The following is a 55,545-nucleotide window of genomic DNA, read 5'->3' on the forward strand; positions in this document are numbered from 1 at the left end:
ATCGACGTGCGCCGCAAGATCTTCCACCATCAGCAATCGCTACCGACGAAGCGCAAGAACCCAGCTCGTCGCAGCGACCGTGATTAAGGTAAACCGGAGTTCGCCGGGGGTGGTGCCTGTCGGGGTCAGCCCGTTGGAGCCGCGCGAGGGAATCCGGAGGGAGGACGGCCGGGCAAAAAACCCGCAAGAAAACCACCGCCACTTCGGCCGCCGTACGAAGATGACGACGCGGGAGTCCGGCGCGAAGGCGCCGGACCGGCTCCTCCGGGCTGACCCCGACAGGCACCACCCCCGGCGGACGGCATCAGCAAAACACCCGCCGACAGCAACCGTCAACGCACCAGCAAACGCTACCCAGCCGGATCACTCCAATCCCACGAACCCCCCGGTCTGCCGTCGCCACAACCTCGCATACACCCCGTCGTGCGCCAGCAATTCCGCATGGGTGCCCATCTCTACGATGTTCCCATGTTCCATCACCACCAGCCGATCCATCCTGGCTATCGTCGACAGCCGATGTGCGATCGCGATCACGGTCTTTCCGTGCATCAGCGTCTCCAGGTTCTCCTGAATCGCCGCCTCCACATCGGAATCCAGCGCGGACGTCGCTTCGTCCAGCACCAGAATCGGCGCGTCCTTCAACAGCACCCGCGCGATCGCGATACGCTGCCGCTGTCCGCCCGATAGCTTGACGCCCCGTTCTCCCACATTCGCGTCCAGTCCGCGGTGGCCTTCCCCGTCCGTCAGGTCGAAGATGAATTCGTCGGCGCGTGCCTGCCGGATCGCATGCATCAGCGCTTCCTCGCTCGCATCCGGCCGGCCGTACAGCAGGTTCTCGCGTAGCGAACGATGCAGCAGCGACGTATCCTGCGTCACCACCCCGATCTGCGCGCGCAGCGATTCCTGCGTCACCTTGGTGATATCCTGCCCGTCGATCAGAATGCGCCCCGCCTCCACGTCGTACAGCCGCAGCAGAATGCTCACCAGGGACGACTTGCCCGCCCCCGACGGCCCGATCAGCCCGATTTTTTCTCCCGGCGCCACATCCAGGTTCAGCCTGGTAAACACCAGGCCGCCCTTGCCGTACCCGAACCCCACGTTTTCGAAGCAAATCCGTCCATGGGTCACATGCAAGGGCTTCGCGTCCACGTCGTCCGCCACGACCCGCGGCCGGGCAATGGTCCGGATGCCATCCTGCACCGTCCCCACGTTCTCGAAAATCCCGTTCACCACCCACATGATCCATCCGGACATATCGGCGATCCGCATCGCCAGGCCGGTTGCCAGTGCGATATCGCCCACGGACATGCGGCCCTCGCTCCATAGCCACAGCGCCAGCCCCGGCGTGCCGGCGATCAGGATGCCGTTCAGGATCGCGATCGTGAACCCCATCCCCGTGACCAGGCGCGCCGCCATCTGCGCCTTGCCCGTTTGCTCCGCCATCGCTTCGCGCGCGTAGAGTTCCTCGCGCTGGCTGTGCGCGAAAAGCTTGAGCGTACCGATGTTGGTATAGCCGTCCACGATGCGGCCCATCAGTTTCGAGCTGGCCTCGGATGCCGTCGCCGAGCGCGATTTGACGCGCGGGACGAAGCGGATCAGCGTCAGGATGTAGCCCACGATCCAGATGATCAGCGGAATGGTCAGCCGCCAGTCCGCATCGAAGAACAGGATCAGCGCGCTGCCCGAATAGATCAATACGTGCCACACCGCGTCCACGGCCTGCAGCGTCGATTCGCGCAGCGCCACGCCCGTCTGCAGGATGCGGTTGGCGATGCGGCCGGCGAAATCGCTGTGAAAAAAGCCCAGGCCCTGCTTCACTACGTAGCGGTGGTTCTGCCAGCGAACCAGCGTGGTCAGCCCGGGCGATAACGTCTGGTGCACCAGCATATCGTGCAGGCCCGTGACGATGGGGCGCAGGACCAGGACCACCAGCGCCATGCCGACCAGCGTCTTGCCATGTTCGGCGAAAAACGCCGCCACGGGCTGGCCCCGGACCAGGTCCACGATGCGTCCCAGGAAGCGAAAGAGCGTGACGTCGATCAGCGCGCCGGCCAGGCCCACAAGCAGCAGGAAAAGCAGGGCGGTGCGCACCTGCCGCAGGTAGTGCCGGTAGAAGCGGAGCACATCGTCGGGCGGCGGTTCGTCCTGCGCCGGACGGAAAGGATCGATCAGCGTTTCGAAGCGGCGGTAGATCGGATTCGGGAAGCGGGGCATCTCGGCACTCTCTAGGCCGGCGTCGCCAGCGCCAGGAAATTGGATAGGCAGGGATTGCGGTTGCGGGGCGACCACAGCAGGACCAGCTCGGATTGCGGCGCATTGGCCAGCGGCCGGAACGCCACGCCCGGCAGGCGCGACTTGCGCATGGAAGAGGGCACCAGGGCGACGCCCACGCCTTCGTCCACCATATTCAGCACGGTTTGCTGCAACTGTACTTCCAACCGAACGATGGGTTGGAAGCCCGCCTGGCGGCAATGCTCGACGATGTTCGCGCGCAGTGCCGGGCCGACCTCGCTGGAAGTCATGATGAACGGCTCGCCGGCCAACTGGCCGATGCGCATCGGGCGACGGCTGCGCGCGCGCGGATGGCCGCGCGATAGCGCCACGCACAGCGGTTCGCGCACCACGACGCGGTTGGACAGTTCGCCGAAGTGGCCGCCGGCCATCACCACCGCGGCGTCGATGCGGCCGTCCAGGACCTGGGCGGCTAGGTCCTGGGACACGACCTCCCGGAGTTTCAGCGTCACCTCCGGGTATGCGCTGCCATAGGCCTTGGCGTAGGTGGGGATGACGCTATAGGCGGCGTACATGGTGAAGCCGATGGACAGGGCGCCGGCTTCGCCGCGCGCGGCGGCCTGCGCATTGCGGCCGGCCTGTTCCACGGCGGCAAGGATGGCCTTGGCGTCGACCAGAAAGCGTTCGCCCGCCGGTGTCAGTGCCACCATGCGGGGGTTGCGCTCCAGCAGCTTGACGCCCAGAGCCGCTTCCAGGCTGGCCAGTTGGCGGCTTAGCGGAGGCTGCGACAGATGCAGGCGCGCCGCGGCGCGCCCGAAATGGCGCGTCTCCGCCAGGGTGACGAAGTAACGCAGGGGTTTGATGTCGAGCACGATGCAGAAAAGGTATTGTCGGAGACCGAATAAAGAATTGGATTGTATTGCTGTGGCGATCTACGCTGCGCGAACCGTCGTGACCGCGGCCCTGCCCGCGGGCCCTCTGCACGGCGGCCGCGTAGCAGCCGGCACGCGATATCGCCGGTGAAGGTTTTTCCGCCATGTCCTCCACCCTGCAGATCCTCGCTCCCATCTTCGCTCTGATCCTGGCCGGTTTCGTCCTCCGCCGGCGCGGCATCGTAGGGCCCGCCGCCTGTGTGGAGCTGAACCGTTTCGTCGTTTGGCTGGCGCTGCCCGCGCTGCTGTTCAAGCTGATGGCGCATGCCACCTGGAGCCAGCTGTACCAGCCTGCCTTCGTGGCCGCCTTCGGCCTGGGCAGCGCGGCTGTCTTCATCCTGACTTTGGTATGGCGGCTGCGGCTGGGACGCCATCTGGTCGATGCCAGTGTCGACGCCATCGCCGCCTCGTATGCCAACACGGCCTATATCGGCTTTCCGCTCATCCTCGCGCTGTTCGGTAACGCGGGGGTGGCGCCCGCCACCATCGCGACGCTGCTGGTGGTGTCGGTGTTGTTCGCCATTACCGTGGCGCTGATCGAAGTGGGACTGCAGACCGAGCGCGCGCCGCACAAGGCGGGCTTGAAGGTGCTGCGAGGCATGACCCGCAATCCGCTGATCGTGGCGCCGGCGGCTGGCGCCCTGGTGGCCGTGGCGGGCCTGCGGGTGCCCGCATCGGCCGATCGTTTCCTGGATCTGCTGGGGGCGGCCGCCACGCCGTGCGCGCTGGCCTGCCTGGGATTGTTTCTGGCCGAGAAGCGGGCGGCGGCGCAATCGCGACGGGTCTCGCTGGCGCTGACGGCCGGCAAGCTTGTGCTGCAGCCGGCGCTGACGTGGTGGCTGGCGGCCCGCGTTTTCGCGATGCCGGTACCGCTGGCGCAGATGGCGGTGCTGCTGGCGGCCTTGCCCACGGGCACGGGCCCGTTCATGCTGGCGGAGTTCTATCGGCGCGAGGCCGTCATCACGGCGCGCACCATTCTGCTGTCGACGGTCGGTTCGCTGGTGTCGCTTACCGTCCTGCTGCACTGGATGCTGCAGGGGTAGTCATCGTTCGCGAGGTCAGGCCTTGACGGATCCGGCCCGGATCGCGAAGCCGATCGGATTCAGGGCCACGGCGGCCTCCTTGATCACGGCGCGGCCGTCAGCCGCATCGCCCGGAAGGGGCGGGCCGGGCCGCTCGGGCAGTTCTGCAAAATTCATGGCCAAATATCCCGCGGTTTGACAGCGCTGCTTTCAGGCAGTACACCGTTACCCGTTTTTTGCCTGGCTGACCCCCGGCCTGGCGAGGCGGGGCTGCCCGCGCCGCCCGTTGCATTGCCGGGCGCATTCCAACTGCCTTCTGGTGCCGGATGTTCCTCTCCTTCGCGGTTCAAAAAGCCTATCCCTTCGGCGCGGGCATGCCCGCCAACCAGCGCTGGGCGGCTACCCTCGGCCTGCTGCTGGGCGTGTGCATGGCCAGCCTGGATACGGCCATCGCGAATACGGCGCTGCCGGCCATCGCGCGCGACCTGCAGACTACGGAAGCCCGCTCGATCTGGGTGATCAGCTCCTACCAGCTATCCATGGTCGCGGCCCTGCTGCCGGCCGCCACGCTGGGCGAGATCGTCGGCCACCGCCGCATCATGGTGTTCGGCCTGGTGCTGTTCACGCTGGCCTCGCTTGCTTGCGGCATGGCGCCCGATCTGGAATGGCTGGTCGCCGGCCGTGTGGTGCAAGGGTTGGGAGCGGCAGCCACCATGGCGGTGAACGGCGCGATGCTGCGCTTCATCTATCCGGAAAAGTTGCTGGGGCGCGGTGTAGGGTTGAACTCGGTGATGGTCGCGCTGGCCTTCGCCGCCGGGCCGACGGCGGCATCGCTGGTGCTGACGGTGGCCACCTGGCATTGGTTGTTCCTGATCAACGTGCCGGTGGGCATGATCGCCATCTATTTCTGCCTGCGCGCGCTGCCCGTCACGACGCGCACGCGGCGTCCGTTCGACACGCTGGGCGCGATATTGTGCGCCGGGTTCCTCGCGCTGCTGGTATTCAGCCTGAACGAGGGCGCTCAGCTTGCCGCCGCGCGAACCATCGTGATCACCTCGGTGTTGTGCGTCGTGTGCCTGCTTCTGCTGCTGAGGCGCCAGGCAGGCCACCCGGCGCCTTTTCTCGCGGTGGATCTGCTGCGCCGGCCGGTGTTCGCGCTGTCGGCGGCCACTGGGGTGTGCTCGTTCGCGACACAGTCGCTGGCCTTTGTGTCGCTGCCCTTCATGCTGCAGAACGTGCTGGGCTATACGCAGGTGGAGACCGGTTTCCTGATCACGCCGTGGCCGGTGCTGGTGGCCGTGATGGCGCCCATCGCGGGCCGCCTGTCCGATCGCATGCACGTCGGCATCCTGGCCGGCGTCGGAATGGCCATGCTGGCCGTGGGCATGGTGCTGCTGGCCACCATGCCGGCCGAGCCGTCGGTGTTCGCCCTGTGCTGGCGCCTGGCGGTGTGCGGCGCGGGCTTCGGCTTCTTCCAGTCGCCCAATGTGCGGGCCATCATCACCGCCGCGCCGCCGGAGCGCGCGGGCGGGGCCAGCGGCATGGTCGGGACGGTGCGCCTGTTGGGCCAATCCAGCGGCGCGGCACTGGTGGCCGCCTGCTTTCACGTATCGACCGAGCGCGGCGCGATCCTGGCCTTGTGGCTGGGCGCCGTGTTCGCCGCCGCGGCGGCCGTCGCCAGTGTGATGCGGCTGAAGTATCGCCAGCGCCCGGCGGCGGCGAAGGGTTGATCGGCGCCCGGGTTCAGGCGGCGGTCGGGGTGGGCATGTCGAGCGGCGCGTGGGGCGGCGCCGGGCGCACCGCGGCGCGCTCGCGGGCGAGGCGCCATGCGGCCAGGTCGCGCGGCGGCATCGGCCGCGCGAAAAGGTAGCCCTGGGCGAATTGCACGCCCTTGTCGCGCAGATAGGCTTCCTGGGCCTCGGTTTCGACGCCTTCGGCGATCATCGCCAGGCCCAGTTGCTGGGCCAGCCCGATGATGGTGTCCAGCACCACGTTGCCTACTGCCTCGGTGTCGGCGGTGCTGACGAAGGCACGGTCGATTTTCAGGAAATGCGCGTGCAGCTTCTGCAGGTAGGACAGCGAGCTGTGGCCGGTGCCGAAGTCGTCCAGTGCCCATTGCACGCCGCGTTCGCGCAGTTCGGCCATGTGGGCGCGCAGCGCGGGCGTGTCGGGCAAGGGATGGCGTTCGGTAACCTCCAGGACCAGGGTGACGCCCGCGTGCGCGCGCACCCGCGACAACAGGGCGTCGACGTCGGCGACGAAGCGGTCCGCGACCATGTGCGCGCCGCAGACGTTCACGCCCAGATGGCTGCCCGGCGGCAGCTCCAGCAGTGCCAGATCGTTGGCCGCCAGCTGGAACATATGACGGGTCAGATCGTCGATGATGTGGTATTCCTCGGCGGCGGCGATGAACAGGTCCGGCCGCACATTGCCCAGTCGCGGATGGCGCCAGCGCAGCAGCGCCTCCACGCCGGACATGCGCCCGGTCGCCATGTCGATGACTGGCTGGTAGACCAGGTGGAACTGGCGCAGGCGCATGCCTTTGCGGATTTCGCCCGGGATCGATACGCGCCAGCCGTACAGACGATGAGCGAAATAGCCGCATAGCACGCTGGCCAGCAGCAGGAAGGCGGCGTAGCCGCGCCAGACATGGGCGCGCACGGCGGCGCGCTGGACCGCCAGCGGCGTCACGCGCACCTGCACCGGGAACATCGCCGAAATCGATTGCTGCGTATCGGGTCCGGGCGTGCGCGCGCTGCGCTGGCGCTCGCCGGCATCCAGCAGCGGCACGTCGCGCCGACCCAGCAGGAGGTCGACATCGTAGGCGCCATCCCGCGCGGCTGCCATTTTCAGGTCATACAGGTACTGGGCATCGAGGAAGGCCACCACGCCGAGGCCGTCGCGCACCCCTTGCGACACCATCACGGCGGGCCGGTCCGGCACCAGCAGGGTACCCGACACGGGCGTCACGTACAGTCCTTGCGGCACGTGTTCCTGCGGCGAGAGCGCGATCAGCGGCGCGTTGGGCATGCCATAGACGGACGAGCAGTAGACGATATCGTCGCGGACCAGCAGCAGCGAACGGAAGTAGGGCTGGAGGGATCCCATCTGGTGCAGCAGGGGCAGCACTTCGGCGCAGGGGCGATCCAGGCTGGGGACCAGCCTTTGCGTGACGTCCTGTGCCCGCAGCAGGATGTTTTCCAGCTGCCGGCGCAGGACGCCGGCCGTGACGCTGGCTTCGCCGGCCAGTTGGCGTTGCGCTTCGTGCAGGACGATGGGGAGGACCAGCAGAAAAGGCAACGCTGCGGCGAACAGCGTGACCAGGATGGCGGCGATCCTGCGCCGAATCGATAGGCTGGTAGGCACGCGGGGGCTTCCTCGACCATGCCGACGGCCCGATTGGCAGCCGGCGCCGCGCTATGTCATCAGAATCCCGACTAAATGTAAATGACTGATAGTTCTATCAACTGTGGGAATTTTCGTCACGCGAGCCGCGCCCGGCTGGCGCGGGATCCGATGGCGCGCGGGGGGGCGGCCGCATCGTTATCGGGCCGCGGCCGGGCGCGTTTCGCGCGCAGTGGCGCCGCTCAGCGCCCGCCGGAAACATCCAGGAATGCCCCGGTCGAATAGGCGGCCTCCGGCGTGAAAAACCACAGGATGGCGCCAGCCACTTCCCCGGCCGTGCCGCCGCGCCGCAGCGGCACGCTGTTCTTGACGCGTTCGACACGCCCCGGCTCGCCGCCGCTGGCGTGGATTTCGGTATCGATGACACCCGGCCGCACCGCATTCACCCGTATGCCTTCGTCGGCGACTTCGCGCGCCAGGCCGATGGTCAGCGTATCGATTGCGCCCTTGGATGCGGCGTAGTCCACGTATTCCCCCGGCGAACCCAGGCGGGCCGCCATGGACGATACGTTGACGATGACGCCGCCCTGGCCGCCTTCCCGCGTGGACATGCGGCTGACCGCTTCTCGGCAGCAGGTGAAGACGGCCACCACATTCACTTCCAGGATGCGGCGCAGGCGGGCGGAGTCCATGTCGCGCACGCGCATTTGCTGTTCCAGGATGCCGGCGTTGTTGACCAGGCCATCCAGGCGGCCGAAATGCTCGTCGATCGTCGAGAACAGCGACTGGATCTGCGACTCGTCGGCCATGTCGGCCCGCACGGCAATGGCGCGGCCGCCCGCGGCCTCGATGCGGCCGACGACCTCGCCGGCGGCGGAGGCGTTTTCCTTGTAGTTCACGCAGACGGCGTAGCCGCGCTGCGCCGCCAGTATCGCGGTTGCGGCGCCGATGCCGCGGCTGGCACCGGTGACCAGCATGACTTTTTGCATGGGGGTGTCTCCGTGGAAGCAATGTAGCGACATCCTCGCCCAGCCGGCCCCGAAGGGCAATGCCGCGCCCGAATAGGGGCGCCGGGGCGAGGGCGCAGGCGGATTGTGCATGAATCTCGCATGCTTGTTCCGGGATGCAACCCGGGCACGGCGCCTGCGCCCGCGTCGAAACAGAACGCTACAACCATGGCGTGCATGCGCCCCACAAGAGTGTCAGGCTTCAGGCTTACGGGTTTTCCCCAGCGTGATGTACCCTTAGGGGTTTTCCCGAATCTCATGGATGCCGCATGGCCATGCCTTCCTCCTCCTGCCTGTCGCGTGTTCCCTTCGCCGCCGCGCCGAGCATCGCGGCCGGGCGTTCGCGTTTGTGGGAGCTGGATGCGCTGCGCGGCCTGATGCTGGTGCTGATGCTGTCCACGCATCTGCCCACCAACTTCGGCATCCCGAGCAGTCAGCCCCTGGGCTTCGTGTCGGCCGCCGAGGGCTTCGTCATGCTGTCCGCGTACATGGCCGGGCTGGTCTATACGCAGCGCTATCTGCGCCACGGTATCCCGTCCATGCAGCGCGCCTTCCTGAAGCGCGCGCTGGTGGTCTACGGTTGCCAGGCCGCCTCCCTGCTGTTTCTCTTCACCGTCATCGCCGGGCTGGGCATATCCTTGTCGCAGCCGGCGGTGCAGAACCTGATCTGGTTCTATCTGCAGCACCCGCTCACGGCCCTGCTGTCCAGCCTGGCACTGATCTACAACCCGCCCTTGCTGGACATCCTGCCGGTCTACGTGTTGTTCATGCTGGCCAGTCCTTTCGTGCTGACCTACGGCCTGCGCCACGGCTGGCGCGCCATATTGATCCTGAGCGGCGTGCTGTGGTTCGCGACGCAGTTCGAACTGTCGCGCTTCCTGTATGGCGGAGTCGTGGCGATGACCGGCCTGCCGGTGCCATTCAGCGAAACCGGTGCGTTCGAAACCTTCGGCTGGCAGTTGCTGTGGGTGTTCGGCCTGTGGCTGGGGTCGACGCACGCCCGCATACCGCCGGAAGAGCGGCGGCCGATCCCGTCGCCCGTGGTCTTCGGCGCGGCGGTGATCGCCGGCACTTTCTTTATCTGGCGCCATATTGCCGGCCTGGGCGCCTTCCCCGATGGAAACCCTTTCAATTTCCTGTTCGACAAATGGCACCTGGGCATCCTGCGCCTGTTGAACTTCATGTCGCTGGTGGTGCTGGCGATGCACTTCGGCGGCTGGCTGAAGGCGCGGCTGCCGCGCATAGGCTTGCTGGAAACCCTGGGCCGGGCATCGCTCTCGGTGTTCTGCGCCCACCTGGTCATCGTCCTGATGGTGCTTACCATCATCGGCGAGCCCTCCCCGGACCGCCCGCTCTGGCGGGACTTGCTGCTGTATTGCGGCAGCGTGCTGGCGCTTTACGTGGTGGCGCGATTGGTCGGGGACAACAAAGCGCGGCGGGCTGCCCCATCCGCGTCGCCGCGTCCGGCCCACCTTAATTCAGATGGGCCGTAATGACCCGCTTCCATAGCGCATAGCCCTGCGTGTTCAAGTGCAGCTGGTCGTCGCGGAAAAGTTCCGCGCGTGGCTGGCCGGCGGCATTCAGCATCGGCGTATAGATATCGATGAAGTCCGTGTTGCGGGTCTTCAGGGTGTAGTCGCGGATCAGTGCGTTGGCCTGCCGGATCGCCGGCATCAGCGCCGCGCGCGAGGGGCTGGGCTTGATGGAAATGTAGGCGATACGGGTTGCCGGCATGGTTTCGCGCACCCCGTCGACGAAAGCCGTGAACGCCTGCAGTACCTGTTCCGGCGTGCGGCCCTCGGCCAGATCGTTGTCGCCCGCATACACCAGGACCAGACGAGGCTTGTAGGGCTGCACCAGTTGGTGCAGATGGCGGGCGCAATCCAGCATTCGCGATCCGCCGAACCCGCGCTTGACCACCACGGGCAGGGACTGGAATTCCGTTTCCAGGCCGTTCCACAGGCGGATCGACGAACTGCCGACAAAAAGCACTCCGCCCGGTGTGGGCGGATGCGCCTGATCAGCGGGGGGGAACGCCGCCAGGCTTTCGGCCCAGCGGTCGTTCGCCGGGCTGACGGCGACGGCTGACCCGGTCACGGGCGCCGCATTCCCCTTGGGTGCCGCAGTTATTGCGGGTCCGGTACCCGGCGGCGCGGCCTGCGCGTGCGCCGCGGACGGCATGGTGCCGCCAGCCACCGCGACGGCGGCCATCAAGGCCGCCGCCAGCGAAGCGCAGGTACGTCGGAAAACCATCCGGATAGGTATTGTCTGTAGTCGGGAACAATTCAGCGCAATCATGCGGCCTTTCGCGGCGGGGATGTATTAGCGCTTCCCCGAACCGCCCCGCGGAACGGGATTTTGTGGCGCCGGCGCGACGTCTGCGCCAGGCTGGTGCCACCCCTTGCCGGCCGAGGCACCAGCGTCGGGCGCGTCCGGCGCACGATGTCGGCGCACGGTCCCCTTCGGAAGAACCGGCGGAAACGCCGGCCGCGCCGGGAAAGCGGGCCGCTGTTCTGCCTATCGAAATTGGCATGGGTTTTGCATTCCCTCCTTGGTAAGGAGAGTTGCATCCATGTCCCTGATTCCGCCTTCGGCCTCCACGCCGGTCCAATTGAGCATACGCGAGGTCCGCAAGTCCTTTCCCGGCAAGGGAGGCGCCGTGCAGGTGCTGGATGGCCTGAGCTTCGACATCTATGAGAAAGACTTCGTCAGCATCATCGGCCCCAGCGGCTGCGGCAAATCGACCATCTTCAACATCATCGCCGGCCTGCTGCAGGCCGACAGCGGCCAGTTGATCTATCGCGGCGAAGCCGTCTCCAGCATGCGCGGGCGGGTCGGCTACATGATGCAGAAGGACCTGCTGTTCCCGTGGCGCACCGTGCTGGAGAACGTGCTGCTGGGGTTGAAGATCCGCGGGGTCGCCGAACGGGAGGCCGTGGATACGGCACGCGAATACCTGTCTACCTTCGGCTTGTCCGGGTTCGAAAAAGCCTATCCGCAAACGTTGTCCGGCGGTATGCGCCAGCGGGTGGCGCTGATGCGCACGCTGATCATGGATCCCGACATCCTGCTGCTGGACGAACCGTTTTCCGCGCTGGACTACCAGACGCGGCTATATCTCGAAAGCGTCCTGCTCGAAGCCGTGGAGACTTTCCACAAGACCGTCATCCTGGTGACCCATGACGTGGACGAGGCGGTCGCGCTGTCGCGCCGCGTGGTCGCCCTCAGCGGCAGGCCGACGCGGGTAAAGAATGTGCACCACATCGATATCGAGCGCGGCAGTCCCGTCGAAGCGAGGGCCGACCGCCGCTTTTCGGAATACTTCCATACCCTGTGCGGCGAGCTGGATATCCAGACCCGGAAGAAGGCAGCCTGATCATGTCATCGATACCTCAACGTACCGGCGTGCCGGCACCCCAGGGCGGGACCGCGGCTTCCACGGCGACGCCACGCCACGCGATGGCCGGCTTGGCCGATGCATCGGCCAAGCCGCGCCGCCGCATATTCGATACGGCGGCGGGGCGCGGCCTGCTGCAGCTGCTGGCCGTGGTAGTTTTCTTCCTGGTATGGGAGGCCGGCGTCCGGGTGGGCTGGATATCCGAGTTCCTGATCGGCAAGCCCAGCGGCATCTGGGCGATCTTCATCAAGAGCGTGATGGATGGTTCGCTGTTGTGGGATACCGGCTTTACGCTGTTCGAGGCGCTGCTGGGCTTTGTCGCCGGCACGGCGGTCGGCTCGGTCCTGGGACTGGCCATGTGGTATTCGGTGTTCGTCGCGAGGCTGGTTGAGCCGTTCATCGTGGCGATCAATAGCGTGCCGAAGATCGCGCTCGCGCCGATCGTGCTGCTGTGGTTCGGTACGGGCCTGATTTCCAAGGTGGCGCTCGTCATATCGATGACCGCGGTGGTGGCGCTGATCGCGGCCTACCAGGCGGCGAAGGACGCCGACAAGGATCTGCAGGCGCTGCTGTATTCGATGGGCGGCAGCAAGCACCAGATCTTCTACGGCGTTATCGTGCCTTCCGCGCTGCCGGCCATCATCGCGAATTTCCGCATCAATATCGGCCTGGGCCTGGTGGGTGCGGTGGTCGGCGAATTCATTTCATCCAAGTATGGCCTCGGCCATCTCATTTACACCGCATCCAGCCTGTACGACCTGAACTCGGTGTGGGTCGGCCTGTTCGTGCTGATGCTGGTGGGCTTCCTGCTGTATCACGCGATCGATGCGCTGGAACGCAATCTCCTGCCGTGGAAGTCCGACGACGGCCGGCCGCATATCCAGGTGTAAAGCGATTCCCCCCCCGCGCGCCGCCAGGGGCGGCGCGCGTTCTTCACGTTGCCCCCTTCGGAGGTTGCAAGTCATGCGTTTTTCCAAGAGTCGCCTGGCCGGGCTGCTGGTCGCCGCGTCGCTGGCCATCGTGGCCGCTCCGGCATCGGCCCAGGTCAAGAAGGTTACGGTTTCGCAGGCGTTCCAGTCGATGCTGTACCTGCCTTTGTACGTCGCGATGGACCAGGGCTTTTTCAAGCAGCAGGGTCTGGAGGTAAACAAGGAGACCGCCGGCTCGCCGACGGCCGCGCTATCCGCGGTGCTGTCGGGCAGCGCGCAGTTTTCCGTGCACGGCCCCGAGTGGACCGCCATTGCCGCGTCCAAGGGCGCGAAGGTGGGCATTATCAGCAACGTGGTCAACGGCGCGGCCGTCTACATCGCCACTACGCCGGACTTTCACTTCGATGGCGTGAAAAGCCTGAAAGGCCAGAAGGTGGTGACCGGCCTGATGCCGACCACCAGCACGTCGCTGTTCATCAAGCTGTTGAAGGAAAACGGCATGAACGCGGACAAGGACGTCGACATGATCCAGGTGCAGACGGGTTCGGAAGCAGGTCCCTTCCTGGGCGGACAGGCGAAGGTCGCGGTGCTCTATGAGCCGGGGCTGGACCAGGTCGCCGCGCAGGGAATGAAGGTAGTGCTCGGCTTTCCCAAGCAGTACGGGCCCTACGCGTTTTCGTCGGTGACCGCGCGTTCCGACGTGGACCCGGATGCCGCGCAGCGCCTGGTCAATGGCATGGAGCTGGCCCTGCGCTTCATGCAGACCAACCATGACCAGACGGTCAAGATCGCCTTGAAAGAGTTCCCCACGCTGGACCCCAAGGTGGTGACCAATGCCGTGGACCGCATGCTGGCGGACAACGTTTATCCCAAGAGCGTCGAAACGACGGCCCAAGCATTCAAGACGGGTATGGATACGCAGATCGCCCTGGGCAACCTGAAGGCGCAGCCCGACTACGCGACCTTTGTCGTACCGACGTATGTGAAGAAAGCCCTCGCGCTGCCCCGATAGGCCGATGCCATGACGATGACCGCTCCCGCATTACCCGGCCTGCTGGAAGCCCTGCGCGGCTTCGAGGCCGGTACCCTGGACCGAGATGCCTACCTGCGCGCCTGCGCGGCGCGCGCCGACGAGTGCGAGCCCTGGCTCAAGGCCTTCGTCACGCGCGTGCCCACGTCCCAGTTAACGGCCGCCGCGGACGGCCCCCTGGCCGGGATCCCCGTCGGCGTGAAAGACATCATCGCCACGGCAGGGCTGCGCACCACCAACGGGTCGGCGATTTTCGCGGACCACGTGCCGGTGGAGGACGCGGCCATCGTCACCGCCATCAAGCGCCTGGGCGGCACGGTGTTCGGCAAGACCGTCACGACGGAGTTCGCGTTCCGCCATCCGGGGCCGACGGTCAACCCCTGGAACGCCGCGCATACGCCGGGCGGGTCGTCCAGCGGCTCCGCCGCCGCGGTGGCCGCCGGTATCGTTCCCCTGGCGCTGGGCACCCAAACGATGGGGTCCATCGTGCGGCCGGCGGCCTATTGCGGTGTCGTCGGCTTCAAGGCCAGTTTCGGCGCCGTGCCGCGCGAGGGTGTGCATCCGCTATCGGGTTCCCTCGATCATGTCGGTTTCATGGCGCGCAGCGTAGACGATGTGGCGTATGCCCTGGCGCTGCTGGGGGACCCCGGTTATGCACTGGCCGACGGCGCGGACCTGGCCGCGCTGCGCATCGGTCCCCAGCGCGGGCTCGCGCCTTTGCCCTCGCCGTCGCTCGCGCTGGTGTGCGCGCCGGACTGGCACAAGGTCGGCGCCGAGCAGAAGGCCGTGCTTGAACAGGCGGTCGCCAAACTGCGGCGCTCCGGCGCATCGGTCGTGGAGGTCGTCGTGCCCGAGATCGGCGCCCCCACGCTGGAGTCGCTGCGGCACATTCTGGGACGCGAGGCGCTGGATATCTATGGCGATCTCGTCGCGCGCTATCCCGAGCGCGCCAGCGCGCCGCTCAAGGGCCTGGTCGAGGAGTCCCGCGCGGTGACGCAGGCCGCCTACGTGGCCGCGCGGCGCACGCAGCGTGAACTGCGTGCGGCCTTGTCCACGCGACTGTCCGGCTACGACGCCGTCCTGACGGTTCCCGCCAGCGGCGAGGCGCCCGAAGGCCTGCATGACACCGGCGATGCATCCTGGTGCGCGCCCTGGACCTTCCTGGGGTTTCCCGCGCTGACGGTGCCGGCGGGACGATCCGCGCGCGGCTTGCCGCTCGGCGTGCAGGTGGTGGGCACATACGGGCGCGATGTGCCGGCCCTGCGCGTGGCCCGATGGATCGAGCTGGTGCTGGCGGACCAGGCTTGATCCGCCGGCCGGTTAGCGCGCTTCCGGCGGCAGCGGCAGCGGGTCGCCGGCGCCGGTGCGCTCCACGATGAGCCGGTAGTGCTGCGGGCTGCGGTGCTTGGCGAAATTGAAGACGTGCTGGCGGAAGGTCGTGCCCAGGTCCAGGTCGATCTGCGCCGTGATGACCTCGTCTTCCTCGCCGCTGGCGCGCGCCACGATTTCGCCGGACGGGGCCACGATCATGGAGCTGCCGATCATGTGGAATCCGTCTTCCGAGCCGCACTTGGCGGCGGCGCCGATCCACACCGCATTCTGGTAGGCGCTGGCCTGCAGCACGATTTCATGGTGGAAGGTGCGCAGGTGCACGGGCTCGGTCCAGTGGATATTCCAGGACGGCGTGTTGTAGCCCAGCACGATCAGTTCGGCGCTCTGCAAGGACATCGCGCGCCAGGTCTCGGGCCAGCGGCGGTCGTTGCAGATGCACATGCCGACATTGACGTCCTGCGTATTCCAGACGGGAAAGCCCAGATCGCCGACCTGGAAGAACTTCTTTTCCAGGTGCTGGAAGGGCGCGTCCGGCTTGTGGTCGTCATGGCCGGGCAGGTGTACCTTGCGGTACTTGCCGACGACCTTGGCTGCGCGGTCCACCAGGACCGCCGTGTTGAAGCGGCGCCCGTCCGGCGTCAGCTCGGCATAGCCCAGATAAAAGCCCACGCCCAGCTCGCGCGCGGCGTCGAACAGCGGCTGCACGTCGGCATTGGGCATGGCGCGCTCGAAATAGCGTTCCACCGCCTCTTCTTCCGTCATCCAATAACGGGGGAAGAAAGTGGTCAGGGCCAGTTCGGGAAAGACCACGAAAGTCGCCTGGCGCGCTGCGGCCTCGCGCAGCATGTCGACCAGCCGCTTGACGACGGCCTGGCGCGAGTCGGCCAGGTGGACCGGGCCCATTTGGGCGACGGCCAATCCGAACTTGCGGGCGCGGGATGTCTGGGACATGGGGAAGGGCTCCGGAAAAGAGGGGGGTGGACGCGAAGTCCGGCGGCCGGCCCCCGCGCATGATCCTGCTGCGATTCAGACGCAATGCGCGCATGATGCGCGAAGGCGTCCGCCGACGGAACCCGGGCGATGGTGCGCCCGTTTGCGGCGCAGCATCGGCATCGTCCTTGCAAGTCGCTGATATGCAAGGACTTTGTCCGGCCGGAGCTGTGGCCTGCCGGGCCCGGACATAACGTGGCCTTATAGGCGCCGCACAAATCTCGATGGCATCGCGGCGGCGCGCGGGTCTATTCGCTGCGCTGGTAGCGCTGGTCCGGGCCGGAGTGATAGTGCGTGACGCGGTCGCCGCGCGGGCCGAAGTAGACGTACATGACGGAATGCCAGCGCCCGTCCAGGACGTAGTAGTACGACCAGACCACCTCATGCTTGTCGCCCAGGCCGACCGCGCCGATCCTGGCGGGCGGACCGAATTCGCAGCGCACCTCGGCGGGCGTCCAATCGCCCTGGCGCAGCCGCTCGAAGTGTTCGGGCGACATCAGGTCTTGCATGCGCACCGCGCGTCCCTGTGCGTCCAGGTCGGTGCCCCAGGCGTTGCTGCCGGAAGGCAATTGCGACCAGACCACCCGCCGGGTGCCGTCGGGGCGGGTGCAGGTATAGGTGGGGACGCCATAGCGGGATTGCATATCGGCCAGTGGCATGCCGGGTGGCGTGTCGGCGATATTGGCGCAGCCGGCCAGCAGGCCGGCGATAAACAGAGCGGCGGCGCGGGTGCGCCGGCATGGGCGGATCATGGCGGTTTCCTGCGGATTGCCCAAGGGGCGATGGCCAGCCCGGCGCGGGCCCCGCCTGTATGGCTACGGCGGGCCGCGCCGGGCCGGCGGATCGAGCTTAACGCCGGGACGCCCCGTCTTTCCAGCCGTTTTTCGCTTCATCGGGATTGCGCCAGCCAGACGCAGGCATGCAGGGCCAGCCCGATCAACCCGCCCACCACCATGCCATTGAAGCGGATGTACTGCAGGTCGCGGCCTATGCTGAGCTCCAGTTCGTCGACGAATTGGCGTTCGTCCCAGTTGCGGACGGTCTGCGAGATGTGGTCCGTGATGCCCTGGCGCAAACCGGCAGCCAGGCGTTCCGCGCCGGCCAGCACATGCTGGTTGATCGCATCGCGCAGCGCCGGGTCCGAGCCCAAATTGCGGCCCAGGGCCGTGAGTGTGCTCGACAGATGCCTGCCCAGGGCCGAATCGCTGCTGGCCAGGTCGCGCCGCAGGGCATCGCGCACCTCGTCCCAGATGCCCTGTACGTACTCGCGCACTTGCTCGTGCGCGATGACGTTTTCCTTGACCTGCGCCACCTGGCGTTGCAGGTCCGGATCGTCGCGCAACCGCGCCATATAGCCGCCCAGCCAAATCTCGTAGTCGCGCCGCAGCGGGTGATCGGGCTGCGCCAGTACATCGTGCAACTCGTCCAGCAGCGCCCGCGCCAGGCGGTCGGCCAACGTGTCGGCGATGTCGTCCACCGGTTTGACCAGGTTCAGCGCCTTGGCCATGCGCGGCCATTCCTTGCGCGCGTATTTCACCATCACGGCCGCCGCGCGCTCCTTCATCTGTTCGCCCTGCAGGTAGGTGGCCAGGCGCTTCAGCGCTTCATCCAGCAAGGCATGATGGCGTCCGTCGCGCGCCAGCAGGTCGAAGAGCTCGCCCGCGGTCTGTGCCGCATTCCATTCGCGCAGCCGCCGCACGACGAAGCCGTGTATGCCTTCGCGCACCGCCTGTTCGTCCATCAGGTCCATCGCGCGCAGGGCCCACGCGCGGGCCGTGCCCGCCACTACCTGGGCCTGGCGGGGATCGCTCAGCCACTGGCCCAGGCGCGCGGCCGGATCGAACACGCGCAGGCGTTCCAGCAGCGAAACCGGGTCCAGGAAGTGATCGCGCACGAATACCGCCAGGTTGTCCGCGATGCGGGCCTTGTTGGAAGGAATGATGGCGGTGTGCGGAATCGGCAGGCCCAGCGGCCGGCGAAACAGCGCCACCACCGCGAACCAGTCCGCCAGCGCGCCTATCGTCGCCGCTTCGCAGAAGGCGCGCACCCATGCCCACGTGCCTTGGGCCCCCATCGCGTAGCTGACGGCCACGCCGGCCAGTGTCGCGGCCAGCGATGCGAGGGCCAGGGTTTTCATGCGGCGCAGGGATGTCCGGCGGGAATCGGCAGGCAACGACGGGTCTCCGGGGCGGGAAGGGGTGTTTGGGTCGGGCGGCAATGCGGTTAGTATCTCTCAGGATGGGCAATGCCCCATCGCCATGGGCAAGCGCCGGTCCCGCGCCGCTTCAGGCAGTACGCCAACGGCGCGGCGGCATCAAAGGAGATAACGCATGAAAGTCGCGGTCATGGGCGCCGGCGCGGTCGGTTGCTACTTCGGGGCCATGCTGGCCCGCGCCGGCCACGAGGTGACACTGATCGGCCGTCCTGTCCATGTCGAGGCCGTCCGCGCCAAGGGCCTGTTCCTGGATACCCGGGCCTTCCAGGCCCATGTGCCCATGAAGGCCGATACCGCGCCCGAGGCCGCTGGCGGTGCCGATGTGGTCCTTTTCTGCGTCAAGTCCGCCGACACCGAAACCGCCGGGCGGGCGCTGGCGCCTTATCTCGGCCGCGACGCGCTGGTGCTGAGCCTGCAGAACGGGGTGGACAACGCGCAGCGTCTGCAGGCCATCCTGCCGCAGACAGTGGTCCCCGCCGTCGTGTACGTCGCCACCGAGATGGCCGGCCCCGGGCACGTCAGGCACCATGGACGCGGCGAGCTGGTCATCGGCAGCTCCGGTGCCAGCCGGCGCTTCGCCGACGAATGCGCGGCCGCCGGTGTGCCGGTCGATATCTCGGATAACGTCATCGGCGCGCTCTGGGCCAAGCTGATCGTCAATTGCGCCTACAACGCCCTGTCGGCCATTGCCCGCATGCCCTACGGGGACCTGTACCAGGGCGAGGGCGTGCAGCAAGTCATGCGCGACGTCGTGCACGAATGCCTGGCCGTGGCCCAGGCCGAAGGTGTCGAGGTTCCGGGCGACAGCTGGGCCGCCGTGTTGAAGATCGTCGAAACCATGCCGACCCAGTTCTCGTCGACCGCGCAGGACATGGCGCGCGGCAAGCCGACGGAAATCGACTATCTGAACGGCTACATCGAACGCAAAGGGCGCGAGCGGGCGATCGCCACACCGGTCAACCGCACGCTGCATGCCCTGGTCAAGCTGCTGGAACGCCGGGCGGCATCCTAGGGCCTGTTAACAGGCCCTAGCGCTATCGGCACGAAAACCGACCTTCGCGAGGCCCGGGTTTTCGCGCAGTCGTTCCCGTGGGTCAGGCAAACAACCGGGCGGCGGTGCGCGCCACCAGGGCGCCCTGGTGGCGGGCGCCTTCCAGGTCGATGGGGCCCGGCTGGCGGGAACCGTCGCCGCCGGCGATCGTCGTCGCCCCGTACGGAGCGCCGCCGACGATCTGCTCGGCATTCATCTGGCCCTGGTAGCTATAGGGCAGGCCCACGATGACCATGCCGAAGTGCAGCAGGTTGGTGATGATGGAGAACAACGTCGTTTCCTGGCCGCCGTGCTGCGTCGCGGTCGAAGCGAAGGCGGCGCCCACCTTGCCGTTCAGCGCCCCACGCGCCCACAGGCCGCCGGTCTGGTCCAGGAAGGACGCCATCTGCGACGACATCCGGCCGTAGCGCGTACCCGTGCCTATCACGATCGCGTCGTAGCCTTCCAGTTCCTCCACGGCGGCCACGGGAGCTTGCTGGTCCAGCTTGAAATGCGCCGCCTTGGCGATGCTTTCCGGGACCGTTTCGGGCACGCGCTTGACGTCGACCTGGGCGCCTTCGCCGCGTGCGCCTTCCGCGATGGCATACGCCATCTGCTCGGTATGTCCGTAAGAGGAATAGTAGAGAACGAGAACCTTGGCCATCGCTTATCCTTGCCGTTGATCGATGATGCGGCGGCCGGGAAGGTCCACCGTTACGCCAAGGTTAAAAGGCCCGGTCTCTATAGAGAAGCCTATATGTTTCGATGGAATCCATCTGTCGGGGCGATGGGTGGGGCGCGACGGACGCGTACCCGCTCCGGCGGAGCGCGCCCTGCCGCAGTCCCGCACGGCGGGGCGGCGTATCCGCATTGACGCAGGCGCCGCCCGCCCCCCCGCGCTACCGTGCTACCGCGCGCCGGCGCAGCGCGCCCGCGCGGCGTCCAGGCTGACGGCGGCGGCCCGCAGCCGCGCCGCCTGCTGGTCGCTGGCCCGCGGCAGGGTGCCGGAAGCGAAGGCCAGCACCACGTTGTCCGGCATGGTGGCCGCATAAGTCTGGCCGACGCAGGAACAATAGCTTTCCCAGTCGCCCGACGCCCGGGGCGCATAAGGATCCAGCTGGGGTTTGCGCTGCAGCAGCGAGCGGCATTGCTGCACATTGGCCGGCACCAGTTTCTGCCGCATGGCGGCCAGGCCGGCCGATGCCGGCGTAGCGGCGCGGGAATCGGCCGGCCAGCCCAGCACCGCGCCGGCCAGCACGCAGCCGCCCAGGCCGGCAAGCAGGCGGAGAAAGCCCTTGGAGATCCGGCGGTAGGGATCGCCGGCGGGGATATGGCTGAGCATCGTGGTCATGACTCACCGTGCGAAAACGCCCGCGGGGATGGCGGGTATCGCTATTGTCGGGAGCCGGGGCCATGCAACAAACCGCAAACAAGCCGGCATATGGGCCGCTGATCGGCCTTAAGCGCCGCGGTCGTCGCGCTGTAATAAATCGCGCGGACAAGAGCAAGGAGACAAGAATGTTCGGTTTCATCACGGGCGCGCTGCCCGGTACGCGGCGGCATGGCGTCGCCGACGCTGGAGAGCTCTCGGCGCTGCACCGCTCGCACGCCGTGATCGAGTTCGATCTGCAAGGCAATATCCTGCGCGCGAACGACAATTTCCTGTCGCTGTTCGGCTATGAAGCCGAAGAAGTGCTGGGCCGTCATCACAGCATGTTCATCGATCCCGCCGAAAGCGGCGCGCCCGCCTATGCGGCGTTCTGGCAGCGGCTCGCCGACGGGACATTCCAAAGCGGCCGCTACCGGCGCTACGCGCGCGACGGCAGCGCGATCTGGCTGCAGGCCAGCTATACACCGGTCCTCGATCGCCATGGCCGTCCCGTCAAGGTGGTGAAGATCGCCACGGACATCAGCGCCGAACAGCGCCGCGCCGACGATGCGGCGGGGCAACTGGCCGCGATTGCGAAGGTGCAGGCCATCATCGAGTTCGAGCTGGACGGCACCATCATCCGCGCGAACCGCCTTTTCCTGGATGCGCTGGGCTACGACGAGGACGAAGTGGTGGGCCGGCACCACAGCATGTTCGTCATGCCCGAGGAAAGGCAGTCGCCCGCCTACCAGGAATTCTGGCGCCGCCTGGGCGCCGGGATGAACGACACCGGCCGCTATCTGCGCCTCGGCAAGGGCGGTCGCGAGGTGTGGATCGAAGCCAGCTACAACCCTATCCTGGACGCCGCGGGCCGGCCCTTCAAGGTGGTCAAGTTCGCCACCGATATCACCCGCCGCTTCCTCGCCGCCCGGCAGCTGGGCGAAGCGGTGGAGGGCCTGACCGAAAACGCCGGGCGTGCCTCCCAGGCCAATACGCTGGCGGTGGAGGCCGTCGGCATCGCGGAGGCCGGCGGCCGCACGGTAAGCGACGTGGTGCGGACCATGGGCGCCATCACCGATAGTTCGCGTCGTATCGCCGACATCATCGGCGTGATGGATGGCGTGGCGTTCCAGACCAACATCCTGGCCCTGAACGCCGCGGTGGAAGCTGCTCGTGCGGGCAGCCATGGCAAGGGCTTCGCCGTCGTGGCGGCGGAAGTCCGCAATCTCGCGCAGAACAGCGCCTCCGCGGCCAAGGAAATCAAGGCGCTGATCCAGGCATCGGTCCAGCAGATCGAACAGGGCGCGGCGCTGGTGCAGGCGGCGGGCGGCACAATGGAGGACATCGTCGCCTCGTCGCGGCGCGTCACCGGCATCATGGCCGAGGTCGTGGACGCATCCCTGGCGCAGTCGCGCACCCTGGGCGCGGTGACGGACACCCTGACCGAGTAATCGCATCGATCATGCACTCCCGTCGTGGGCGGCGGATACAATGCCCACACGCCACCGCACGGGGCCAGGGAGACTGCCATGTCGTATATGTTGCTTATCGTCGAACCGCGCGGACAGCGCGCGCAGCGTACCGAGACCGAAGGCCGCCAGGTCTACGACCAGATGCGCCGCTTCGCCGAAGACCTGCAATCGCGCGGCAAGCTGCTTGCCTGCGATTCGCTTGCCGGCGACGACGAAGGCACGCGGATCCAGGTGCGCGAAGGACGCGCGCGCCTGACCGACGGCCCCTTCGCCGAGGCCAAGGAAATGGTCGGCGGGTTTTTCCTGCTGGATTGCCAGACCCGCGAGGAAGCGCTGGCCATCGCCGCCGAATGTCCCGCCGCCGCCTGGAGTACCGTCGAAGTCCGCCGCGTCGCGCCCTGCTACGAATAACAGGCCCCGCCGTGCCGGACATCGCCCCTGTGCAGGGGTTTTCCCGCAAGCTTCCTCCTCCCTGTCGAAAGCATGCCCCGATGCCCGTCGTACAGGGGCGGACCGGCACGCGGCCGGGCCGCGCGGCGATGGGAGGCACTTATGCGATTTCCGGCCGTGCAACGCTGCCCCCTGGCGGCACGGGTATGCGATGAGCCCGCTATCCACGCATGCCGCCATCGATGCGGTATGGCGCGCGGAAGCCGCGAAAGTCATCGCCGGTGTCGCCCGGCTGGTGCGGGATGTGGGCCTTGCCGAAGACTTCGCCCAGGATGCGCTGGTCGCGGCGCTCGAACATTGGCCGCGTACCGGCGTGCCGGATAATCCGGGGGCGTGGCTGATGACGACGGCGAAGCACCGCGCCCTGGACCGCCTGCGGCAGGATGCTCTGCGCGCGCGCAAGCAGGACCAGTTGGTGCAGGATATGGATGCCCTGGAAACCGGCGTGGAGCCCGACTTCGTCGACGCGCTGGACGCGGCGCGCCAGGACGATATCGGCGACGACCTGCTGCGCCTGATCTTTACCGCCTGCCATCCGGTGCTTTCCATGGACGCCCGCGTGGCCCTGACCTTGCGCCTGCTGTGCGGCTTGACCACCGATGAAATCGCGCGTGCCTTCCTGGTGGGCGAACCCACCATCGCGCAGCGCATCGTGCGCGCCAAGCGCACCTTGTCCAAGGCGGCGGTTCCCTTCGAAGTGCCGCCGGCGCATCTGCGCGCGCAACGGCTGGCCGCGGTGCTGGAAGTGATCTATCTGGTCTTCAACGAAGGCTATGCCGCGACCGCGGGCGACGACTGGATGCGGCCGGCCTTGTGCCGCGAGGCCATCCGGCTGGGCGGCGTGCTGGCCGGGCTTGCGCCGGACGAGAGCGAAGTGCATGGCCTGGTGGCCTTGATGGAATTGCAGGCATCGCGCCTGCCCGCGCGGGTGGATGCGCACGGCGCGCCGGTATTGCTGGGAGACCAGGATCGTGGGCGCTGGGACCATGAACAGATCCGCCGGGGGCTGGATGCGCTGGTGCGTGCCGAAGCGCTGGGCGGGCAGGGGCCCTATGCGTTGCAGGCGGCCCTGGCGGCCTGCCATGCGCGCGCGTCGACGGCCGCGCAGACCGATTGGGCGCGCATCGTGGCCCTGTACGACGTGCTGATGCGGGTCGCGCCATCGCCGGTGGTCGCCTTGAATCGCACCGTTGCGGTAGGCATGGCGCAAGGACCGGCCGCCGCCTTGCCGCTGGTGGAGGCGCTGGGCGAGGAGCCCGCGCTGCGCCAGTATCCCTGGCTGCGCAGTGTGCGCGGCGACCTGTTGGCGCGTCTGGGGGATAAGGCACGGGCGCGCGCGGCGTTCGAAGAGGCCGCCGCCCTGACACGCAATACGCGCGATCGCGACATGCTGCTGGCGCGGGCGCGCGCGCTCGATGAGGGCGGCTAGGCGTCGACGACACCCCGGAAAAACGACGGCCGCGCGAGGCGGCCGTGCGGGTGCGCGTCCAGCCGGCAGGCCGGCTGGCGTGGCGGCGGCTCAGTGGCCGGTGGAGTCGCCGCGGCGGCTGGTCTCGAACAGGAACCAGGTGCGCTGCTCGGTCTCGTCGATCCAGTTTTCGATCAGGCTGGCGGTGGCGATGTCGCGGTGCTCGTCGCACAGATCGTGCACTTCGCGCATGAACGCCGTCAGGCTCTTGTTGTCGTCCTGCAGCTCGGCCAGCATGTCCAGGGGCTGCACGTAGTCCGCATCGTTGTCCAGCAGGCGCTGCGTGCGGGCGATGTGGCCGATGGACTTCAGCGTCGGGCCACCCAGCTTGCGGATACGTTCGGCGATCATGTCCGTCATCGCGAAGATTTCCGTGGCCTGGTCGTCCAGCAGCAGATGGTAGTCGCGGAAGTGCGGGCCGCTGACATGCCAATGGAAATTCTTGGTTTTCAGATAGAGCGCGAAGACGTCCGCCAGTAGGCGGTTCAGCGCGCCGCCGATGTCGCGCGTCCCTTCGGAGGAGAGGTCCGACGGGGTCGCCAAAGGCGCCATGCGACGCTTTTCGAGACTGCTTTTCTTGGCGGAGTTCTTGGGAGTGCTTGCGGGTTTCTTCATGGATATCACCTGGGAGAAGCCGTCTTGGGAAGGCCCCATCCGGTTGGATGGGTCAAGCGGCAGTCTAGCTCAGGTTTCGCTGCCGGAGGGCGCCGCCTTGCGTGCGCGCCTCGGACGTGCGGCCGTCTTGCGCGCGGTTCGCGGCCTGGACGCCGGGGCATCGGCGGGCGCGTCGTCGTGGATCGCCACGGCGGGCGCCGCTTGCGGCGTATCGGGTGCGAAGGCGGGCAAGGGAGCGTCCATGGCCGAGGCGGGAGGCGGGGTATCCGTGGTCCGCGCGCGCGAACGTCTGGATGCGGCCGATGTCCTGCCGCCCTTGGTTGCCTTCGCGGCGGGTGCCTCGGCGGTAAAGGGCGATTCCGGCGACGCTTGCGCATCGCGCGATGCCTCGAAGGGAATCTCGAAGGGCAATTCCTGCGGTGCTTCATACGAGGCTTCGTGCGGTGCCTGGCGGGTCGCTTCCCGCGTCGCGCCGTGCACCGTTTCGTATGGCGCTTCGTAGCCGGAGGATTGTGGGGTGGCGGCCTGCGCGCCCTCCTGCGGCGCGGCCGGAGCCGTCGTCGCGCCGGAGCGGGAGCGGCGGCGGCCGCCCCGCTTGGGCTTGTCCTGCGGTCCTTGCGCGCCAGCCTCTCCGGGCGCTGGCGCGGACGGCGCGCCGCCGGCGTCCAGGGCCTGTGGCTGCGGCGATCGTGTATCGCGCGTTCCCGCCTGAACCTGTGGCGTGGGGGATGCCTGTTCCCCCACGACCGCGGTCGACCGATAGACATAGGTGCCGGACTTCTCATCGCGGCCCACTTCCAGCAGGCCGCGCGCCTGGGCTTCTTCCAGCAGGTTGCCGAACGCGCGGAAGCCGTAGTACGACTCGTTGAAGTCGGGCTTGCGGCGCTTGATGGCATCCTTCAGCGCCGAGGCCCATATCTTGCCGCTGTCGCCGCGCTCGGCCACCAGGGCGTCGAAGGTCTCGACCGCGATATCGATGGCCTGGCTCTTGCGGGCGTCGGTATCTTCCTTGCGCTTGCGGTCATCGCCGCCGCGCCGTGCGCCTGCACCGCCGTCACGGCCGGCGGCGCGCGCCGACGATCGCGCGTTTTCGCGCACCAGATCGTCGTAGAAGATGAACTCGTCGCAGTTGGCAATCAGCAGATCGGAGGTGGAATGCTTCACGCCGACACCGATGACGTGCTTGGCGTTTTCGCGCAGTTTCGAGACCAGCGGCGAGAAATCCGAGTCCCCGCTGATGATCACGAAGGTATTGACGTGCGATTTGGTATAGCAAAGGTCCAGGGCGTCGACCACGAGGCGGATGTCGGCTGAATTCTTGCCCGACTGGCGAACGTGCGGAATTTCGATGAGTTCGAAATTCGCTTCGTGCATCGGCGCCTTGAAGGCCTTGTAGCGATCCCAGTCGCAATAGGCCTTCTTGATAACGATGCTGCCTTTCAGCAGCAGCCGTTCCAGCACGAGGCGGATGTCGAATTTTTCGTAGTTGGCGTCGCGCACGCCTAGCGCGACGTTTTCGAAGTCGCAGAACAGCGCCATGCTGACGTTGTCGTGGGAAGAAATCATCAAGACTCCATTGAATTCGTAGAGGTCATCCCCTGGGGGATGGGCCGGCCTATTGGCCGAATGCCAGACGCAGCGCGTGTTCGCGGATGTCGGCCGGCCAGGATGCCATCTGCCGCGACATGGCGCGGGCGTCGTCGGCGAACAGCGCGCGCGCCGCCTCCTCGAAGCCTTCCATATCGCCGGCCATGGCGGACATGAACCGGTATGCCGCTTCCCGCATGGTGCGTTCCCGCGCTCGGCGGTCGCGCATACCGGCTTCCACCAGCTTGCGCAAGGCCACCGAAGCGCCGCCGGGTTGCGTATTCAGCCATTCCCAGTGGCGCGGCAGCAGCGTGACCTCGCGCGCGATCACGCCCAGGCGCGGCCGGCCGCGACCGCGCGGGGTGCGCGAAGCCGTGGCGTGGGTGGCGGCAAGGGCCCCGGCAACGGGCTCCTGCGCCGGCGCGTCCGTCATCGGCTCCGCCGTCGCGGCTTCGCTGGGGGCCTGCGCGCGTGCGGGTCGCGGCAGCCGGGCCAGCACATCGTCGCGGCTGCCGCGCGTATCGATATCCACCACATGGCCCGTGGTGTCGTCGAAAGTCAGGACGTTGCCGGGCAGGCCGGAGGGCGCGTCTTCCAGCGCCGCCTTCACGGCCAGCGCGACATCGGCAAGGGAACCGGCCGCGAGGCGCCGGTGGCCGGCGAAGGCGGTGCAGGGAGTCTGTACGTTCAGTGTCATGGCGGAGCGGACGGGCCGGCCAGTGCAGGCGGGGCGCGCGGCGGGGGAGGGCTAAGATTGGTGAATATTACCCGGATTAAATTGATGCGTCCACGACATTCGCATGCGTGCGAATCGCGCGAGGTCCGGCGGCGGGCGCGCATGGAAACCGGCTGAAACGAAGCGGTGAGGGCGGGCATGGAATTCGCTCGCCAGAAGGTCATCTAAATGGTTAGAGTGGATGACTACTCCCGGCGGTGTACCGGCGGGAGGCCTGGAGCAGCAAATGAAAAGCTTGACCTTACGAACCGCGGTCGCGGCCTTGGCCCTGGCCACCGCGGCGGGCGTCGCATCGCCGGCCATGGCCCATGGTTATTACCATGGCGGAGGCTGGCATGGCGGAGGGTGGCATGGCTCATCCGCCGGCTGGTGGGTCGGCGGCGCGCTGGCACTTGGCGCCGCGGGCGCCATCATCGCCGCGAATTCCGGCCCCGCCGTGGTCTACACCGCCCCGGTGTATGCCGCGCCGCCGGTGGTGTATGGCGCGCCGGTGTATCCGGCACCGGTCTACGCGCCTCCGCCGGTGGCCTACGCCGCGCCTCCTGTGTACACGCCGCCGCCCCCAGCGCCCTCCGGGAATCTGATCGCCTATCCCGCGCGCGGTCAGAGCCAGGCCCAGCAAACCCGCGACCGTAGCGAATGCCAGGGTTGGGCGATGAACCAGAGCGGCTACGACCCGGCGCATCCGAACCAATGGACCACCGGTGTGATGGTGGATTCCTATAACCGCGCCATGTCCGCCTGCATGACGGGGCGCGGCTACTCCGTCAGTTGACGCGGCGCGCGCACGCGGCCGCGCGCCGTCATTCCACCTTGCCGATCTTGCGCACGGCCTCGGTCATCTTCGCGGCATCCGCGTCCCAGTATTCCTGGAATTGCGGCGCGTCCAGGTAAAGCACCGGGCTGCCCGCCTGCTGGATGGTGTCGCGTACTTTCGGGTCCCGCGCGGCCGCTTCGGCCGCCGCGCGCAGCTTGCGCACGATCGGCTCGGGCGTGGCTGCCGGCACGAAAAGCCCGGACCATTGCGCAAACGTGACGTCATAGCCCAATTCCTTCAAGGTGGGCACGTCGGGCAGCGCAGCCAGCCGGCTGTCTCCCCAGGTGGCCAGCGCCCTGACCTTGCCTGCCTGGATGTATTGCAGCACCGATGCGGGGCCGGTCGATAACGCCTGCACCTGTCCGCCCAGCAGCGCCACGATGGCCGGCCCGGCGCCCCCATAGGGCACGTGCAGCACCTTGATTCCCGCCGCGCTGCGCAGCATCTCCATGGGGACGTGCATGGTGCCGTAGTTGCCTGACGATCCATAGGACAACGGCGTGGCGTCGGGCCGGCGCAGATCGTCGATGAACTCCCGCGCGGTTTTCCACGGGCTATCGGCCCTGACGACCAGGACGGTGGGGTCGGCGGTAAACCGCGCGATGGGCTTGAACTGCTTCAGTTGGTACATGGGCGCACGGCCCAGGATGCGGTCGGCTTCGGGAATGATGGAGATCGACGACAGCGCCATCAGCACGGTATAGCCGTCGGGCTCGGCCCGCGCCACCACGCCCATGCCGAGTCCGCCACCGGCGCCCGCGCGGTTTTCCACCACGACCGATTGCTTCAGGATGCGGCTCATCGCATCCGCGACCGGGCGCGCGACGGTATCGGCGACGCCGCCGGGTGGAAACGGCACGATCATGGTGATGGGTTTGGTGGGCCAGTTGTCCTGCGCGTGGCAAACCGTGGCGGCGCACAGCGCCAATGCGGCGACGGCCGCCTTGAACGTCGATCCCATTTGTCTTCTCCGATGTGTTGTTGTGTTTCTGCCGCCAAGTCTATCGCTTGCCGCGGCATTGCGGAACGCGGTAAAGCCCTTAAGCCAGCCGTCAGCAAATTCGCGCGCGACATGTCCGCCCCTCCTGGCGCGGTGTCATCCATAGCGCGATTGCATCAATGCCATAGCGCTAATTGTCTTTCGCGGGAACCATGCATCCCCTATCCTGTCCATCAATCAATACCGGACAACGATGTGCCGGTACGAACGGATTCAGGAGTAGCGATATGAACGAACTTTTCAAAGGGCTGATCGGAGCCGAATTGACCTTGCTGGGCGTTTCCAACCAGGCCCTGCCGCAAAGTGTCGCGTCCGAACCGAAGCGGGTTCTGCCGCGGATCGATGCGCGTGGCGCGACCGCGGCGCAGACGGTCGTTCAGGAAAACGACAGGCCGGCCGGCGACAAGCCCGAAGTGGAATTCCACGAAAACCACTATCGCATCGCCGCCGGCTGAACGACCCGCGAGTCCGCGCGTGCCGGGTCGCGCGGCGCGGGCTCAGCGCCGTGGTCCCGTCATGATGGGGCGCGCCGGCGTCTTTTCCAGGGCGGTGGCATCGGGCACTTCGATACGCAGATCGGTGCGTGCCCGCCCCACGCAGGGCAGGATCCAGCCCTCTTCCATTTCTTCCGCCGTCAGGCCCGGTCTACCGCCGGGATAGGCGACTTCCCCCTCGATCAGAAAACACATGCAAGTCCGGCAGGTGCCGTTGCGGCATGAGGCCGGCAGGCGGATATCCGCACGCGCGGCAGCCGCCACCAGGCCCTCGTCCGCGCCGGCGCCGAATCGCCAGTCCGCCGGGACCAGCGTCACGATATAGGAAGGGCCGGGCTCGTTCGTCATGGGCCGATTCTAGGGTAAATGGACCCGGGCCCGCGCTCGCGCTACACTTTGGATTCCTGTTGGTTATGAATTGCATAACTGGAATTCATGGATTTCTCGCTCCGCGATCTTTCGTACTTCCTGGCCGTCGTTGCGCACGGGCACCTGGGACGCGCGGCATCGGCCTGCGCGGTCACCCAGCCCGCCCTGTCCAAATCGCTCCGGCGCCTGGAAGACGAAACCGGCCTGGCCCTGTTCGACAGGGGCGCGCGCGCCATACGTCCCACCTCGGCCGGCCTGGCCTTCGCGGAGCACGCGCGCAAGCTCGTCAACCAGTACGAGGACGCGGTCCGCCATGCCGAAGACCTGCGCGCAGGCGACAGCGGCCTGTTGCGCCTGGGCGCGACGGCCGCGACCATGGACACCGTGGTCATGCCGGCGCTCCAGGTCTTGTTGCCCGAGCGGCCCGGCCTGCGGGTGACCCTGACCCTGGGGCTGTCCGACGAGCTGCCGGACCTGGTCGAGCGCGGCGATCTGGATCTGGCCGTCGCGCCATCGGACGGGACGCGCGGCGGTGTGCTGCGCCAGGACGCGATGGGCCACGACGTGTTGCGACTGGTCGCCGGCCGCCGCAATCCCTTGTTCCGGCGAGGCGCCATCGCGCTGGCGGATCTTGCGGACCAGCGCTGGATACTTCCCAAGCGGACGTCGGTGGCGCGCCAGCGCCTGGACGCGTCTTTCGCACGCGCGGAGCAGCCGCTGCCGCGCACCGTGCTGGAGGTCGATTTCATTTCGGCCGGCGTGTTGAAGCTGGTGGCCGGGACCGACCTGCTGACGGTCGCGCCGGCGTCATTGCTGGAAGACACCGCCGAGACCGGCGTGGCGGCGCTGCCCGTCGACGCCGCGCTGCCGCTGAAGCGCGATATCTCGCTGCTTAGCCGGCGACAGGCGGTATGGTCGCCGATGATGAAGGCGTTCCGGGCCGTGCTGAGGAACAGGTCGTGAATCGAATACGGCGCCGGGCGACGCCGCGGGATGGACAAATGAGAAAAGGGAAAGAGACATGGCGACGCACTTCCTCGACAAAGTAGACAGGGAAGGGCGCAGCGTCGCCGATTATCTGCGCGGCATCGCCCTGGCGATCGCCATGGGCATTCTCGGCGCGCTGGCCGCGCACGTATTCCGCTGGTGCCTGGAACACGCATCGGCGCGGCTGTTCGGCACGGATGCGGACATCACCGAAATCTTCGGCGGGCTGCCCTGGTACGCGCGCGTCGCCATTCCCACGATCGGGGGCGCCATTGCGGCGCTGTTCCTGGCGCAGGCGCAGCGCCGCGAGAAGCGCGCGGGCGCGGTGTCCGAATACCTTGAAACCATAGACGGCAAGATGGCGCAGATCCCCGTGCTGCCGTCCGTGCTGCGCTGCGTATCCTCGTTCTTTTCGATTGTCTCCGGCGGGTCCATCGGCAAGGAAGGCGCCATGGTGCAACTGTCGGCGACCGCCGGCTCCGCCTTTTGCATGCGGCTGCTGCCCAGGGTGCGCGGCGCGGATTTCCGCCTCGCCGTGGCGATGGCCGCCACCGGGGGCCTGACCGCGGTGTATCACACGCCGCTTGCCGCGGCCATCTTCGTCGCGGAGATCGCCTTCGGCTCGCTCGAGCTGCGGCGCATCGGCTATCTGTTCACCGCGGCGGTCGCGTCGACGTGGATGACCAGCGTCATGGGGCAGTTCAATCCCTTGTATGACCTGCCGTCCTATCGCTTCGACGTGACCGGAAGCGCCGTGCTGGCCGTCGTCGCGCTGGGGCTGTCCGCCGGCGCGGTGGGATCGGCATTCCTGTGGATCACGCGCCTGGTGCGCAAGCTCTTCGCGCAGGCGATGCCTTCCGTGGTCTTGCGCATGAGCGTGGGCGGACTGATCGTCGGCGTGATCACGCTGGCGGCGCCGGACGTCACGGGCAACGGGTTCGCGCCGATCGCGCGCATGCTGGAAGGCCAGGCGCTGGCCACGTCGCTATTGCTGCTGCTCGGGTTGAAAATCCTGGCGACCGCGGCAACGGTGGGCTCCGGCGCCATCGGCGGCCTGTTCACGCCTTCGCTGCTGATCGGGGCGCTGGCCGGTGCCGCCTGCGCGCCGGTGGCTGCCCAGGTCTTCGGCATGCAGGACAGCGTGGTGCTGCTGGGCGTGCTGGGCATGGCGGCATCGCTGGCGGCCACTACGCAGGCGCCGCTGATGTCCACGCTGATGGTTTTCGAAATGACGCGCGAACCGTCTTTCGTCTTTCCGCTGATGATTGCCACCGTCGCGGCCTATGCCGTGTCCATGCTGTTCCGGCTGACCGGCACCTACGAAGTCATCGCCCGCCACCGCGCGCGCGACGAGCGCCGCAGCCGGCTGGCCGATGCGACCGCCGGCGCCATGATGCGGGCACCCGGCCTGTTGGCGCCGGTCTCCGCCACGCTGGAGGAAGCGCTGCAGATCGGCCTGAAGCAGCGTAACCGGTTCGTGTTCCTGGTGGACGATGCGCAGCGTTTCGTCGGCGCCGTGTGGGTGAACGACCTGATGGCGCGCGTGAATGCGGGCGAGGGCCGAGAGACGACGCTGGCGCGCATGGCCACGCCGGATTTCCCCGTGGTGTATGCCGCCCAGCGCCTGCTGGACGTGTGGCAGACGGTGGTGGAGTCGCCTGCCGAACGCACACCGGTGCTGAGCGACCGGGATGGCCGCCGGATCGTCGGCGTGCTGCAGAAAAGCGAACTGCTGAAGCAGGCGCGCAATCTGTTCGTATGATCCCCGGTGCCCGCATCGGGCCGCGCGCGAAGGCCGCGATGAGGGCGATGCGCGAGTCGACGCGCTCAGGATCGCTTGAACACGCCAGCATGCGCGAACAGCCGCTGTGCCCAGGGGTGCCTGACGCGCCGGACGTTGCCGGGGTAGTCCCGTTGCGAGGCCTTCGGCAGCGGGCCGAAGGGTTCCGCGCGATAGTCTTCCGGCCGCAGCCCCGCGTCCAGCGCTTCCTGGTAATAGCGGTCGAATAGCGCGGTCAGGTCGGCACGCGGATGCTCGCGCACCGGGCCGTCGTACCAGTGTTCCCCGCCCTCGGCACGCCGGCGCGCCAGCGCGTGGCGGTGGCTGAACTGGGTGCTCATGTCCGAATAGTGCAGGATGCCGATATCCGCCGCCGCGCGGTCTTCGCCGTCGATGCAGTTGAAGCGCGGGTCCAGGGGCTGCACCAATCGCGCATGGCACGAGAAATACTGCTTCAACTTCCGATGCGCCTTGGGATCGGCACGCAGCCGAAGCAGGTCCGGCAGATGCCGGCGCGCGCGTTCGCAGTCCCACAGCGTGACGCAGTACAGCCAGCCGTTGCCGTCCTGGCGTGCCGCCATCACCGCGTCTTCGCGCATCGGCATGGTCCAGATGCGGGCGATGTCCTCCAGTACCAGCATGTCGGCGTCCATGTAGAGCGCGCGGCCCTGGTAACCGCGGCATGCCGGCAGGCTCCAGCGCAGCGCCGAAAAGGGGGTGGACCAGTTGTCGGTGCGCCAGCCTTGTCTCGTGACTGGGTCGCTGTACCACGGGCTATCGGCGTCGCGCGTCAAGCGCATCCAATGGATGTGCACCGGCAGCGAGGCATGCTTGCGCAGGCTGTAGTCCAGCACCATCATCTGCTCGAGATCGCCGTTGTTGGGATCGCAGCCGACAAAAATCTGCATGGTGTCTTGCATTCCTGGCTCCTCTCAAGCGTCCCCATCCTGGCGGACAAAAAGTGTTGCGCAGCAAGGCCGCCTGCCGCGTCTCAAGGATGGTTATGTATTCCGTGGCGGGCGGCGGATCCCGCGCGTTCCGGGGAACGCTTCAACGGTCGCGTGGGCGCCATCGCCTGGATGGGCACACCGGTTGCGCCGCCGAAGGCAGATTTCGCGTCCAAGGAGACGACAATGAAATATTGGATCCGTATAGGGGTGTCAATGCTCCTTTTGGCGGGTATGGCGGGCGCGCGCGCGGCGGAACTGGATCGCGGCGATGCGGCGTTTCTCGCGCAGGCCGCCCAGGCAGTTGCTTTCGAAATCGAGGCCAGCCAATGGGCGGTGCAGAACGGCGAGCACGACGAGGTCAAGCGGTACGCGGCCAGGATGGTCGCCGACCGCACGAACATGGCCACCGAACTGAAGGCGCTCGCGGCGGCCAAGGGCATCAGCCTGCCGTCCGCGTTGTCCGATAGCCAGGCGCGTACGCTCAAGGCCCTGCGGGGCGAAACCGGCGCGCGCTTCGATATGCAATACGCCGACGAGGTCGCGATCGTCGCGCACAATGAGGCGGTCAAGCTGTTCGTGGCGGCGGGCGAGCAGGCCAGGGATCCGGAGGTGAAAGCGTTTGCGCAGCAGGCCCTGCCGGGCCTGAAAGCCCATCTGGACGCCGGTATCGCGCTGCGCAAGACGCTGGCGGCCAGCGGCAAGGCCAGCCCGGAAGAAAGCCCGTCGGCGGGCACTGCGCCCGGCACGGTATCGCCAGCGTCGCGCCATGCGCCGCCCAGCCTGCTTCCCGGCGACAAGGGGGCGCCCAAGCCCTAGCACCTCGCCCGGCCCCGGCATTCGCAAGGATAAAAGATACGCGCCGCATAAGCGGCGCGTTTCCTTCATTCCTGTGGGGTTCGGCATCCTGTCCGGGCGCTGCCGCATCGTCCCCGTCATGGCGGTACGGCCAATTCTTCCAGCGCGCGGATTCCGTCCAGCGCAGCATCGGTGGGCGTGCGAAACACGAACTGGGACTGGATCACCTGGGGCACCGTCGTCTTACCCGTGTCGACGACTTCCACTTCCCAGCGGAAACCCCCCTGCATCGTGGGCGCCAGCCAGAGCGTCGCCCGGGAGCTGGGGGTTTCCTTCGTCAGGATTTTCATCGCATTCCAATCCCCGCCGGTATCCCGGTGTCAAGCCAGGTGCGCCACGGTGGCGATCTCTTCTTTACGCTGCTGCATCTTGTGGGCGATATCGCGCAGGTCGACATTCAGCACCACCAGTTTGGGGAAGAGCTCGCCTTCCTCTTCTTCGATATGGTGGGCGATATATTCGCCGAGCACCGTTACGCGGGCATGGAAGAGCGGATCGTCGCCGGTCATGCCCTGGATCTGGGCAACCAGGTTGCGGGCGACACCATGCTCGACGACGGCCTTGTCCAGCAGGCGGCCGAAGGCGGCGGGATTTTGCGCGCGCAGGAAGGGGTAAAACAATTCTTCTTCGATCTGGGCCAGCACCGTCAGCGTCATGCAGGCCTCATGCGCGATCGCTTCGCGGATTTCCGGATCAGCGGCCTTCCCGAAATCCTTGAAGAGTTTTTTGACCGTGCAATGATCGTCCAGCATCAGGGTCAGGGCGTCGCGCTGCGCGAGGGGGATTTCCGCCTTATTCATACCGATTCTCCTTGTACACGGGATACCGCAACGACGCGGCTGGGCACCTCTCGCAAGCTGCGTGCCCGGGGGTCAGCGTTTTTGGCCGGAACGGTTGTCCACGGGGGGCGCGCCCGGGGTCTGGCGGCCGGGGTCGGCGACGTCCCTGGCGTCCACGCCGGGCGGAAAAGTCTTTTCCGCCGAGGAGTTGGGATCGATGGGGCGGTTTTGCAGGGAGCGCGCCGGAGCATCCTGGCGCGGTCCTGTGTCAGGTCGTAAAACTGCGTGATCTTGTGCGTCGCCGCTGTGGTCCGTAGCCTCGCGTTCGCCTGGGCGCCTCTCTTGCTGGGGGGATGTATTCATAGGAGTCTCCTGTGACAGCTTCGGTTACGGACGCGGGTCGCAGGCGGCATGCCCGGGAAGGCAACGGCGCGTCGCTTTGGAAGAAATTGCCTTCCAGGATGAGTACTGCCTCCCCACTATGGGGCGCCGGTGCTTCGGGGGGAGGCTCGTTCAGCGCGGCACTGCATCCGCGGCGGGATTGGAGGCGACGCGCCGCGCAGCGGCCATGGCCTCGCCAGCAACCAGGCGCCGCTGCCGTTCCACCTCCGGCGGGACGCATGCGCGGTGGCGCAACACCCAGGCCGATCCGGCCAGCGCCGCCACGACGAGCCGGGCGGCCTCGCCGGGCCGCGCGCAGGCGCGCAATACGGTGCGGGTTTCCTGCCAGGCGCTGCGCAAGGGCAGGCGCAGCCAGGCGGTCCAGATGGCATTGCGGCTGAGCAGATGCACGCGCCTCGGGCGATCGCGCCGCGGCGAGGGATAGTGCCAGGTGCGGATATGCGCGGCGTACAGCATGTCCCACCCCAGGGCGGCCAGGTCCAGGGTCATCAGGGACTCTTCGCCGCCGATGAAGAAACGCGGCTCGTAGCCGCCAGCCTGCAGGTAAGCTATGCGCCGCACGATACAGGCGCCCGCCATGAATCCCATCAGCCGCATGGTGCCGCCCGGCCCGGGTCCCAGGGGGCTGCGCGACATCGTCTCGCAGGTCGGGTCGATGGCCCCCGCGGGGCCGACCAGCACGCAGGCGCTGATGACGCCGGCCCGCGGCACGGCATCCAGCAGGCGCCGCGCTTCGTCCAACGCACCGCTCTCCCAGCAGGTATCGTCGTCGCAGAACGCGACATAGGGCGTGGTGGCCGCCGAAACGCCCAGGTTGCGTCCCGCCGCGCCGAGATTGCCGGACGCGCGTACCAGCGTGATATCCGGAAACGCCGCGGCGACCGCTTGCGCCGTGCCGTCGCGCGACCCGTTGTCCACCACGATCAGCGGAGCATCCGGATGGCGCCGGCGCAGCCGGGCAAGGTTGTCCAGCAGTTCGTCGCGGCGCTCGTGGGTCAGCACGACCACCGACACCGCGGGCGATCCGGCGGCGGTCACGATGGCGAGGCGCCCGATTCGGGCGCCTGCTTGACCGACTCGCTCAATAGCCAATAGCGCTCCGGCGCGGACGTATCGCCTTCGTTCCGGGTGATGCCCAGTTCGGCCAACTGGCTGCCGTAGGCCGCCATCGCGGTGGCCTTGCGATGCGCGTTCGTATTGCGGAAAGCGACCGGCGTGAGACAGACGCCGCGTGTGTAGAACTGCACCAGCCGCCCCTGCAGCAGCCCCGGCTTGTTGCGATAAAGGGCGTCTTCGTAGGCCACCCAGCGCCTGTCCTGTCTGCCGGCGAACAAGGCCAGGGCAGCGTCCGAGGCCAGCATGTGGTCGCGGTGGAAAAGCCCCAGCGGGAACAGCACGGTGCGCGCGCCGGTTTTCTCGAGGATTCCCTGCACCGCGTGCGCGACCTTGTCCACCTTGGGCGGCGTGCGGCCCATCGCACGGACGTACTGGTCGTCCAGGAAGGGCAGCCTTGCCGGCCGGGCTTTCAGCAGGTGCAGCGCCTTGTCGTCCTCGCCCAGGCGCCACGTCATGGCAGCCTGGCCGTCGCCGAACCCGCAGCGCCGGTCCCATTCCGTCACGGGTACTGCGGCCTCGGGCACGCCGGCGAACACGGTAATCACCGTGCTGCCCGGGGCGCCGGCCAGCAGGGCGCCGCAGCCGGCCACGGCGTCGTCCAGATGCGGCGATATCGCCACGATTGTTCCCGGTTCATCGATGGATTGCACTGCTGTCTCCTCGCGGGCACGCGCGGGCAGCGCGCCCTTTCCATGTTGCGGCGGCGCCTACATGGATACATCCGCGCGCGCCGGCGCCCGCACGATATCGGCATTCACGAACTGGCTGAAGTAGCGGATCGTGTGTCGCAGTCCCTCGTCCACCCCTACGCGCGGCGCCCAGCCCAGCTCGCGTGCCGCCAGGCCGATGTCCGGGCAGCGCTGTGTCGGGTCGTCGGGCGGCAGCGGATGGAAGACCAGCGGGACATCGGTACCGGCCAGGCGCTGGATGCGGTGGGCGATGTCCAGTACGGTCAGTTCCTGCGGGTTGCCCAGGTTGATGGGGCCGGTCACGTCCTCCGGGCTTTCCATCAGGCGTTCCAGGGCATCCACCATATCGTCCACGTAGCAGAAGGCGCGGGTCTGGCTGCCGTCGCCGTAGATGGTGATGGCCTCGCCCTGCAGCGCCTGCAGGATGAAGTTGGAGACGATACGGCCGTCGTTCGGTGCCATGCTGGGTCCGTAGGTATTGAAAATACGCGCGATCTTTACCTTCACGCCATATATGCGCGCGTAGTCATGGAACAGCGTTTCGGCGCAGCGCTTGCCTTCGTCATAGCAGGAGCGCACCCCGATGGGATTGACGTGGCCCCAATAGGTTTCGCGCTGCGGATGGACCTGCGGGTCTCCATAGACCTCGCTGGTGGATGCCTGCAGGATACGCGCACCGGTCCTGCGCGCCAACTCCAGCATATTCATCGCGCCCAGGAAACAGGTGCGCAGCGTGTGCACGGGTTGGGTCTGGTAATGAATGGGCGATGCGGGGCAGGCCAGGTTATAGATGCGATCGACCTGTGCCTCGAAAGGCTCGACCACGTCGTGCGTGACCAGGGTGAAGCGCGGATTGTTCTTCAGGGGCTCGACGTGCTGCACCTGGCCGGTATGGAAATTGTCCAGGCAAAGCACGGTATGGCCTTTGTCGAGCAGCCGCGCGCACAGATGAGAGCCGATAAAACCGGCGCCGCCCGAAACGAGCACGCGCAAGGGACGAGGAAAAGCCTGGATCATTGCATATCTCCCATAAGCCTCTGGAACAGGGCAGTCCAATCCCCCACGAAGCGATCCATGCCGTAGTGCGCCAGCGCCGTCTTCCTTGCCTCGGCCCCCCAGGCGGCCGCCTGGCGCGGGTCGTCCACCAGCGCTTGCATCGCGTCGACGAGGCGGTCCGGATCCGTATCGATATAGCCGTTGCGTCCGTTCACGATGACGCGGGAAAGTTCGGTTGCGGCGAAGCCGACCACGGGCAGGCCCGCCATCATGGCTTCTATCAATGCGAGCCCCAGGCTGGTATAGCGGATGGGGCTATAGAAAAAGCGGTAGCGCGAGACGAATGGGCCGACTTCCATATTGGGGATCTCGCCCAGGCCGCCCATGGATTCCGAATCCATCCCGATCAGGTCCAGCGGCACCCGTTCGCGGGCCTGCTCGAACAGATCGGCGCCCATGCGCCGGCCGCGCCGGCGCAGATGATTGATCACGGCGATGCCGCGCGCCACGCGCGCCTGTTCCGACGCCGGCCGCGGCACGGGGACGCCGTGCTCGATAACGGCAGTCCGCATGCGGCCGTTGTTCCAGGCGGCACGGTTGTAGTGTGTGACGTGGACCAGGATCCCGCGCTCGTGCTCGAACCCGTGCACGGTATCGGTGGGATGCGGAAGCGGCGGGTCGTGCTCGATATAGGCACAGGGAAGCGCGAGTTGCCTGGGTGACAGGAGCCGTTCGCGTTCCTCGTAAGTGGCGCGCGACTGGTAGACGACGCAGTCGAAATCGCGCTCGCGCAGCGTCTCGGCGGCCACTTCGCGCACATGGGGACCCCAGGGAATCCGATTGCCCAGCGCACCATAGCCCGGCGGGTTTCCCTCGCGCACCGGAATCAGGAATTCGTGCGGAACGCGGGTCAGCGAATACAGGTAGTTGCCGTGCACGTGCCAGGTCAGGACGCGCAGCGGACGTGATGCGATGGCGCTAGGCGGCATGTCTGTTCCCTTCTTCCGTGGCATGCGCGGGGCCGCCGGCGTCCGGCCGCGTGGCGGTTGCCGCGCACCCGCTTTCCTCCAGCTTCGCGGCGATGGTGCGCAGCACGGTGTCGACGGACACATTGGACGCGCAGACATGGCCGATCGGGCATTCGTCATACGCACAGGGACGGCAGGATGGATAGTCCGCGATGACGACATGGCGGGCGCGATCCAGCGGCGCCCAGCGGCGGGTATCGCTGCCGCAGGCCACCACCACGCTGGGCGTGCCCGTCGCGGCGGCGATATGGGATACGCCGGTGTCGTTGCATACCAGCATGGGTGCGCGCGAGAGCAGGGCCGCCAGGCCGCCCAGCGACGTGCGGCCGGTCAGGTCGATGGCGGCCGGACCGGCCGCATCGACCACCGGCGCCGTCAGGGCGGCTTCGCTGTCGCTGCCCGTGACGGCGATCCGCCATCCCTGGTCCGACAAGGCCGCCGCGATGCGCGCATACCGTTCGGCCGGCCAGCGGCGCGAACGCAGGCGCGCGCCGGGATGGATGAAGAGCGTGCGCTCCGGCTCGAATCCGTATCGCGCCGCCAGCTGGCAGGCTTCGTCGCGGTCTTCCGGCGACAGCGGCAGTTCCAGTGCGTCGCTGTCCACCGGCACGCCCAGGAAACGCATCAGGGCCGTGTAGCGCCGAGGCTCGGGAAGCTCGTCGGGCCAAGGCATCAGGCGACCGGGGCGCGCCATGGGCGGTTGCGGCACGAAGCCGGCGTGGGCGTCGGCGCCCAGCGCGCGCACGATGGGCAGGGACAGTGTTCCGCTGCCGTGCATTTGCAGCGCCAGGTCGAAGCGTCGCGCGCGGGCCTCGCAATAGAAAGCGGCCAGGGCGTCGGGACGCGCGGTTTGCTCCGGAAACTCCGGAATGCCGGGGAAGGGCAGCAGCTCGTCGATATCGCGATGGAAGCGGCGGACGAAGGGGCCGGCGTTGTCCAGGCCGATCAGGGTGATGCGCGCCTGCGGGCAATGCCGCCGCAGGGCGCGCAGCGCCGGGACCGCGCACAGCATGTCGCCCAGCTGCAGGGCGCGGAATATCGCGATGCGGCGCGGCCGCGGATGCCACAGCGCGTCCATCATGGGAACCCCGCCCGGTAGCGCAGGGATCCGACGATGCGCCAGAAAATCGACAGCGGCGGGATCGCGGCGGAGGTCATGACGACTTCGGCGATGTGATCGGGCGTGCGGCGCGTCCCGCGCAGCCTGCGCAGGCTGAACCAGCCGGTCAGTGCCGCCCAGGCGGCCAGCGCGGCGACCGCCGCGGTCGTGAAGCCGGCCGCCAGGGTGGCCAGCGCCAGCAGCAGCAGGGCGGTGACGGACAGGTAGAACCACGGCGGATGCGGGCGGATGCGCTCGCGGTACAGGCGCGGGTGCTTCTTGTAAAGCAACGTGTCGAAGACGATCTTGCGTTGCATGCCGATGCCGGCGCCGAAGCTGCCGGGCCGGATCGGATGCACGACGATGGCCTGGGGTGCCCGTCCGATGCGCAGCCCCTGTTCCATCAGCGAGAAGTGCAGGTCCGAATCCTCGCGCCAGGCCAGCCGGAAGCGCGGGTCGAAGCCGCCGACTTTTGCCAGCGCTTCGCGGCGCAGGAATACGTTGGCGGTGGCGAACTCGGCGTCCTGCAGCCGGGCGGCGTCCATTTCGTAGTCGGTGGGATGGGGCGGCAGCGGCATGACGATACGGCCCGATAGCGCGTCCACGTCCGGCGTGAGGGCGGCCAGGCCGGCGGCCAGCCAGGCGGGATCGGGGACCGTATCGTCGTCGGTGAACGCGATCACGTCGGCCCGGGCCTGTTGCCATCCGGCGTTGCGCGCGCCCGCCGGCCCTTGCGTGGCGGTTACCGGGATATAGCGGACCGCCGGTCCGCCGGCCACGGGCGTCAGCCGGCTTACCGTCTGGCGCGCTGCCTCGCCGGGACCGTCGTCGCACACAATGATTTCGTAGTCGTTCGCCGGCAATGTCTGCCGCAGCAGCGCGCCCAGGCAGCGCTGCAGCAGGTCGGGCCGGCGATAGGTGGGAACCACCACGGAAATCCGGGGGCGGAAGTCGGCGCTCATCGGTTCATCCTGTTCCATGATCCAGGCGTGTCACACCGGTTTCTCGACGACATAGCTGCCGATCACCAGCGCATCCAGCGGCGACGTCCAGAATGATTCCAGTGCATCGCGCGGCGTGCATACCACGGGCAGGCCCCGTGTATTGAAAGAGGTATTCACCAGCACCGGCACGCCGGTGCGCCGCTCGAAGGCGGCCAGCAGGTCGTGGTACAGGGCATGCTGGTCGCGGCGTACCGTTTGCACTCGGGCGGTGCCGTCGATATGGCGGACGGCGGGAATCTGCCGTTCGCGGTGGGGCAGCACGTCGTAGACGAACAGCATGAAGGGCGCGCAGATGCCGGCGTCGCCGCGCGCGTCGAACCACTCGTGCGCGCGCTCCTCCATCACGACGGGGGCGACCGGCCGAAAATCCTCGCGGTCCTTCAGCCCGTTCAGCCTGGCCTGCATGGCGGTGTCCAGCGGCGACGCCAATATGGAGCGCGCGCCCAGCGCGCGCGGGCCGAATTCCATGCGCCCCTGGAACCAGCCCAGGATCTTTTCCTGAGCCAGTAGTTCGGCCGCTTCTTCCGCCACGTTGTCCAGGCGCCGGTAGGCCAGCCGCGAGCGGTCGAGCAGGCGTTCGATCTCGTCGTCGGCATACTCGGGGCCCAGGTAGGCGTGCTGCATGGTCCAGTGGCGCGGCGGCGACTCGCGCCGTTCATAGTCCACCCATAAGGCCGCGCCCAGCGACGTACCGGCATCGCCTGCCGCGGGCTGGACCCACACCGTTTCGAAAGGGCTCTCCGCCGCGATGCGCGCATTCATGACGCAATTCAGGGCGACGCCGCCGGCCATGCTCAGATGCCGGGCGCCCGTCTGTTCGTGCAGCCATCCGGCCATGTGCAGCGCGGTTTCCTCCAGCACTTTCTGCAGCGAATGCGCGATGTCCATATGCCGCTGCTCGAAGGGCGCGCCGTACTTGCGCGCCGGTCCGAAGCGCGCGACCAGATTCACCGGTTCGATGACGTAGCCGCCTTCCTTGTCCAGGCGCACGATCTCGCGGAACACATCCACGTGCTCGGGCTTGCCGTAGGAGGCCAGCGCCATCACCTTGTACTCGTCGGACGAGCGCAGGAAGCCCAGGTATTCCGTGACGTCCTCGTACAACAGGCCCAGCGAGTTCGGCAGATCGATCTGCCGCAGGCGGCGGTAGCGTCCGTTCGTGAAATGGCCGTAGCTGGTGGTCGCGCGCTCGCCGCGGCCATCCATGGTCAGTACGGCGCATTCATCGCAGGGCGCCGCCAGGAAGGCGCTGGCCTCGTGGGAAAGGTGGTGCTCGATGAACTGCCAGCGGCTTTGCAGCTGCTCCAGCGTCAGGCCCTCGAAGCGCTTGCGCAGGTAGTGCGGCGCGCCGCCGATAAGCTGGCGCGGCGCATTGACGATATACGAGAGGAACAGCGGGTCCCAGGGCGATTGGCCGTCCGGGCCGCGCGGCTGGCGGGACGGCTCCAGCGGGAGGGAAATGGTTTCGGGCAGGCTGCGCAGTCCGACCAGCAGCGTGGGGTCGAAGGAATAGGCCACATGGTCCACATCGGCCAGGGAGATCCCCGCATGGCCCAGGCAATAGTCGATGGCGTGATACGGCAGTTGCCAGGCCGTGAACGGCACCGGCCGCTTGCCGTGCTTGACGCGGGTGAATCGTTCCTCTTCCGCGGCCGCCAGCACTTCGCCATCGCGGACCAGCGTAGCGGAGCAATCGTGAAACGCGGCGTTGATGCCCAGTGTGTACATGACGTTGTCCTCTTCGACGCTTGTTTTCCTTGCGGATGCATGCGGACGCTGCCGCGGGGTGCCTGCGCGCTGGCGCGCGGCCCGCCCGCGTTTACGCCGCCTCGATCATGATCGGCAGCCGTGCCGGCGCCTGGCTCTCCAGCAATTCGAAGGCGGCCTGGGCCACCTGCGCCGGGTCGACCGCGCTCAGGCAGGCGTGGTGGCCCAGCGGGCAGACACTGCGATAGCAGTATTTGCACGGCACGTCCCGGTACAGCAGCCGGTGCGGTACCTGCCATGGCGTGTGCTGAGGGTTGGTCAATGCATACAGATCCACCACGGGCGTACCCAGGGCCGCGGCGATATGGACGGGCCCGCTGTTGTTCGATACCAGCAGGCCGGCGCGCGCCACCAGGGCGCCGAACTGCCCCAGCGTGAGCGCCCCCGCCAGGTTCACCAGCCTGTCCGGGTCGCAACTGCGCGCCACGACCTCATCCACCAGTGCGCGTTCGTCCGGCGAGCCGGTCAGCATCACGCATACGCCCGCGCCCGCCAGCATGTCGATGGCCTGCGCGAACAGCGTCGCCGGATAACGGCGCGACTCGGCGGTCGCGCCGCAATGCGCCAGCACCCAGCCCTGGGGCAGGGCAAGGCCGCGCGCGCGCAGTATCGCGTCCAGCGCGTGCCCGTCGGCGTCGGCGGCGCGGAAGGACAGGCGCGTGTCCGGGGTGCTGGCGCCTACCGTCGCCACCAGATCGAGCTGCCGCTGTACCTCGTGGCGCGGCTCGGGCAAGGGTTCGACCTCGCGCACCCAATCGCTGACCAGGTGATAGGGGTTCTCGCGGCTATAGGCGAGCACCCTCGGTATGCCGGCCGCGTGGCACATCAGGGCCGCGGGCAGCGCGCTCTGGCTATAGACCGTAAATATCACGGCGGCGTCGAAACCGCCGCCGCGCAGCCGTTCGACGGTCGCGCGGTAGGTGTCCGGCGGACTCGCGGCGTTCTTGACCCATGCGGCCTCGTACACGATCGTCTCGTCCACTTCCGGAACGTGCGCCGCGATGGCGGCCCCGGCGCGCGACGCCAGCAGCGTAAGGCGGCGGCCGGGCCGCGCGTCCTTCAGGGCGCGTAGCGCGGGTGTCGTCATCAGCACGTCGCCCATATTGTCCAGCCGGACGCAGAGGATGTTGCGCGCGTCGTCCCAGTCCGCGGACGGGCTCGCGCCGGATCGCGCGTTATCCAGTGCGCCCGAGGCAGGCAGGGTGGAGACCATGGATGAAAGGCGATCGGTCATGCGGATTCCTTGCCCAGCATGGGGATGCGACGCAGTTTCCGCGCGATCAGGCGCGCGGCCATGAACAGATCCGGTACGACCTCGTCGGGCGTGCGCCATCGTCCCGCTTCCCATTCGGTCTCGTGCCCGTTGTCCAGCAGCACGGTGTGGCAGCCGGCGCGCACGCCGGCCTCGACGTCATTCAGGATGTCGCCCACGAACCAGGATGCGCGCAGGTCGATGCCATGATCGGCCGCGGCCCGCCGCAGCAGGCCCGGCATGGGCTTGCGGCACACGCAGGACACGGAGTAGTCCGGCCGCGTGCCCTGGGGATGGTGCGGGCAGTAGTAGAAGCCCGCGAGCTGCGCGCCCTGGCGGCGGAACATGACGCTCAGGCGCCGTCGCACCGCTGTCAGCGCCGCTTCGTCGAAGTGGCCGAGCGCGACGCCGGGCTGGTTGCTGATGACGATCAGCGGATGGCCCAGTTGCCCCATCATCGCGATGCCTTCGCGCGCGCCCGGCGCCCATGCCATCCGGGCGGGATCCACGTTGTAAGGGACATCGTCCAGCAGGGTGCCGTCCTTGTCGAGGAAGATCGCGGGCTTCATCATGGCCATGAGGTCTCGCGCATGGGCAGCACCATCACCTCCGGGATGACGGTTTCCTGGGGCTGGGTAAGCAGGAAGCGGACGGTGCGCGCCACGTTGGCGGGATCCTGCAATGTGTCCGTATCGATATCGGGGAAGCGGTCCAGCAGGAAAGGCGTGCGCATGCCGCCCGCGATGACGGCCGATACTTTGATTCCCTTGGGGCGAAGTTCCGCGTGCAGGGCGTGCGACAGGCCCAGCAGGCCCCATTTGGTCGCGTGATAGACGGATGCATTGGGCCAGGCGCGGCGCGCCGCGGTGGACGCGATATTGACGATGTGGCCGCCCTTGCCCAGGTGGTCCAGACCATACTTGCAGACCAGGAAGGGGCCGGTCAGGTTGGTGCGTACCACGCGCTCCCAATCGGCGACCCGCAGTTCTTCCAGCGGCGCGGTGACGTCCACGCCCGCGTTGTTGATCAGGATGTCCAATCGGCCATGCCTTTCCGCGGTCTGGCGCAGCGCGTCGCGCACCTGTTCCTCGTTGCCCACATCCAGGTGCAAGGCGTCGCCGCGCCTTTCGGGTAGCGCCTGGGCCACGCTTTGCGCCGCGCGCTCGTCGTAATCCGCGACCACCACGCGCACGCCATCGTCGGCCAGGGCCTGGCAGATGGCCTTGCCCAGGCCGCTGCCGCCACCGGTAACGATGGCTACGCGGTCGGACAGTGACAATGAATCGGTTTCACGCATTCAGTCTGCTCCTCAGGCAATGGCGCGCGCGGTGTCCGCGGGCGCGGGGACGGCATCCGGCAGGGTCGCCGGGGCCATGATTTCTTCGAAGATGTCGAGCAGCTGACGGCTGACGCAGTCCCAGGTGAAGTGGCGGCGCGCGCGTTGCAGTCCTGCTTCGCCCATGCGATGGCGCAGCAGGCTATTGCTTGCCAGCAGCGCCAGGCGATCGGCCAGGGCATCGGGGTCCTTGGGGGGGACCAGCCAGCCCGTTTCGCCGTCGCGCACCGAATACCGGATGCCGCCGGTATCGGCGCCGACCACCGGCCGGGCGCACGCCATGGCTTCCAGGGGCGTGATGCCGAAGGGCTCGTACCACGGTGTGGTAACGAAGACATCGCTGGCGCAGTAGTAGGCGCGCAGTTGCAGGCGGTCGCGGCGGCCGGTGAACTCGACATGAGGCAGCACGCCTTCTTCGCGCGCGACCGCGCGCAGCCTGGCAAGTTCGGGCGTTGCGGATTCCGACGGCGTCGCGCTATTGCCGCCGACCACGCACAAGCGCGCATCCACGCCGTACCGGTGGCGCAGCCGGCCCAGGGCGCGTATGACGTTGTCCACGCCCTTGCGCGGCACCATGCGTCCCAGTTGCAGCAAGGTGAAGCGGTTGTCGTTCCAACCCAGTTCGGCCCGCGCACGCGCCCGGTCCATCGGCAGCATCTCGACGGGATCGTAGCCGCACGGGACGATCGATATGCGACTGGGATCGGCGCCATACAGTTCCATCATGTCCTGCTTGTCCTGCGGGCATTCCGCGATGACGCGATCGGCGCGCGCGATGATGTCGTCCTCGATATCGAAGCGGCTCTCGGGGAACAGATCGGCGTCTTTCTGGAACTTGCGGCGGACGCGTCCGAGAGCGTGGAAGGTCACCGCGAGCGGAATGCCGCAGGCGCGCGCAGCCGGCATCGCGGCCAGCGCCGACATGAAGAAGTTGGCATGCACGATGTCGTAGCGCGGCGACTGGCTGGAAAAATAGCGCAGCAGGAAATCGCCGAAGGCGCCCATGTGGGGCAGCAGCTGTTCCTTGGGGATATGCCGCGCCGGGCCCGCGGGCACGTGGATCACCCGTACCCCGTCTTCCCATGCGACCTCGGCGGACAGGCGTCGGCTATCCGCGCGCGTGAAGACATCGACGAGATGGCCTTGCCGGGCGAACTGCCGCGCGATCTGCGCGACATAGATGTTCTGTCCTCCGCTGTCGACGCTGCCGGCCAGCGCCAACGGCGATGCATGTTCACTCACGATGGCGATTCGTCGCATAGCTCTCTCCGGTCAATGTTTCGGGCCGCTGAATCGAGAACCTAGCCGCTTGCCGCGCGTGTCGCGGTGTGTTGACTCATCCTCTGCTCGGGCAGCCTGGAACTGCAAGGACCGTGCCGATATATCGCATGGCGTGTAACGGTTCTCGTATAACGGCTCTCGGATGAGGTGTCTGCTCTTCGCTGTCTTCCCGGTACGCTTTACAAGCGCTGGAACTTCTCACTCATGAGCGTCGCGGTGGTGCGGATCAAGGACTGCATGTCGACGGGGCGGGCGCTATGCACCTGATAGCCGGCCATCAATGCGCGTAACCTGCCTTCGGAAGCCGAGTGCCCGGAGATCGCGATCGCGGGCAGGCGCTGCGCGAGTCCGATGCCGCGTTGGGCTTCGAGCTGCCGCACCGCGCCCACCATGGCATAGCCGTCCATGTCGTCGAGCGTGACATCGCATATCAGGGCGTCGGGCCATGCATCGGCCGGCGTATCGCGCAGGGCGTCGAGCACGGCCGTGCCGCTCTTGAAATGGCGTACCGCCGCACCGGCGTCCTGCAGCGCGCCGCCGACGCGCGCGCGCTCCTCATCGCTATCGTCCACCAGGAATATGCGCGCACCATGCAGCGACACGGGCGGGACCGGCCCCACCAGCGGCATCGCGGGCGTCGCGGCCGCGCGCATGGGCATCTCCAGCCAATAGGTACGGCCCGGTCCTGAAGAGGAAAGGTCGGTGCCGAAACGACCGCCGAATTTCTCGATATCGGTGCGCGCGTGCATGACGTCCAGCGGCGGCCGGTCCGCCAGTACGGCGTTCATCTGTTCGCCCATCGCCAAGGCCGCGGCATCCGCGGGCGGCAGGCGGCCGTCGGTGACGGCCAGCCGCGCGGCATCGTGCGAGCGCCGCAGGCTCAGCTCGATGCGGCCACCCGTGGGCGTGGCGGCGATCGCGTTCAGGCACATATCCCATATCGTCTGCTGCAGCACGCCCGGATCGCCGGTCACGCGGGCGTTCTCCATGCTCAGCTCCGTATAGAGCGTGATGCCCTTCTCATCGATGACCTGGCGTATTGCGTCCAGCACCCCGGCGACCAGCGCCGCCAGATTGACGGGCTGCGCGGCCCGCTGCGTGCCTGCCCGTTCCAGTTCACTTTGCTGCCGCTGCAAGGACCACATCTGGGCGTAGATGCCCTGACTGTCCAGCAGTTCCTGGTGCTTGCCGCGTTCGACGATACGTCCGTGCTCGAGCACGACGATCTCGTCGGCGTTGACGACCGTGGACAGCCGATGCGCGATGATCAATGTGGTGCGCCCCTGCGCGATGCGGTCCAGTTCGGCCTGGATCGCCCGTTCGGTCCGCGTATCCAGGGCCGATGTGGCTTCATCGAACAGCAGAATGGGCGGATTCTTCAGGATGGCGCGCGCGATCGCGATGCGCTGCCGTTCGCCGCCGGACAGCTTGACGCCCCGTTCGCCGACGATGGTGTCGTACTGCGCCGGCAGGCTCTGGACGAAGTCATGCAGGCGCGCGCCCTTGGCCGCCTCGATGATGTCCGCCATCGAGGCGCCCTGCCTGCCGTATCCGATGTTGTAGGCGATGGTGTCATTGAACAGCATGGTGTCCTGGGGCACGATGCCCAGATAGCGGCGCAGGGTCGTGGGGTCGACCGACCGCACGTCCGTGCCGTCCACGATCACGCGCCCGGAGTCCGCCTCGTAAAAGCGAAACAGCAGGCGCCCGAGCGTGGATTTGCCCGAGCCGCTGCCACCGACGACGGCCAGCGTGCCGCCCGGCGCCACATGCAGGTTGATATCCCACAATATCTGCCTGCCCGGTTCATACGAGAAGTTGACGTCCTCGAAGCGCAGTTCCGCCCGTGTCGGCTCGAAAGGCAGCAGCGGCGCGCCGGGATCGGATTCGGGCGGCAGCCGCAGAAGCGCGCAGACCTGTTCGGCGTTGATCATCGCTTCTTTCGTCTGGCGGAACACCAGACCCAGGGTATTCAGGGGCAGGCAGATCTGGATGATGTACGCATTCACCAGGACCAGGTCCCCGACCGTCATCGCATGGCCGGTTACCTGGGTTCCGGCCAGCAGCATGACGGCGCCCACGCCCAGCGCGATGACGGCACTCTGCGAGATGTGCAGGGTCGACAGGGCACGCTGGTTATCGATACCCACTGTGCGCCAGCGGTCCAGCAGTTCGCGCAGGCGGCGCGCTTCGACGGCCTCGCTGGTGTACACCTTGACCGATTCGTAGTTGAGCAGGCTGTCGACCATGCGGCCGCCGGCGGCCGAATCCAGCTCGTTGATCATGCGCTGGTAGAAGATCCTGCGCTTGGTCAGCACATAGGTAACGGTGGCATAGATGACGAACGTGGCGCCGACGATGGCGGCGAACCACAGGGTGTAGGCGCCGACCAGGATCACCATTACCGATCCGATTTCCACCAGCGTGGGCAGCAGCGTGAACAGGGCGGTGCCCATCAGGAAACCGATGCCGTTGGTGCCGCGTTCGACGTCGCGCGCCAGGGTGCCGGTTTGCCGGTTGGCGTGGAAGCGGGCGCCCAGCCGGTGCAGGTGCTGGAAGATCCGCATAGTGAAGTCGGCCACCGTGGCCTGCGCGACCGGGGAAAACACGATGTCGCGCAATTCGGTGAACAGGCCGCCCGCGAAGCGCAGCAGCGCGTAGCCGATGAGCAGGAAGACCGGCAGGATCAGCGCCGGCCCCGGTTTGCTCAGCTGTTCGACGATCATCTTCAGGGCCACCGGTACCGCGACGGCAAAGGCCTTGGCCACGATCAGCAGCGCCAGCGCGGCCCCGGCGCGGCGGCGGTAGGTCCATAGCGACTGTCCCAATATGCGCAGGACCTCTGCGCGCGCGTAACGGCTTGCTTCGTTCGCCATGCCTGCTCCCTAAGGATGGGTCCGATGGGCGGCGTGGCGGCAAGGTTTGTGCCCCGCCGGTTCGTCCGCGTCGTCGTCCGCAACTGTCTTGAATGTCAAGCCTGCGGCTCGATAGGCGTTCTTCCGAGGCTGCCATGTCTTGACACGCAGCCCAATATGCAACATCATTAGTTACATGAAACGCGACAGCCGCCTATCTTCCGTCCTGCATGCACTGCTGCACATGGCTGAGCAGGAGGGCCCCGTCACTTCGGAAACCCTGGCGCAATGCCTGGGTACCAACCCCGTCGTCGTCCGGCGCACCATGGGTTATCTGCGAGAAGCGGGCATCGTGACTTCGGATAGAGGCCACGCGGGTGGGTGGCGCATCCATGCCGACCTGGGCTGCGTCACCCTGCGCCAGTTGCACGAAGCGCTGGGCGAGCCGGCCATGTTTGCCATCGGCAACCGCAACGAAACCCCGGAGTGCCTGGTCGAGCAGGCGGTCAATGCCGCGCTCGAAGGCACGTTTGCCGAAGCCGAGGCGCTGCTACTGGCGCGGTTCTCGGAAATCACCCTTGCCGATCTGGCCGGCGACTTCGCGCGCCGGCATGCGGCTGCACGACACAAGAGGAGTTGACCGTGTACTACGACGTCATCGTCATCGGCGGGAGCTATGCGGGGATGGCAGCGGCCCTGCAATTGGTGCGGGCGCGCCGGGCCGTGCTGGTGATCGATGCAGGCGAGCGGCGCAACCGTTTCGCCAGCCATTCACATGGTTTTCTCGGCCAGGATGGCGTCCCCCCCGGCGAGATCGCGGCGAACGCGCGCCGCCAACTCGAAGCCTACTCAACGCTGACCTGGCTCGAAGGGCGGGTCGAAGGCGTCACAGGGCAGGCGGATGAATTCACTGTCACGACATCCGACAGCGGATCGCACCGAGGCCGCCGCATCCTGCTGGCTACCGGCGTCGCCGACCAGCTTCCTGCCGTCGACGGACTCGCCGAGCGGTGGGGAAAGTCGGTCTTCCACTGCCCGTACTGCCATGGCTACGAACTCGGCCAGGGCGGCATCGGCATCGTCGGCGCCAGCCCGCTGTCCATCCACCAGGCCGAACTGCTGACCGATTGGGGTAGTGTGACCTTGCTCGCCAACCGCGCCGTGGATCTGAGCCAAGAGGCCAGGTCCGCGTTGGAGCGCCGGGGCGTGACGATCGAAGAGGTGCCCATCGACAGAATCGAGGGGCATGCCGACGTAGCCATGGCCGACGGGCGTCTACTTCGATTTGCTGGCCTGTTCACAGCGACGCGCAGCTCTCCTTCCAGTTCCCTGGCCGAAGCGATGGGCTGTGCGCTGGAAGAGACGCCCATGGGCAGCCAGGTTCGCACCGATGCCGAGAGCAAGACCTCGGTGACTGGCGTATTTGCCTGCGGTGACGTCGCGCGGGCACCCCATTCGGTCTCGCTGGCCGTGGGCAATGGCGCCATGGCAGGCGCGCAGATTCACCGGTCGCTGCTTTGGCCCGAGACCATCGCCCCGGTGCAAGCGGAAGGCCGGGTTCGATGACTCCGCCTCCGACCCGACTACTGTGTCCGGGCGTAAACGGCAGTCGTTTATGCCAACGGAATGTACAAGGATTAATGCCTATGTCCTAGGTCCGGGTTCGCGTCTACGCCAAGCGCGCGAATTGTGGGCATGTTGCGATGCGTCTAAGGTAGGCGGGTCGTAGTCTTCATGCCGCCATGTCCGTGACGACCTCCCGTCCGCCGCGCGCGGATCCCGCCACCCTGGGCGATGACTATCCCCGTCCCACGCCCGGCCAGGCATCCAGGTTCCTGGCCCAGGCCACGTTCGGCCCCACCCCGGCCGAGATCGACCGCGTGGTGCGCATGGGGTATGGCGCCTGGCTGGACGAGCAACTGGACATGCCGCCGTCTCAGACCCATTTCGATTGGCTGTTGTCCATCCGCGCGGACAACGCCGAGAACAAGGGCAATGGCCTCAATGCCCCGCTGGAATCGACCCTGTGGCGCAAATTCATTTCCGCGCCGGACCAGGTCCGCACCCGCACCGCGTTCGCGTTGTCGGAGATCTTCGTGGTGGGGGTATCGGCCATCACCGCCAACTGGCCGCTGTTCGGCGCGGCGTCGTTCATGGACATCCTGGCCGGCCACGGCCTGGGCGATTTCCGCGGCCTGCTGGGCGCCGTCACGCTGAACCTGTCGATGGGCTGCATGCTGACCTATCGCGGCAATCGAAAGGAAGACCTGCGCACCGGCCGGGAGCCGGACGAGAACTACGCGCGCGAAGTCATGCAATTGTTCACCATTGGCCTGTATGAACTGAACCCCGACGGCACCTTGAAGCTGTCCAACGGCAAACCTGTCGAGACCTATGGCAACGACGACGTGCGGGGGCTGGCCAAGGTATTCACCGGCTGGGACCTGAACGGCAGCGAGGAACACGTCGCCTTTCACCGGCGCCCCATGGCCCTGGACCCCACCCAGCACTCCCTGTCGGAGAAGCGCTTCCTGGGTGCCGTGATTCCCGCCGGAACGGGCGGCGTGGCATCGATGAACAAGGCCCTGGACGTCCTGTGCGCCCATCCCAACGTGGGCCCCTTCGTCGGCACGCAATTGATCCAGCGCCTGGTGACCAGCAATCCCAGCCCCGCCTATGTGGGCCGTGTCGCGGCGGTGTTCGCCGACGACGGCCGCGGACGGCGCGGCAATCTGCGCGCGGTCGTCCGGGCGATCCTGCTGGATCCGGAGGCGCGTTTCCCCGACCTGGGCTCGCCCACCTGGGGCAAGGTGCGCGAGCCCATCGTCCGTTTCGCCGCCTGGGCGCGGGCCTTCGGCGCGACGTCGGTCAACGGCAAGTGGGCCATGCCCGATACCACCGACAACACGATACGGCTGGCGCAAAGCCCGATGCGGTCGGCCTCGGTGTTCAATTTCTTCCGGCCGCGCTATACGCCGCCCGGCAGCCCCGTCGCGCAACGCGGCATGGTGGCCCCCGAGCTGCAGATCACCGACGAGACCAGCGTGGCCGGCTATCTGAACTTTGTGGCGGTCTACGTGGATCGCGGCTGGGAAGACCTGCAGACGTCCTACTCCGCCGAAATCGCGGTGGCCGGCGATACGCAAGCGCTGGTCGACCGCATCGTGCTCCTGCTGGCCGGCGATGTCTTCGATCGGGAGACCGCGAAGGCGATCGCGCGCGCTGTCGCGACCATCCCCGCCGAACGGCCGCGCGACCGCGTTCGCGCCACGATCACGCTGGTGGTCGCGACACCCGACTACCTGGTACAGCGATGATTTCCCTGCCGCGCGATGCGCGTATCCTTCCCGCGGAGCAGCCATGAAGGAATCCCCGTCCCGACGCGAATTCGTGCGGCGCGTCTCGGCCATCGGCGCGGTCGGCGTGGCCGGCGCCGCGATTCCGCTGGCGCTGAAGCTGGCGGCGGCGGGCGAGGCGGCGGCGCAGGCTGCCGCGCCCGCGGCGCAAGGGGCCGAAGACTACAAGGCCTTGGTATGCGTGTTCCTGTATGGCGGCAACGATCCCTATAACACCGTGGTGCCTTACGATGTGGAAAGCCATGCGCGCTACTTCCGCATCCGTGCGGACATCGCGGTGGCGCGCGACAAGCTGGAGGGCACGGTGCTGCGCGCCCGCGAAGGCGGCGCGGGCGGGCGCGTCTACGCGCTGGCCCCGACGCTCGCTCCCCTGAAGCCCTGGTTCGAGCGCGAGGCGCTGGCGGTGCAGCTGAATGTGGGACCGATGGTGGTGCCGACGACCAAGGCCGAGTACATCGGCGGCAAGGTACCCATGCCGCCAAAGCTGTTCTCGCACAACGATCAGCAGTCGTACTGGCAGGGCCTGGCGCCGGAAGGCGCGGCGTCGGGCTGGGGAGGACGCCTGGCCGACCTGTTCGCCGCGGGCAACGGCAACAGCACGTTCGCGAACGTGACCGCGGGCGGCACCGCGCTGTTGCTGTCGGGCAGCCATGTGTCCGCGTATCGCGTCAGTCCGGCCGGATCGACGCCCATCGAGCTGTTGCGGCGGGACACCTATGGATCGACCGCCTGCACGGATCTGTTGCGCTCGCTGCTGACCCAGCCGGGACCGCATCTATTCCAGCAGCAGATCGCCGCCACCCTGGCGCGTTCGATCCGCGCCGACGCGCAGCTGGGGGCGGCGCTGGAGGGCGTGGATGTGCGCGGCGACTTCGGTACGCCGCTGGGTGCGCAATTGAAGATCGTCGCGCGCATGATCGCGGCGCGGCGCGAGTTGGGCGTGAAGCGGCAGGTGTTCTTCGTCTCGCAGAACGGCTACGACAACCACGACGGGCTGAACGGCACGCATCCCGGCCTGCTGGCGGAGCTGGGCGGCGCGCTGGCGCAGTTCCAGCAAGCCATGGATGGCCTGGGCCTGGGCGACCGCGTGACGACGTTCACCGCGTCGGAATTCGGCCGCACGCTGGTATCGAACGGTGATGGGTCCGATCACGGCTGGGGCGGCCATCATTTCGTGCTGGGTGGCGCCGTGCGCGGCGGCCGCTTCTACGGCACGCAGCCCGATTGGGATATCCAGGGGCCGGGGTACGTGGATCATGGGCGGCTGCTGCCGCGCACCTCGGTGGAAGAGTTCGGCGCCACCCTGGGCGCATGGTTCGGCGCCGATGCCGGCGCCCTGGACGACGTGTTCCCGCATCTGCGGAATTTCGGTACGCGCGACGTCGGCTTTATGCGCCGGGCGTGATGCCGTGGCAGGCGTCGCATCGGACGGCGGGGCCGTCCATGCGCATGAGGCCTACGCCCGACGCGGTAATGCGTCGAGGCGGGAGACAGGGCGCCGGCCCTTGCCCCAATATCGAGGGCCGGGGCAGAGACGTGGCGGCGCGGCAGCGCCGCAGGGGCCGTGGCTGCGCGGCGTGCCGCCGCACAAGCACAATGACCATGAGGACACAATGGCGAACCACCGAGGGAAACGATGGGCGACGATGGCTTTTCATGGCCGCTTTGGCGGCTTGCCTGGCGCTGTTGGCCGGTGGCGGGCAGGCCCGGGCGGGTGAGACCTACCGCTACAAGGATCCGTTTGGCATCTGGCGCAGCATGACGGTCGACAAGGGCATGGGCAAGTACTACAAGCGGGCGCACGCGCGCGCCGCGGTCCGCTGTCCGGGTTGTGCGCGACGGGTGCTGGTGGGCGGGTCCGCCGGCGCGCCGGCCGCGGCGGCCGTGGCGCGCGCCGACGACGCGCGGGTGGTGGCGCTCAGTACGCATCGCGGGCTGGAGGACTATCGCGGCGTGATCGCCAAGGCGGCGGCCGACTACGGACTGGACAGCGCGCTGCTGGGCGCGGTGATCGCCGTGGAATCGGGGTTCCGCAAGGACGCCCGGTCGCCGAAAGGCGCGCTGGGATTGATGCAGCTGATGCCCGACACCGCGGCGGCCCTGCTCAGCGATCCGGACGTCGAACGCGCCCTGGTGGATCCCGCCACCAATGTGCGCGCGGGTTCGCGGCATCTG

Annotated in this window: 52 protein-coding genes (1 of these 52 only partly in view); 21 read left to right on the forward strand and 31 right to left on the reverse strand. The window is 67.5% G+C overall.

Features of this window, described 5'->3' with window-relative positions; translation table 11 throughout:
- Positions 1-363: 363 nt before the first annotated feature.
- Entirely contained in the window at positions 364-2,214 is a 1,851-nt protein-coding gene (locus ACO1P8_RS03495) for an ABC transporter ATP-binding protein (protein ID WP_486294533.1), read from the reverse strand.
- A gap of 11 nt (positions 2,215-2,225) precedes the next feature.
- Positions 2,226-3,104 (reverse strand): LysR family transcriptional regulator, encoded by an 879-nt coding sequence (locus ACO1P8_RS03500; RefSeq protein WP_486294534.1) that lies wholly within the window; start codon positions 3,102-3,104, stop codon positions 2,226-2,228.
- Positions 3,105-3,268: 164 nt separating this feature from the next.
- Here ACO1P8_RS03500 and ACO1P8_RS03505 point away from each other — a divergent pair, with 164 nt between their 5' ends.
- On the forward strand, positions 3,269-4,207 hold the full coding sequence (locus ACO1P8_RS03505) for an AEC family transporter (RefSeq protein ID WP_486294535.1): 939 nt from the start codon (positions 3,269-3,271) through the stop codon (positions 4,205-4,207).
- 15 nt (positions 4,208-4,222) lie between these two features.
- Here ACO1P8_RS03505 and ACO1P8_RS03510 read toward each other — a convergent pair whose 3' ends face one another.
- The gene (locus tag ACO1P8_RS03510; protein WP_486294536.1) at positions 4,223-4,363 is read right to left on the reverse strand and encodes a hypothetical protein; all 141 of its coding nucleotides are present in this window, start codon (positions 4,361-4,363) and stop codon (positions 4,223-4,225) included.
- A gap of 149 nt (positions 4,364-4,512) precedes the next feature.
- On the opposite strand from ACO1P8_RS03510, the gene ACO1P8_RS03515 reads away from it, so the two are divergent.
- On the forward strand, positions 4,513-5,916 hold the full coding sequence (locus ACO1P8_RS03515) for an MFS transporter (protein ID WP_486294537.1): 1,404 nt from the start codon (positions 4,513-4,515) through the stop codon (positions 5,914-5,916).
- 13 nt (positions 5,917-5,929) lie between these two features.
- Here the strand turns inward: ACO1P8_RS03515 and ACO1P8_RS03520 are convergent, their stop codons facing one another.
- Positions 5,930-7,552: an EAL domain-containing protein gene (locus ACO1P8_RS03520; protein ID WP_486294538.1), complete on the reverse strand. Its 1,623-nt coding sequence runs from the start codon at positions 7,550-7,552 to the stop codon at positions 5,930-5,932.
- Positions 7,553-7,773: 221 nt separating this feature from the next.
- Entirely contained in the window at positions 7,774-8,520 is a 747-nt protein-coding gene (locus ACO1P8_RS03525; RefSeq protein ID WP_486294539.1) for an SDR family oxidoreductase, read from the reverse strand.
- Positions 8,521-8,807: 287 nt separating this feature from the next.
- Between ACO1P8_RS03525 and opgC the strand changes: the two genes are divergently transcribed.
- Positions 8,808-10,031: an OpgC domain-containing protein gene (opgC, locus tag ACO1P8_RS03530; RefSeq protein ID WP_486294540.1), complete on the forward strand. Its 1,224-nt coding sequence runs from the start codon at positions 8,808-8,810 to the stop codon at positions 10,029-10,031.
- Here the strand turns inward: opgC and ACO1P8_RS03535 are convergent.
- Positions 10,012-10,791: an SGNH/GDSL hydrolase family protein gene (locus ACO1P8_RS03535; RefSeq protein WP_486294541.1), complete on the reverse strand. Its 780-nt coding sequence runs from the start codon at positions 10,789-10,791 to the stop codon at positions 10,012-10,014. The genes opgC and ACO1P8_RS03535 overlap by 20 nt on opposite strands.
- A gap of 319 nt (positions 10,792-11,110) precedes the next feature.
- Between ACO1P8_RS03535 and ACO1P8_RS03540 the strand changes: the two genes are divergently transcribed.
- The 4 genes from ACO1P8_RS03540 (at position 11,111) to ACO1P8_RS03555 (ending at position 15,202) form a co-directional block, all read left to right on the forward strand.
- Positions 11,111-11,914 carry an ABC transporter ATP-binding protein gene (locus ACO1P8_RS03540; RefSeq protein WP_094843689.1) on the forward strand — a complete coding sequence of 268 codons (804 nt, stop codon included), beginning with the start codon at positions 11,111-11,113 and terminating at the stop codon, positions 11,912-11,914.
- Positions 11,915-11,916: 2 nt separating this feature from the next.
- Positions 11,917-12,825 carry an ABC transporter permease gene (locus ACO1P8_RS03545; protein WP_486294542.1) on the forward strand — a complete coding sequence of 303 codons (909 nt, stop codon included), beginning with the start codon at positions 11,917-11,919 and terminating at the stop codon, positions 12,823-12,825.
- 73 nt (positions 12,826-12,898) lie between these two features.
- Entirely contained in the window at positions 12,899-13,876 is a 978-nt protein-coding gene (locus ACO1P8_RS03550) for an ABC transporter substrate-binding protein (RefSeq protein ID WP_486294543.1), read from the forward strand.
- A 9-nt stretch (positions 13,877-13,885) separates the two neighbouring features.
- Entirely contained in the window at positions 13,886-15,202 is a 1,317-nt protein-coding gene (locus tag ACO1P8_RS03555; RefSeq protein WP_486294544.1) for an amidase, read from the forward strand.
- 12 nt (positions 15,203-15,214) lie between these two features.
- Here ACO1P8_RS03555 and ACO1P8_RS03560 read toward each other — a convergent pair whose 3' ends face one another.
- From ACO1P8_RS03560 to ACO1P8_RS03570, 3 genes are all read right to left on the reverse strand, one after another.
- The gene (locus ACO1P8_RS03560) at positions 15,215-16,177 is read right to left on the reverse strand and encodes an N-carbamoyl-D-amino-acid hydrolase (protein ID WP_486294545.1); all 963 of its coding nucleotides are present in this window, start codon (positions 16,175-16,177) and stop codon (positions 15,215-15,217) included.
- Positions 16,178-16,464: 287 nt separating this feature from the next.
- Entirely contained in the window at positions 16,465-16,968 is a 504-nt protein-coding gene (locus ACO1P8_RS03565; RefSeq protein WP_486294546.1) for a hypothetical protein, read from the reverse strand.
- A gap of 137 nt (positions 16,969-17,105) precedes the next feature.
- Positions 17,106-18,353, reverse strand: coding sequence for a DUF445 domain-containing protein (locus ACO1P8_RS03570; RefSeq protein WP_486294655.1), 1,248 nt, complete (start codon positions 18,351-18,353; stop codon positions 17,106-17,108).
- 193 nt (positions 18,354-18,546) lie between these two features.
- Here ACO1P8_RS03570 and ACO1P8_RS03575 point away from each other — a divergent pair, with 193 nt between their 5' ends.
- Positions 18,547-19,443 (forward strand): ketopantoate reductase family protein, encoded by an 897-nt coding sequence (locus ACO1P8_RS03575; RefSeq protein ID WP_486294547.1) that lies wholly within the window; start codon positions 18,547-18,549, stop codon positions 19,441-19,443.
- Positions 19,444-19,525: 82 nt separating this feature from the next.
- Here ACO1P8_RS03575 and wrbA read toward each other — a convergent pair whose 3' ends face one another.
- Together wrbA and ACO1P8_RS03585 are read right to left on the reverse strand one after the other, a co-directional pair.
- Positions 19,526-20,125 carry an NAD(P)H:quinone oxidoreductase gene (gene wrbA / locus ACO1P8_RS03580; protein ID WP_486294548.1) on the reverse strand — a complete coding sequence of 200 codons (600 nt, stop codon included), beginning with the start codon at positions 20,123-20,125 and terminating at the stop codon, positions 19,526-19,528.
- A gap of 243 nt (positions 20,126-20,368) precedes the next feature.
- Positions 20,369-20,812 carry a hypothetical protein gene (locus ACO1P8_RS03585; protein WP_486294549.1) on the reverse strand — a complete coding sequence of 148 codons (444 nt, stop codon included), beginning with the start codon at positions 20,810-20,812 and terminating at the stop codon, positions 20,369-20,371.
- Between the two features lie 167 nt (positions 20,813-20,979).
- Here ACO1P8_RS03585 and ACO1P8_RS03590 point away from each other — a divergent pair, with 167 nt between their 5' ends.
- The 3 genes from ACO1P8_RS03590 (at position 20,980) to ACO1P8_RS03600 (ending at position 24,181) form a co-directional block, all read left to right on the forward strand.
- Positions 20,980-22,281, forward strand: a complete 1,302-nt coding sequence (locus tag ACO1P8_RS03590) for a PAS domain-containing protein (RefSeq protein WP_486294550.1) — start codon at positions 20,980-20,982, stop codon at positions 22,279-22,281.
- A 78-nt stretch (positions 22,282-22,359) separates the two neighbouring features.
- Positions 22,360-22,713: a YciI family protein gene (locus ACO1P8_RS03595; protein ID WP_486294551.1), complete on the forward strand. Its 354-nt coding sequence runs from the start codon at positions 22,360-22,362 to the stop codon at positions 22,711-22,713.
- A 190-nt stretch (positions 22,714-22,903) separates the two neighbouring features.
- Positions 22,904-24,181 carry an RNA polymerase sigma factor gene (locus ACO1P8_RS03600; protein WP_486294552.1) on the forward strand — a complete coding sequence of 426 codons (1,278 nt, stop codon included), beginning with the start codon at positions 22,904-22,906 and terminating at the stop codon, positions 24,179-24,181.
- 90 nt (positions 24,182-24,271) lie between these two features.
- On the opposite strand, the gene ACO1P8_RS03605 is transcribed toward ACO1P8_RS03600, so the two are convergent.
- The 3 genes from ACO1P8_RS03605 to ACO1P8_RS03615 all read right to left on the reverse strand — a co-directional run bounded on the left by ACO1P8_RS03605 (position 24,272) and on the right by ACO1P8_RS03615 (position 27,119).
- Positions 24,272-24,835 (reverse strand): Dps family protein, encoded by a 564-nt coding sequence (locus ACO1P8_RS03605; protein WP_094844813.1) that lies wholly within the window; start codon positions 24,833-24,835, stop codon positions 24,272-24,274.
- A gap of 69 nt (positions 24,836-24,904) precedes the next feature.
- Entirely contained in the window at positions 24,905-26,401 is a 1,497-nt protein-coding gene (locus ACO1P8_RS03610) for an NYN domain-containing protein (RefSeq protein WP_486294553.1), read from the reverse strand.
- Between the two features lie 49 nt (positions 26,402-26,450).
- Positions 26,451-27,119 carry a DUF2239 family protein gene (locus ACO1P8_RS03615; protein WP_486294554.1) on the reverse strand — a complete coding sequence of 223 codons (669 nt, stop codon included), beginning with the start codon at positions 27,117-27,119 and terminating at the stop codon, positions 26,451-26,453.
- Positions 27,120-27,384: 265 nt separating this feature from the next.
- On the opposite strand from ACO1P8_RS03615, the gene ACO1P8_RS03620 reads away from it, so the two are divergent.
- Positions 27,385-27,933, forward strand: a complete 549-nt coding sequence (locus ACO1P8_RS03620) for a hypothetical protein (protein WP_486294555.1) — start codon at positions 27,385-27,387, stop codon at positions 27,931-27,933.
- A 28-nt stretch (positions 27,934-27,961) separates the two neighbouring features.
- Here the strand turns inward: ACO1P8_RS03620 and ACO1P8_RS03625 are convergent, their stop codons facing one another.
- Complete coding sequence (locus tag ACO1P8_RS03625) at positions 27,962-28,936, reverse strand: tripartite tricarboxylate transporter substrate binding protein (protein WP_486294556.1); 975 nt, start codon at positions 28,934-28,936, stop codon at positions 27,962-27,964.
- Positions 28,937-29,202: 266 nt separating this feature from the next.
- Between ACO1P8_RS03625 and ACO1P8_RS03630 the strand changes: the two genes are divergently transcribed.
- Positions 29,203-29,430 (forward strand): hypothetical protein, encoded by a 228-nt coding sequence (locus ACO1P8_RS03630; RefSeq protein WP_486294557.1) that lies wholly within the window; start codon positions 29,203-29,205, stop codon positions 29,428-29,430.
- A 42-nt stretch (positions 29,431-29,472) separates the two neighbouring features.
- Here the strand turns inward: ACO1P8_RS03630 and ACO1P8_RS03635 are convergent, their stop codons facing one another.
- Positions 29,473-29,817, reverse strand: coding sequence for a 2Fe-2S iron-sulfur cluster-binding protein (locus ACO1P8_RS03635; RefSeq protein ID WP_486294558.1), 345 nt, complete (start codon positions 29,815-29,817; stop codon positions 29,473-29,475).
- A gap of 87 nt (positions 29,818-29,904) precedes the next feature.
- Between ACO1P8_RS03635 and ACO1P8_RS03640 the strand changes: the two genes are divergently transcribed.
- Together ACO1P8_RS03640 and ACO1P8_RS03645 are read left to right on the forward strand one after the other, a co-directional pair.
- A complete protein-coding gene (locus tag ACO1P8_RS03640) occupies positions 29,905-30,801 on the forward strand; it encodes a LysR family transcriptional regulator (RefSeq protein WP_094843673.1) in 897 nt (298 codons plus the stop codon).
- A 58-nt stretch (positions 30,802-30,859) separates the two neighbouring features.
- Positions 30,860-32,587, forward strand: coding sequence for a chloride channel protein (locus tag ACO1P8_RS03645; RefSeq protein ID WP_486294559.1), 1,728 nt, complete (start codon positions 30,860-30,862; stop codon positions 32,585-32,587).
- Between the two features lie 65 nt (positions 32,588-32,652).
- Here ACO1P8_RS03645 and ACO1P8_RS03650 read toward each other — a convergent pair whose 3' ends face one another.
- Positions 32,653-33,525, reverse strand: coding sequence for a glycosyltransferase family protein (locus tag ACO1P8_RS03650; protein ID WP_486294560.1), 873 nt, complete (start codon positions 33,523-33,525; stop codon positions 32,653-32,655).
- Between the two features lie 243 nt (positions 33,526-33,768).
- Here ACO1P8_RS03650 and ACO1P8_RS03655 point away from each other — a divergent pair, with 243 nt between their 5' ends.
- Complete coding sequence (locus ACO1P8_RS03655) at positions 33,769-34,371, forward strand: DUF4142 domain-containing protein (protein ID WP_486294561.1); 603 nt, start codon at positions 33,769-33,771, stop codon at positions 34,369-34,371.
- A gap of 116 nt (positions 34,372-34,487) precedes the next feature.
- On the opposite strand, the gene ACO1P8_RS03660 is transcribed toward ACO1P8_RS03655, so the two are convergent.
- The 14 genes from ACO1P8_RS03660 to ACO1P8_RS03725 all read right to left on the reverse strand — a co-directional run bounded on the left by ACO1P8_RS03660 (position 34,488) and on the right by ACO1P8_RS03725 (position 50,035).
- Positions 34,488-34,700, reverse strand: coding sequence for a hypothetical protein (locus ACO1P8_RS03660; RefSeq protein WP_094843670.1), 213 nt, complete (start codon positions 34,698-34,700; stop codon positions 34,488-34,490).
- A gap of 30 nt (positions 34,701-34,730) precedes the next feature.
- Entirely contained in the window at positions 34,731-35,210 is a 480-nt protein-coding gene (locus tag ACO1P8_RS03665) for a hemerythrin domain-containing protein (RefSeq protein WP_486294562.1), read from the reverse strand.
- Between the two features lie 492 nt (positions 35,211-35,702).
- Positions 35,703-36,629, reverse strand: a complete 927-nt coding sequence (locus ACO1P8_RS03670; RefSeq protein WP_486294563.1) for a glycosyltransferase family 2 protein — start codon at positions 36,627-36,629, stop codon at positions 35,703-35,705.
- Positions 36,626-37,357 carry a PIG-L deacetylase family protein gene (locus ACO1P8_RS03675; protein ID WP_486294564.1) on the reverse strand — a complete coding sequence of 244 codons (732 nt, stop codon included), beginning with the start codon at positions 37,355-37,357 and terminating at the stop codon, positions 36,626-36,628. The genes ACO1P8_RS03670 and ACO1P8_RS03675 overlap by 4 nt, the downstream gene beginning before the upstream one ends.
- A 57-nt stretch (positions 37,358-37,414) precedes the next feature.
- On the reverse strand, positions 37,415-38,413 hold the full coding sequence (locus ACO1P8_RS03680) for a UDP-glucuronic acid decarboxylase family protein (RefSeq protein WP_486294565.1): 999 nt from the start codon (positions 38,411-38,413) through the stop codon (positions 37,415-37,417).
- Entirely contained in the window at positions 38,410-39,366 is a 957-nt protein-coding gene (locus ACO1P8_RS03685; protein ID WP_486294656.1) for a glycosyltransferase family 4 protein, read from the reverse strand. The genes ACO1P8_RS03680 and ACO1P8_RS03685 overlap by 4 nt, the downstream gene beginning before the upstream one ends.
- A 4-nt stretch (positions 39,367-39,370) precedes the next feature.
- Complete coding sequence (locus tag ACO1P8_RS03690) at positions 39,371-40,501, reverse strand: glycosyltransferase family 9 protein (protein ID WP_486294566.1); 1,131 nt, start codon at positions 40,499-40,501, stop codon at positions 39,371-39,373.
- Positions 40,498-41,481, reverse strand: a complete 984-nt coding sequence (locus ACO1P8_RS03695) for a glycosyltransferase family 2 protein (RefSeq protein WP_486294567.1) — start codon at positions 41,479-41,481, stop codon at positions 40,498-40,500. The genes ACO1P8_RS03690 and ACO1P8_RS03695 overlap by 4 nt, the downstream gene beginning before the upstream one ends.
- Positions 41,482-41,511: 30 nt before the next feature.
- Positions 41,512-43,251 (reverse strand): carbamoyltransferase family protein, encoded by a 1,740-nt coding sequence (locus ACO1P8_RS03700; protein ID WP_486294568.1) that lies wholly within the window; start codon positions 43,249-43,251, stop codon positions 41,512-41,514.
- 91 nt (positions 43,252-43,342) lie between these two features.
- Entirely contained in the window at positions 43,343-44,524 is a 1,182-nt protein-coding gene (locus ACO1P8_RS03705) for a glycosyltransferase family 9 protein (RefSeq protein WP_486294569.1), read from the reverse strand.
- A complete protein-coding gene (locus ACO1P8_RS03710; RefSeq protein WP_486294570.1) occupies positions 44,521-45,120 on the reverse strand; it encodes a D-glycero-alpha-D-manno-heptose-1,7-bisphosphate 7-phosphatase in 600 nt (199 codons plus the stop codon). The genes ACO1P8_RS03705 and ACO1P8_RS03710 overlap by 4 nt, the downstream gene beginning before the upstream one ends.
- Positions 45,111-45,839, reverse strand: a complete 729-nt coding sequence (locus ACO1P8_RS03715) for an SDR family oxidoreductase (protein WP_486294571.1) — start codon at positions 45,837-45,839, stop codon at positions 45,111-45,113. The genes ACO1P8_RS03710 and ACO1P8_RS03715 overlap by 10 nt, the downstream gene beginning before the upstream one ends.
- A 12-nt stretch (positions 45,840-45,851) precedes the next feature.
- Positions 45,852-47,138 (reverse strand): glycosyltransferase, encoded by a 1,287-nt coding sequence (locus ACO1P8_RS03720; RefSeq protein WP_486294572.1) that lies wholly within the window; start codon positions 47,136-47,138, stop codon positions 45,852-45,854.
- 200 nt (positions 47,139-47,338) lie between these two features.
- Entirely contained in the window at positions 47,339-50,035 is a 2,697-nt protein-coding gene (locus ACO1P8_RS03725) for an ABC transporter transmembrane domain-containing protein (RefSeq protein ID WP_486294573.1), read from the reverse strand.
- A gap of 175 nt (positions 50,036-50,210) precedes the next feature.
- Between ACO1P8_RS03725 and ACO1P8_RS03730 the strand changes: the two genes are divergently transcribed.
- The 5 genes from ACO1P8_RS03730 to ACO1P8_RS03750 all read left to right on the forward strand — a co-directional run.
- Positions 50,211-50,654, forward strand: a complete 444-nt coding sequence (locus ACO1P8_RS03730) for an Rrf2 family transcriptional regulator (protein ID WP_486294574.1) — start codon at positions 50,211-50,213, stop codon at positions 50,652-50,654.
- Between the two features lie 2 nt (positions 50,655-50,656).
- Positions 50,657-51,580, forward strand: a complete 924-nt coding sequence (locus ACO1P8_RS03735; RefSeq protein ID WP_486294575.1) for an NAD(P)/FAD-dependent oxidoreductase — start codon at positions 50,657-50,659, stop codon at positions 51,578-51,580.
- A gap of 221 nt (positions 51,581-51,801) precedes the next feature.
- Positions 51,802-53,331 carry a DUF1800 domain-containing protein gene (locus tag ACO1P8_RS03740; protein ID WP_486294657.1) on the forward strand — a complete coding sequence of 510 codons (1,530 nt, stop codon included), beginning with the start codon at positions 51,802-51,804 and terminating at the stop codon, positions 53,329-53,331.
- A gap of 43 nt (positions 53,332-53,374) precedes the next feature.
- Positions 53,375-54,775, forward strand: coding sequence for a DUF1501 domain-containing protein (locus ACO1P8_RS03745; RefSeq protein ID WP_486294576.1), 1,401 nt, complete (start codon positions 53,375-53,377; stop codon positions 54,773-54,775).
- Positions 54,776-55,026: 251 nt separating this feature from the next.
- Positions 55,027-55,545, forward strand: the 5' portion of a protein-coding gene (locus ACO1P8_RS03750; protein WP_486294577.1) for a lytic transglycosylase domain-containing protein. 168 nt of this gene lie beyond the right edge of the window; the window shows 519 of its 687 coding nt (coding positions 1-519); it begins with the start codon at positions 55,027-55,029; its stop codon lies beyond the right edge, outside the window.

This window comes from Bordetella sp. (genome assembly GCF_057362025.1).

Excerpts from the sequence above, each read along its gene's own strand:
- ACO1P8_RS03515 (WP_486294537.1), top strand. The coding sequence starts at position 4,513 with ATGTTCCTCTCCTTCGCGGTTCAAAAAGCCTATCCCTTCGGCGCGGGC.
- ACO1P8_RS03615 (WP_486294554.1), bottom strand. The coding sequence starts at position 27,119 with ATGACACTGAACGTACAGACTCCCTGCACCGCCTTCGCCGGCCACCGG.
- ACO1P8_RS03715 (WP_486294571.1), bottom strand. The coding sequence starts at position 45,839 with ATGCGTGAAACCGATTCATTGTCACTGTCCGACCGCGTAGCCATCGTT.
- ACO1P8_RS03665 (WP_486294562.1), bottom strand. The coding sequence starts at position 35,210 with ATGAATAAGGCGGAAATCCCCCTCGCGCAGCGCGACGCCCTGACCCTG.
- ACO1P8_RS03590 (WP_486294550.1), top strand. The coding sequence starts at position 20,980 with ATGTTCGGTTTCATCACGGGCGCGCTGCCCGGTACGCGGCGGCATGGC.
- ACO1P8_RS03570 (WP_486294655.1), bottom strand. The coding sequence starts at position 18,353 with ATGAAAACCCTGGCCCTCGCATCGCTGGCCGCGACACTGGCCGGCGTG.
- ACO1P8_RS03540 (WP_094843689.1), top strand. The coding sequence starts at position 11,111 with ATGTCCCTGATTCCGCCTTCGGCCTCCACGCCGGTCCAATTGAGCATA.
- ACO1P8_RS03640 (WP_094843673.1), top strand. The coding sequence starts at position 29,905 with ATGGATTTCTCGCTCCGCGATCTTTCGTACTTCCTGGCCGTCGTTGCG.
- ACO1P8_RS03620 (WP_486294555.1), top strand. The coding sequence starts at position 27,385 with ATGAAAAGCTTGACCTTACGAACCGCGGTCGCGGCCTTGGCCCTGGCC.
- ACO1P8_RS03710 (WP_486294570.1), bottom strand. The coding sequence starts at position 45,120 with ATGGCCATGATGAAGCCCGCGATCTTCCTCGACAAGGACGGCACCCTG.
- ACO1P8_RS03725 (WP_486294573.1), bottom strand. The coding sequence starts at position 50,035 with ATGGCGAACGAAGCAAGCCGTTACGCGCGCGCAGAGGTCCTGCGCATA.
- ACO1P8_RS03705 (WP_486294569.1), bottom strand. The coding sequence starts at position 44,524 with ATGACCGATCGCCTTTCATCCATGGTCTCCACCCTGCCTGCCTCGGGC.
- ACO1P8_RS03595 (WP_486294551.1), top strand. The coding sequence starts at position 22,360 with ATGTCGTATATGTTGCTTATCGTCGAACCGCGCGGACAGCGCGCGCAG.
- ACO1P8_RS03585 (WP_486294549.1), bottom strand. The coding sequence starts at position 20,812 with ATGACCACGATGCTCAGCCATATCCCCGCCGGCGATCCCTACCGCCGG.
- wrbA (WP_486294548.1), bottom strand. The coding sequence starts at position 20,125 with ATGGCCAAGGTTCTCGTTCTCTACTATTCCTCTTACGGACATACCGAG.
- ACO1P8_RS03720 (WP_486294572.1), bottom strand. The coding sequence starts at position 47,138 with ATGCGACGAATCGCCATCGTGAGTGAACATGCATCGCCGTTGGCGCTG.
- ACO1P8_RS03525 (WP_486294539.1), bottom strand. The coding sequence starts at position 8,520 with ATGCAAAAAGTCATGCTGGTCACCGGTGCCAGCCGCGGCATCGGCGCC.
- ACO1P8_RS03680 (WP_486294565.1), bottom strand. The coding sequence starts at position 38,413 with ATGATCCAGGCTTTTCCTCGTCCCTTGCGCGTGCTCGTTTCGGGCGGC.
- opgC (WP_486294540.1), top strand. The coding sequence starts at position 8,808 with ATGGCCATGCCTTCCTCCTCCTGCCTGTCGCGTGTTCCCTTCGCCGCC.
- ACO1P8_RS03535 (WP_486294541.1), bottom strand. The coding sequence starts at position 10,791 with ATGGTTTTCCGACGTACCTGCGCTTCGCTGGCGGCGGCCTTGATGGCC.
- ACO1P8_RS03635 (WP_486294558.1), bottom strand. The coding sequence starts at position 29,817 with ATGACGAACGAGCCCGGCCCTTCCTATATCGTGACGCTGGTCCCGGCG.
- ACO1P8_RS03630 (WP_486294557.1), top strand. The coding sequence starts at position 29,203 with ATGAACGAACTTTTCAAAGGGCTGATCGGAGCCGAATTGACCTTGCTG.
- ACO1P8_RS03510 (WP_486294536.1), bottom strand. The coding sequence starts at position 4,363 with ATGAATTTTGCAGAACTGCCCGAGCGGCCCGGCCCGCCCCTTCCGGGC.
- ACO1P8_RS03575 (WP_486294547.1), top strand. The coding sequence starts at position 18,547 with ATGAAAGTCGCGGTCATGGGCGCCGGCGCGGTCGGTTGCTACTTCGGG.
- ACO1P8_RS03605 (WP_094844813.1), bottom strand. The coding sequence starts at position 24,835 with ATGAAGAAACCCGCAAGCACTCCCAAGAACTCCGCCAAGAAAAGCAGT.
- ACO1P8_RS03555 (WP_486294544.1), top strand. The coding sequence starts at position 13,886 with ATGACGATGACCGCTCCCGCATTACCCGGCCTGCTGGAAGCCCTGCGC.
- ACO1P8_RS03655 (WP_486294561.1), top strand. The coding sequence starts at position 33,769 with ATGCTCCTTTTGGCGGGTATGGCGGGCGCGCGCGCGGCGGAACTGGAT.
- ACO1P8_RS03550 (WP_486294543.1), top strand. The coding sequence starts at position 12,899 with ATGCGTTTTTCCAAGAGTCGCCTGGCCGGGCTGCTGGTCGCCGCGTCG.
- ACO1P8_RS03565 (WP_486294546.1), bottom strand. The coding sequence starts at position 16,968 with ATGATCCGCCCATGCCGGCGCACCCGCGCCGCCGCTCTGTTTATCGCC.
- ACO1P8_RS03505 (WP_486294535.1), top strand. The coding sequence starts at position 3,269 with ATGTCCTCCACCCTGCAGATCCTCGCTCCCATCTTCGCTCTGATCCTG.
- ACO1P8_RS03645 (WP_486294559.1), top strand. The coding sequence starts at position 30,860 with ATGGCGACGCACTTCCTCGACAAAGTAGACAGGGAAGGGCGCAGCGTC.
- ACO1P8_RS03545 (WP_486294542.1), top strand. The coding sequence starts at position 11,917 with ATGTCATCGATACCTCAACGTACCGGCGTGCCGGCACCCCAGGGCGGG.
- ACO1P8_RS03695 (WP_486294567.1), bottom strand. The coding sequence starts at position 41,481 with ATGAGCGCCGACTTCCGCCCCCGGATTTCCGTGGTGGTTCCCACCTAT.
- ACO1P8_RS03700 (WP_486294568.1), bottom strand. The coding sequence starts at position 43,251 with ATGTACACACTGGGCATCAACGCCGCGTTTCACGATTGCTCCGCTACG.
- ACO1P8_RS03560 (WP_486294545.1), bottom strand. The coding sequence starts at position 16,177 with ATGTCCCAGACATCCCGCGCCCGCAAGTTCGGATTGGCCGTCGCCCAA.
- ACO1P8_RS03495 (WP_486294533.1), bottom strand. The coding sequence starts at position 2,214 with ATGCCCCGCTTCCCGAATCCGATCTACCGCCGCTTCGAAACGCTGATC.
- ACO1P8_RS03730 (WP_486294574.1), top strand. The coding sequence starts at position 50,211 with ATGAAACGCGACAGCCGCCTATCTTCCGTCCTGCATGCACTGCTGCAC.
- ACO1P8_RS03650 (WP_486294560.1), bottom strand. The coding sequence starts at position 33,525 with ATGCAAGACACCATGCAGATTTTTGTCGGCTGCGATCCCAACAACGGC.
- ACO1P8_RS03600 (WP_486294552.1), top strand. The coding sequence starts at position 22,904 with ATGAGCCCGCTATCCACGCATGCCGCCATCGATGCGGTATGGCGCGCG.
- ACO1P8_RS03660 (WP_094843670.1), bottom strand. The coding sequence starts at position 34,700 with ATGAAAATCCTGACGAAGGAAACCCCCAGCTCCCGGGCGACGCTCTGG.
- ACO1P8_RS03625 (WP_486294556.1), bottom strand. The coding sequence starts at position 28,936 with ATGGGATCGACGTTCAAGGCGGCCGTCGCCGCATTGGCGCTGTGCGCC.
- ACO1P8_RS03745 (WP_486294576.1), top strand. The coding sequence starts at position 53,375 with ATGAAGGAATCCCCGTCCCGACGCGAATTCGTGCGGCGCGTCTCGGCC.
- ACO1P8_RS03610 (WP_486294553.1), bottom strand. The coding sequence starts at position 26,401 with ATGATTTCTTCCCACGACAACGTCAGCATGGCGCTGTTCTGCGACTTC.
- ACO1P8_RS03690 (WP_486294566.1), bottom strand. The coding sequence starts at position 40,501 with ATGATGGACGCGCTGTGGCATCCGCGGCCGCGCCGCATCGCGATATTC.